At 72.5% G+C, this 57,007-nt stretch carries 50 protein-coding genes and 2 pseudogenes (1 of these 52 cut by a window edge); 33 read left to right on the top strand and 19 right to left on the bottom strand.

The window, feature by feature from the left end:
• Window positions 1-462 carry the 5' portion of an ArsR family transcriptional regulator gene (locus EF918_RS01775; protein ID WP_125639425.1) on the bottom strand. It extends 633 nt beyond the left edge of the window, so 462 of the gene's 1,095 nt are visible here — the first part of the coding sequence; the start codon lies at window positions 460-462; its stop codon lies beyond the left edge, outside the window.
• Between the two features lie 94 nt (window positions 463-556).
• Between EF918_RS01775 and EF918_RS01770 the strand changes: the two genes are divergently transcribed.
• Window positions 557-1,792: an MFS transporter gene (locus EF918_RS01770; protein WP_125639422.1), complete on the top strand. Its 1,236-nt coding sequence runs from the start codon at window positions 557-559 to the stop codon at window positions 1,790-1,792.
• A 79-nt stretch (window positions 1,793-1,871) separates the two neighbouring features.
• On the opposite strand, the gene EF918_RS01765 is transcribed toward EF918_RS01770, so the two are convergent.
• Window positions 1,872-3,101, bottom strand: coding sequence for an alkene reductase (locus EF918_RS01765; protein ID WP_125639418.1), 1,230 nt, complete (start codon window positions 3,099-3,101; stop codon window positions 1,872-1,874).
• A gap of 103 nt (window positions 3,102-3,204) precedes the next feature.
• Between EF918_RS01765 and EF918_RS01760 the strand changes: the two genes are divergently transcribed.
• Complete coding sequence (locus EF918_RS01760) at window positions 3,205-3,579, top strand: MerR family transcriptional regulator (RefSeq protein ID WP_125639415.1); 375 nt, start codon at window positions 3,205-3,207, stop codon at window positions 3,577-3,579.
• 45 nt (window positions 3,580-3,624) lie between these two features.
• On the opposite strand, the gene fusA is transcribed toward EF918_RS01760, so the two are convergent.
• The gene (gene fusA, locus EF918_RS01755) at window positions 3,625-5,787 is read right to left on the bottom strand and encodes an elongation factor G (protein ID WP_125639412.1); all 2,163 of its coding nucleotides are present in this window, start codon (window positions 5,785-5,787) and stop codon (window positions 3,625-3,627) included.
• Between the two features lie 504 nt (window positions 5,788-6,291).
• Between fusA and EF918_RS01750 the strand changes: the two genes are divergently transcribed.
• The 14 genes from EF918_RS01750 (at window position 6,292) to pgi (ending at window position 22,293) form a co-directional block, all read left to right on the top strand.
• Window positions 6,292-6,474 carry a hypothetical protein gene (locus tag EF918_RS01750; protein ID WP_125639409.1) on the top strand — a complete coding sequence of 61 codons (183 nt, stop codon included), beginning with the start codon at window positions 6,292-6,294 and terminating at the stop codon, window positions 6,472-6,474.
• A complete protein-coding gene (locus EF918_RS01745) occupies window positions 6,471-7,103 on the top strand; it encodes a hypothetical protein (RefSeq protein ID WP_185921552.1) in 633 nt (210 codons plus the stop codon). The genes EF918_RS01750 and EF918_RS01745 overlap by 4 nt, the downstream gene beginning before the upstream one ends.
• Before the next feature lie 66 nt (window positions 7,104-7,169).
• Window positions 7,170-8,030, top strand: coding sequence for a class I SAM-dependent methyltransferase (locus tag EF918_RS38940; RefSeq protein ID WP_125639406.1), 861 nt, complete (start codon window positions 7,170-7,172; stop codon window positions 8,028-8,030).
• A 165-nt stretch (window positions 8,031-8,195) separates the two neighbouring features.
• Complete coding sequence (uvrC, locus tag EF918_RS01735) at window positions 8,196-10,244, top strand: excinuclease ABC subunit UvrC (RefSeq protein WP_125639403.1); 2,049 nt, start codon at window positions 8,196-8,198, stop codon at window positions 10,242-10,244.
• On the top strand, window positions 10,241-11,212 hold the full coding sequence (gene rapZ / locus EF918_RS01730) for an RNase adapter RapZ (RefSeq protein WP_125639400.1): 972 nt from the start codon (window positions 10,241-10,243) through the stop codon (window positions 11,210-11,212). Before uvrC ends, rapZ begins: the two co-directional genes overlap by 4 nt.
• Complete coding sequence (yvcK, locus tag EF918_RS01725) at window positions 11,209-12,261, top strand: uridine diphosphate-N-acetylglucosamine-binding protein YvcK (protein ID WP_125639397.1); 1,053 nt, start codon at window positions 11,209-11,211, stop codon at window positions 12,259-12,261. Before rapZ ends, yvcK begins: the two co-directional genes overlap by 4 nt.
• On the top strand, window positions 12,252-13,241 hold the full coding sequence (gene whiA, locus EF918_RS01720; RefSeq protein ID WP_125639393.1) for a DNA-binding protein WhiA: 990 nt from the start codon (window positions 12,252-12,254) through the stop codon (window positions 13,239-13,241). Before yvcK ends, whiA begins: the two co-directional genes overlap by 10 nt.
• A 201-nt stretch (window positions 13,242-13,442) precedes the next feature.
• Complete coding sequence (locus EF918_RS01715; protein ID WP_125639390.1) at window positions 13,443-16,421, top strand: M14 family metallopeptidase; 2,979 nt, start codon at window positions 13,443-13,445, stop codon at window positions 16,419-16,421.
• A 198-nt stretch (window positions 16,422-16,619) separates the two neighbouring features.
• Window positions 16,620-17,624, top strand: coding sequence for a type I glyceraldehyde-3-phosphate dehydrogenase (gene gap / locus EF918_RS01710; RefSeq protein WP_125639387.1), 1,005 nt, complete (start codon window positions 16,620-16,622; stop codon window positions 17,622-17,624).
• Between the two features lie 126 nt (window positions 17,625-17,750).
• Window positions 17,751-18,962 (top strand): phosphoglycerate kinase, encoded by a 1,212-nt coding sequence (gene pgk, locus EF918_RS01705; protein WP_125639384.1) that lies wholly within the window; start codon window positions 17,751-17,753, stop codon window positions 18,960-18,962.
• A 6-nt stretch (window positions 18,963-18,968) separates the two neighbouring features.
• Entirely contained in the window at window positions 18,969-19,745 is a 777-nt protein-coding gene (gene tpiA, locus EF918_RS01700; protein WP_125639380.1) for a triose-phosphate isomerase, read from the top strand.
• 102 nt (window positions 19,746-19,847) lie between these two features.
• Entirely contained in the window at window positions 19,848-20,084 is a 237-nt protein-coding gene (gene secG, locus EF918_RS01695; protein WP_185921551.1) for a preprotein translocase subunit SecG, read from the top strand.
• Between the two features lie 65 nt (window positions 20,085-20,149).
• Window positions 20,150-20,485, top strand: coding sequence for an RNA polymerase-binding protein RbpA (locus EF918_RS01690; RefSeq protein ID WP_007263454.1), 336 nt, complete (start codon window positions 20,150-20,152; stop codon window positions 20,483-20,485).
• A gap of 152 nt (window positions 20,486-20,637) precedes the next feature.
• Window positions 20,638-22,293, top strand: a complete 1,656-nt coding sequence (gene pgi / locus EF918_RS01685; protein WP_125639453.1) for a glucose-6-phosphate isomerase — start codon at window positions 20,638-20,640, stop codon at window positions 22,291-22,293.
• Window positions 22,294-22,354: 61 nt separating this feature from the next.
• Here pgi and pgl read toward each other — a convergent pair whose 3' ends face one another.
• The 5 genes from pgl to tkt all read right to left on the bottom strand — a co-directional run bounded on the left by pgl (window position 22,355) and on the right by tkt (window position 29,183).
• On the bottom strand, window positions 22,355-23,137 hold the full coding sequence (pgl, locus tag EF918_RS01680; RefSeq protein WP_125639376.1) for a 6-phosphogluconolactonase: 783 nt from the start codon (window positions 23,135-23,137) through the stop codon (window positions 22,355-22,357).
• 215 nt (window positions 23,138-23,352) lie between these two features.
• Entirely contained in the window at window positions 23,353-24,408 is a 1,056-nt protein-coding gene (gene opcA, locus EF918_RS01675) for a glucose-6-phosphate dehydrogenase assembly protein OpcA (protein ID WP_125639373.1), read from the bottom strand.
• Window positions 24,405-25,934 (bottom strand): glucose-6-phosphate dehydrogenase, encoded by a 1,530-nt coding sequence (gene zwf, locus EF918_RS01670; protein WP_125639370.1) that lies wholly within the window; start codon window positions 25,932-25,934, stop codon window positions 24,405-24,407. The genes opcA and zwf overlap by 4 nt, the downstream gene beginning before the upstream one ends.
• Before the next feature lie 5 nt (window positions 25,935-25,939).
• Entirely contained in the window at window positions 25,940-27,058 is a 1,119-nt protein-coding gene (gene tal, locus EF918_RS01665; protein ID WP_125639367.1) for a transaldolase, read from the bottom strand.
• Window positions 27,059-27,095: 37 nt separating this feature from the next.
• The gene (gene tkt / locus EF918_RS01660; protein WP_125639364.1) at window positions 27,096-29,183 is read right to left on the bottom strand and encodes a transketolase; all 2,088 of its coding nucleotides are present in this window, start codon (window positions 29,181-29,183) and stop codon (window positions 27,096-27,098) included.
• Between the two features lie 292 nt (window positions 29,184-29,475).
• Here tkt and EF918_RS01655 point away from each other — a divergent pair, with 292 nt between their 5' ends.
• The 3 genes and pseudogenes from EF918_RS01655 (at window position 29,476) to EF918_RS01645 (ending at window position 32,418) form a co-directional block, all read left to right on the top strand.
• Entirely contained in the window at window positions 29,476-30,417 is a 942-nt protein-coding gene (locus EF918_RS01655; RefSeq protein WP_125639361.1) for a heme o synthase, read from the top strand.
• Window positions 30,418-30,441: 24 nt separating this feature from the next.
• A pseudogene (locus EF918_RS01650) lies at window positions 30,442-30,744 on the top strand (hypothetical protein); the annotation flags it as partial.
• Window positions 30,745-31,290: 546 nt separating this feature from the next.
• A complete protein-coding gene (locus EF918_RS01645) occupies window positions 31,291-32,418 on the top strand; it encodes an amidohydrolase family protein (RefSeq protein WP_125639358.1) in 1,128 nt (375 codons plus the stop codon).
• Between the two features lie 64 nt (window positions 32,419-32,482).
• Here the strand turns inward: EF918_RS01645 and EF918_RS01640 are convergent, their stop codons facing one another.
• From EF918_RS01640 to EF918_RS01625, 4 genes are all read right to left on the bottom strand, one after another.
• The gene (locus EF918_RS01640) at window positions 32,483-33,442 is read right to left on the bottom strand and encodes a heme A synthase (RefSeq protein WP_125639355.1); all 960 of its coding nucleotides are present in this window, start codon (window positions 33,440-33,442) and stop codon (window positions 32,483-32,485) included.
• A 33-nt stretch (window positions 33,443-33,475) separates the two neighbouring features.
• Entirely contained in the window at window positions 33,476-34,624 is a 1,149-nt protein-coding gene (locus EF918_RS38935) for a hypothetical protein (RefSeq protein WP_125639352.1), read from the bottom strand.
• A gap of 73 nt (window positions 34,625-34,697) precedes the next feature.
• Window positions 34,698-35,465, bottom strand: coding sequence for an ABC transporter permease (locus EF918_RS01630; protein ID WP_125639349.1), 768 nt, complete (start codon window positions 35,463-35,465; stop codon window positions 34,698-34,700).
• The gene (locus tag EF918_RS01625) at window positions 35,462-36,388 is read right to left on the bottom strand and encodes an ABC transporter ATP-binding protein (protein ID WP_125639346.1); all 927 of its coding nucleotides are present in this window, start codon (window positions 36,386-36,388) and stop codon (window positions 35,462-35,464) included. Before EF918_RS01625 ends, EF918_RS01630 begins: the two co-directional genes overlap by 4 nt.
• Before the next feature lie 238 nt (window positions 36,389-36,626).
• On the opposite strand from EF918_RS01625, the gene EF918_RS01620 reads away from it, so the two are divergent.
• From EF918_RS01620 to EF918_RS01575, 10 genes are all read left to right on the top strand, one after another.
• Complete coding sequence (locus EF918_RS01620; RefSeq protein WP_125639343.1) at window positions 36,627-37,388, top strand: metalloregulator ArsR/SmtB family transcription factor; 762 nt, start codon at window positions 36,627-36,629, stop codon at window positions 37,386-37,388.
• Window positions 37,385-38,800, top strand: a complete 1,416-nt coding sequence (gene sufB, locus EF918_RS01615; protein WP_125639341.1) for a Fe-S cluster assembly protein SufB — start codon at window positions 37,385-37,387, stop codon at window positions 38,798-38,800. The genes EF918_RS01620 and sufB overlap by 4 nt, the downstream gene beginning before the upstream one ends.
• Window positions 38,801-38,902: 102 nt before the next feature.
• On the top strand, window positions 38,903-40,081 hold the full coding sequence (gene sufD, locus EF918_RS01610) for a Fe-S cluster assembly protein SufD (RefSeq protein WP_125639336.1): 1,179 nt from the start codon (window positions 38,903-38,905) through the stop codon (window positions 40,079-40,081).
• The gene (locus EF918_RS01605) at window positions 40,081-40,398 is read left to right on the top strand and encodes a bifunctional 3-phenylpropionate/cinnamic acid dioxygenase ferredoxin subunit (protein WP_125639333.1); all 318 of its coding nucleotides are present in this window, start codon (window positions 40,081-40,083) and stop codon (window positions 40,396-40,398) included. The genes sufD and EF918_RS01605 overlap by 1 nt, the downstream gene beginning before the upstream one ends.
• A gap of 7 nt (window positions 40,399-40,405) precedes the next feature.
• Window positions 40,406-41,170 (top strand): Fe-S cluster assembly ATPase SufC, encoded by a 765-nt coding sequence (gene sufC, locus EF918_RS01600; protein WP_125639330.1) that lies wholly within the window; start codon window positions 40,406-40,408, stop codon window positions 41,168-41,170.
• The gene (locus EF918_RS01595) at window positions 41,167-42,423 is read left to right on the top strand and encodes a cysteine desulfurase (RefSeq protein WP_125639327.1); all 1,257 of its coding nucleotides are present in this window, start codon (window positions 41,167-41,169) and stop codon (window positions 42,421-42,423) included. The genes sufC and EF918_RS01595 overlap by 4 nt, the downstream gene beginning before the upstream one ends.
• Window positions 42,424-42,450: 27 nt before the next feature.
• The gene (gene sufU / locus EF918_RS01590) at window positions 42,451-42,912 is read left to right on the top strand and encodes a Fe-S cluster assembly sulfur transfer protein SufU (protein ID WP_125639324.1); all 462 of its coding nucleotides are present in this window, start codon (window positions 42,451-42,453) and stop codon (window positions 42,910-42,912) included.
• Window positions 42,909-43,268: a metal-sulfur cluster assembly factor gene (locus tag EF918_RS01585; protein ID WP_125639320.1), complete on the top strand. Its 360-nt coding sequence runs from the start codon at window positions 42,909-42,911 to the stop codon at window positions 43,266-43,268. Before sufU ends, EF918_RS01585 begins: the two co-directional genes overlap by 4 nt.
• A gap of 119 nt (window positions 43,269-43,387) precedes the next feature.
• On the top strand, window positions 43,388-43,714 hold the full coding sequence (locus EF918_RS01580) for a multidrug efflux SMR transporter (RefSeq protein ID WP_125639317.1): 327 nt from the start codon (window positions 43,388-43,390) through the stop codon (window positions 43,712-43,714).
• The gene (locus EF918_RS01575; protein WP_125639314.1) at window positions 43,714-44,265 is read left to right on the top strand and encodes a TetR/AcrR family transcriptional regulator; all 552 of its coding nucleotides are present in this window, start codon (window positions 43,714-43,716) and stop codon (window positions 44,263-44,265) included. Before EF918_RS01580 ends, EF918_RS01575 begins: the two co-directional genes overlap by 1 nt.
• On the opposite strand, the gene EF918_RS01570 is transcribed toward EF918_RS01575, so the two are convergent.
• On the bottom strand, window positions 44,240-45,127 hold the full coding sequence (locus EF918_RS01570; protein WP_125639311.1) for a winged helix-turn-helix transcriptional regulator: 888 nt from the start codon (window positions 45,125-45,127) through the stop codon (window positions 44,240-44,242). The two genes, EF918_RS01575 and EF918_RS01570, sit on opposite strands and share 26 nt — an antisense overlap.
• Before the next feature lie 111 nt (window positions 45,128-45,238).
• On the opposite strand from EF918_RS01570, the gene EF918_RS01565 reads away from it, so the two are divergent.
• Entirely contained in the window at window positions 45,239-46,495 is a 1,257-nt protein-coding gene (locus tag EF918_RS01565) for an MFS transporter (RefSeq protein ID WP_260609695.1), read from the top strand.
• 9 nt (window positions 46,496-46,504) lie between these two features.
• Window positions 46,505-47,485 (top strand): 2,3,4,5-tetrahydropyridine-2,6-dicarboxylate N-succinyltransferase, encoded by a 981-nt coding sequence (dapD, locus tag EF918_RS01560; RefSeq protein ID WP_125639307.1) that lies wholly within the window; start codon window positions 46,505-46,507, stop codon window positions 47,483-47,485.
• A gap of 136 nt (window positions 47,486-47,621) precedes the next feature.
• On the opposite strand, the gene EF918_RS01555 is transcribed toward dapD, so the two are convergent.
• Both EF918_RS01555 and EF918_RS01550 read right to left on the bottom strand, forming a co-directional pair.
• Window positions 47,622-47,876 (bottom strand): hypothetical protein, encoded by a 255-nt coding sequence (locus tag EF918_RS01555; RefSeq protein ID WP_125639303.1) that lies wholly within the window; start codon window positions 47,874-47,876, stop codon window positions 47,622-47,624.
• Between the two features lie 322 nt (window positions 47,877-48,198).
• Window positions 48,199-50,040, bottom strand: coding sequence for an endonuclease/exonuclease/phosphatase family protein (locus tag EF918_RS01550; protein ID WP_125639300.1), 1,842 nt, complete (start codon window positions 50,038-50,040; stop codon window positions 48,199-48,201).
• A gap of 200 nt (window positions 50,041-50,240) precedes the next feature.
• On the opposite strand from EF918_RS01550, the gene EF918_RS01545 reads away from it, so the two are divergent.
• Both EF918_RS01545 and EF918_RS01540 read left to right on the top strand, forming a co-directional pair.
• Window positions 50,241-51,785, top strand: a complete 1,545-nt coding sequence (locus tag EF918_RS01545) for a hypothetical protein (RefSeq protein ID WP_125639297.1) — start codon at window positions 50,241-50,243, stop codon at window positions 51,783-51,785.
• A 164-nt stretch (window positions 51,786-51,949) separates the two neighbouring features.
• The gene (locus EF918_RS01540; protein WP_125639294.1) at window positions 51,950-53,398 is read left to right on the top strand and encodes an alkaline phosphatase PhoX; all 1,449 of its coding nucleotides are present in this window, start codon (window positions 51,950-51,952) and stop codon (window positions 53,396-53,398) included.
• Between the two features lie 132 nt (window positions 53,399-53,530).
• Here EF918_RS01540 and EF918_RS01535 read toward each other — a convergent pair whose 3' ends face one another.
• The 4 genes and pseudogenes from EF918_RS01535 to EF918_RS01520 form a co-directional block, all read right to left on the bottom strand.
• A complete protein-coding gene (locus EF918_RS01535) occupies window positions 53,531-53,716 on the bottom strand; it encodes a hypothetical protein (RefSeq protein ID WP_125639291.1) in 186 nt (61 codons plus the stop codon).
• A 101-nt stretch (window positions 53,717-53,817) separates the two neighbouring features.
• Window positions 53,818-54,842, bottom strand: a pseudogene (locus tag EF918_RS01530) (TerD family protein).
• Window positions 54,843-54,906: 64 nt separating this feature from the next.
• Entirely contained in the window at window positions 54,907-55,134 is a 228-nt protein-coding gene (locus EF918_RS01525; protein ID WP_125639288.1) for a hypothetical protein, read from the bottom strand.
• A gap of 78 nt (window positions 55,135-55,212) precedes the next feature.
• Window positions 55,213-56,787 (bottom strand): aldehyde dehydrogenase (NADP(+)), encoded by a 1,575-nt coding sequence (locus EF918_RS01520; RefSeq protein WP_125639285.1) that lies wholly within the window; start codon window positions 56,785-56,787, stop codon window positions 55,213-55,215.
• Window positions 56,788-57,007 lie beyond the last annotated feature (220 nt).

Below are 57,007 nucleotides of genomic sequence, written 5' to 3'. Positions count from 1 at the left end.
CAGCACTGCGCAGAGGGAGTCCCTGAGCGCGGCGACGGCTCCGTCCCGGGCGCCTGCCCCGGCCCCGGCGACGACCCCGGCCGGGGCCCCGGGGTGCGCCGCCGCCCGCAAGGGCGCCGGGAGCGGGTCCGGGGCATGGGCGGCCAGCAGGTCGCGGCGGACCCGCTCGGGCGGGGTCCGGCGGACCACGTCCAGCTCGTCCTCGAACGGCGACTCGAAGGCGGTCGGCCGGGGCGTGAGGAAGTCGGGAAGGGTCAGCCGCCCGGCCACGACCGACATCAGCAGCCCGGTGTCCAGCCCCGCCTCGGCGACGCGGGCCCGTACGGTCCTGCGCCACGGCAGGTGCAGGGCGGACAGTCCCGGGTCCCGCAGCACCCGCAGGCTCAGCACGGTCTCCCCCAGGGGAGACACCGCGAACCGCGTCTGGGCGAGATCCTCGACCCCGAGCTCGAAGCTGATCATTAAGCCCTACGCTACATCCTTTGGCAGGGCCCTGGCCGTGCCGTGGACTGGGACGCATGACTCCCCGCACCTGTGCCCGGCCCCGGGCGGTGGCATGAGCCGACGGCTGGTCCTGCTCCTGGCCCTGACCTGCGGTGTCGCCGTGGGCAACCTCTACTTCCCGCAGGCCGTCGGCCCGCTGATCGCCACGGGGCTCGGCGTGTCCCCCGGCACGGCCACCCTGGTGGTGACGGCCACGCAGATCGGCTACACCGTCGGGATGGTGCTGCTGGTCCCGCTCGGCGACCGCTTCCCGCACCGCACGCTCCTGGTCGTCCTGCTCACCCTGACCGGCCTGGCCCTGCTGGGCGCCGGCTGCGCCCCGTCCCTCCCGCCGCTGGTCGCCGCGAGCGCCCTGGTCGGGCTGACCACGGTGGCCGCGCAGATCATCGGCCCGCTCGCGGCCGGCCTGGTCGCGCCCGACCGGCGCGGGGCGGTGCTCGGCACCCTGCTCAGCGGCTCCACCGGGGGCATGCTGCTGGCCCGTACGTTCAGCGGGACGCTCGGCGAACGGCTCGGCTGGCGGGCGCCCTACCTGGTCGCCGCGGTCGTCGCACTGGGGCTGGCGGCGGTGATGGCCCTCGTGGTGCCCGTCACCACCCCGTCCGCCGCCGCCGTCCGCCGCCCCTACGCCGCCTTCCTGTGCGAACCGCTGCACCTGCTGCGCGCCGAGCCCGAGCTGCGCCGCTCCTGCCTCTACCAGGCCGCCGCCTTCGGCGGGTTCTCGGCCGCCTGGACCAGCGTGGCCCTGCTGCTGACCGGGCCGCTGTACGGGCTGGGGGCCGAGGCCGTCGGGCTGCTGGCGCTGGTCGGCGCCGTCACCCTGGTCTGCACGCCCTACGCCGGCCGCCTCGTGGACCGGCACGGGCCCGACCCGGTCAACCTGGTCTCGCTGCTCGGCATCGTCGCCTCCGCCGCGGTCCTGCTGGTGGGCGCCGGGGGCGGCGTGCGGGGCCTGGCCGGACTGACCGCGGGCACGCTCCTGCTCGACGTCGCCATGCAGTGCGGCATGGTCGCCAACCTCGCCCGGGTGTACGCCCTGCGCCCGGACGCCCGCAGCCGGCTCAACACCGCGTACATGACGTGCGCCTACCTGGGCGGCACCGTCGGCTCCTGGCTGGGGGTCCGGGCCCACACCGCGTACGGCTGGCCGGCGGTCTGCGCCCTGGTCGCGCTGCTCGCCGCGGTGGCCCTGGCCCGCCACCTGCTGCCCCGGCGCCACCCGGCCGACCCGGACCGCCGGCCCCGGACGGCGGCCGCGACCGCCGACGGGCCATCCGCTGCACGCTGACCACCGGCTGCCTCGGACGGCCCGTACGACGGGCACGAAGTCGGCCCGGACGGCCGGCTCAGCAGCCAGAACCGGGCTACTACCGGGAGACCGGTCCGGCGATGGCCTCGGCCGCCCGCCGGGTCGTCGCCGAGGGGACGGCCGAGGTGACGGCCGAGGTGACCGCCGGGGCGTCGACCGGGGCAACCGCCGAGCCGTCGGCCGAAGCCTCGGCCAGCGTGGGGTAGTCGGTGTAGCCCGTCGCCCCTCCCACGTACATCGTGTACGCCTCCCGGACGGGGTTGAGCGGGGCGCCGGTGCGCAGCCGCTCGACCAGGTCGGGATTGGCGAGGAAGCCACGGCCCAGGGCGACCAGATCGGCTCCGGCGGCCAACAGCCTTTCCCCGGCAGCCAGTCCGCCGTCGGCGGGCAGCGGGGCCGGCCAGCCCAGGGCCGGGTTGGCCATCAGCGTGCCCGGCCAGTCCGCCCGGAGCCGGGCGAAGAGCGGGTCGGCGGGGTCGGCGAACTCCAGGTGCAGGTAGGCGAGTTCGGAATCGGCCAGGGCGGCGAGCAGGGCGGCGTAGAGGTGCGGGGTCTCGTCGCCCTCCTGGATGCCGTTGACGGTGTTGGCCGGGGAGATGCGCAGACCCACGCGCTCGGGACCGATCGCCTCGGCCACCGCCCGGGTGACCTCGACCGCGAAGCGGACTCGGCCGGCGACCGTCCCTCCGTAGGCGTCGGTACGACGGTTGGTGTTGGCCGCCATGAACTGGTGGAGGAGCATGCCGTTGGCCGCGTGCACCTCGACCCCGGCGAAGCCGGCCGCGACCGCGTTGCGGGCCGCCCGGGCGAAGTCGGCCACGGTGGAGCGGATGTCCTGGAGGGTCATCTCGCGGGGCACGACGGCCGGTACGCGGCCGTCGGGGGTGTGGATGGTGTCGGGCAGCGGGATCGCGGACGGCGCCACCGGGGTCAGTCCGCTGGTGCGGGGGTGGCTGACCCGGCCGCCGTGCTGGAGCTGGAGGAACATCGCACCGCCGGCCGCACGCACGGCGTCGGTGACCTGCCGCCAGCCCGCCACGTGGGCCGGGGTGTGGATCGCGGGGATGTTCGGGAAGGTCTGCCCGACCGGGTTCGGTGTCGTGCCCTCGGCGATGATGAGGCCGGCCGATGCACGCTGGACGTAGTACGTGGTCATCAGCTCCCCGGGGACGCCGTCGGCCCCGGCCCGGTTGCGGCTGAGCGGGGCCATGACCAGACGGTTGGCCAGCGGGAGCGGGCCGAGGGAGGTGGGGAGGAAGAGGCCGGGGGTCTTGGTCGTCGATGTCATGGCCGTACCGTAGGAACTGACACCGGTGTCAGGTTCAAGTCCGCGAGGCCGTCGGCCCCGGCGGGCGGTCGGTCGGACCGACCAGGACGGGGAGGATGCGGTCATGCGGATCGGGGAACTGGCCGAACGGACGGGCGTGAGCGAGCGGTCGCTGCGCTACTACGAGCAGCAGGGCCTGCTCACGGCCGAGCGCACCGCGGGCGGCCACCGCGCGTTCGGGCCGTGGGCGGTGGACCGGGTGATCCGGATCCAGGCACTGTACGCCGCCGGCCTGAACAGCGCGAAGATCGCCGAGCTGCTGCCGTGCATGCGGGACGCCGACGGTGGCCCGTCGGAACGGGCCACCGGCAAGCTCGTCGCCGAACTGCGGCACGAACGGGAACGGATCGACCGCCTGATCGCGGACCTCGTCCTGTCCCGGGAGGTCCTGGACGAGGCCATCGACATGGCGGCCCGGCCGAGGTCGGACGCGGCCTGACCGGACGCGGACCGCGAGGTCCACGCCCGGTCAGCCGGCGGCCGGTCAGCCGGACAGGACCTTGGTGGCCACCGGGGTCGGTACGGGGGCCAGGCCTGCCGGACGGGTGGTGAACGTGCCGCGGCCCTGGGTGCGGCTGCGCAGGCCGGACGCGTAGCCGAACAGCTCGGCCAGCGGGACGACCGCGGTCACCGCCGCCGTACCGGACCGGCTGGTGGAGCCGGCGACCCGGCCCCGGCGGGCGGCGAGGTCACCGAGGACCGTGCCGACCGCGTCCTCGGGGACCGTGACCACGACCTCGACCACGGGCTCCAGCAGCGCCATCGTGCTCGCCCGGAGGGCGGCCCGCAGCGCGGCCCGGCCCGCCGTGCGGAACGCCACCTCCGAGGAGTCCTTCACATGGGTGGACCCGTCGGTGAGCGTGACCCGTAGGCCCGTCACCGGGTGCCCGCCCAGCGGACCGTCGGCGAGCGCGTCCCGGCAGCCGGCCTCGACCGCGCGGACGAACTCCTGCGGGACCCGCCCGCCGACCACGGTCGACCGGAACGCGAACACACCACCGTCGCGCCCGACTTCGGCCCCGTCCCGGCCTTCGCCTTCGCCGTCCCCCCAAGGTTCGAGATCGATGACGACATGGGCGAACTGGCCCGAGCCACCGTCCTGTTTGACGTGCCGGTGGACCAGGCCCGTGACGCCGCGGACCACGGTCTCCCGGTAGGAGACCTGCGGCCGGCCCACGGTGACCTCCAGGCGGTGGTCGCGGCGGATCTTCTCCACGGCCACCTCCAGATGGAGTTCGCCCATCCCCGAGAGCACGGTCTGGCCGGTCTCGGGGTCGCTGCGCACGACGAGCGAGGGGTCCTCCTCGACCAGTCGTGCCAGGGCGGCGGCGAGCCGTCCGGTGTCGGTGCTGCGGCGTGCCTCGACCGCGACCGACACCACGGGTACGGCGGTGACGGGCGGTTCGAGGAGCAGCGGCGCCTGCGGCGCGCACAGGGTCGTCCCGGCCCGGGCCGTCTTGAGCCCGACGACGGCGACGATGTCGCCGGCGCGGGCCTGGTCCAGCTCGGTGTGCCGGTCCGCCTGGACGCGCAGGATCCGGGCGATCCGCTCGGTGCGGCCGGTGCCGACGTCGAGCACGGTGTCCCCCTTCCGCAGGGTTCCCGAGTAGAGGCGCAGGTAGGTCAGCCGTCCGGTGGCCGTTGCGGCCACCTTGAAGGCCAGGGCGGCGAGCGGCGCACCGGGATCGGCCGCACGTTCGAGCCCGTCCTCGCCCTCACCGCCGTGGCTCGTGCCCGTGCCCGTGCCCGCCGCGACGCCCCGGACGGGGGGCTTGTCGGCGGGCGAGGGCAGATACGCGAGGACGGCGTCCAGCAGCGGTTCGACCCCGCGGTTGCGGTAGGCCGAGCCGCACAGCACGACCGTGCCCGAGCCGTCGAGGGTGACCTCGCGCAGGGCGAGCGCGAGGGTCTCGTCGGTGAGGGCGCCGGCGGCGCAGAACTCCTCCAGGGCGGTCGGGTGGAGCTCGGCGGCGGTCTCCTCCAGCAGGCGCCGCCGCCGACGGGTCTCCTCGCGCAGCTCGGCGGGCACCTCGCCGGCCTCGTACGCGGTGGCGTCCGCGGGCCAGTGCAGCGCCCGCATCCGGACGAGGTCGACGACGCCCGTGAAGCCGTCCTCGACGCCGATCGGCAGCTGGGTCACCAGGGGCACGGCGCCGAGCCGGTCCCGCAGGGAGGCGACGGCGGTGTCGAGGTCGGCGCCCGCGCGGTCGAGCTTGTTGACGAACGCGATGCGCGGGACGCCGTACCTCTGCGCCTGCCGCCACACCGACTCGCTCTGCGGCTCGACCCCGGCGACGGCGTCGAACACGGCGACCGCACCGTCCAGGACGCGCAGCGACCGCTCGACCTCGTCCGCGAAGTCGACGTGCCCCGGGGTGTCGATCAGGTTGATCCGGTGGCCGTCCCAGGCACAACTGACGGCCGCCGCGAAGATGGTGATGCCACGGTCGCGCTCCTGGGCGTCGAAGTCGGTGACGGTGGTGCCCTCGTGGACCTCGCCCCGCTTGTGCACGGCGCCGGTCGCGAAGAGGATCCGCTCGGTGACGGTCGTCTTGCCGGCGTCGACGTGGGCGAGGATGCCGAGGTTACGGACGGCGGTGAGGTCGGAACGGGAGGAAGGGGCAGGGGTTCGCCGGTCGGTGCGCATGGCCCGGGCCTTTCGGTTGCTCTACGGGAAAGGGGCTGCGCGATTCCCGGACGTGGCGAGCGACGGGAGGGTTCAAGGGGCGAGGGCAGGGGCGTGGGGTCGCCGCGCCGCGCCCCTGGGGGGCGGACGGGCAGGGATCACCCAGGACCCGGGCCCGGACCCTGACCTCCTCGCAGAGGGGTCACGTCACGGGCGTACGGTGCCGGCCGCGCAGCAGGCACCGCGCGGCACGGGACACCGGGATCACGTCGTACCGGGCACGGGGAACGAGGGCGACGGTGCGCTGACGGCACATGACCTGGTCCCCTCTCCGTGTGTGACGTGACGCCACGGTGGTGGCGTGCGATGCGAGTGTAGGAAGGCGCAGACGCCACGGCACGCCATTTAACGCGGCCCTCCCCCCGCTCGCGGCCGAGCTGCCCGGCCGCATGCCGGCCCTGCGGCCCCTGCCCGTGCGGCGGCCCTGATGGCAGGGGGCGGCGATCGGGAGGAGAATGGGGGTGGGTGGGCGAACGGAGGGCCGCCATCATGCTGGGCGAGAGCAAGGCATTCAGCAGCTACTCGGTCGACAGCATCGAGCGGGCGAGGGTTTTCTCCGTGGACCGGGCCGTGGACGCGCCGGGCACGGCGATCGCCTGGTTCACGAACCCGGCCGGCCATGTGCTGTCGGTGGTGCAGCAGCGATGAGCGGCGAGCAACCGCACGGCGAACCCGCCAAGGGCCGGCTGACCGAACTGCTGGAGAATCCGGTCGTCGGCATGGCGCCGTGGATCCTCTTCTCGCTGCTCGTCGGCCCCGGCCGGTTCGAGCTGGCGGTGGGTCTGGCCCTGGCGTGCGCCGTCGTGCTGGTCGTGGCGGGCCGGGTGGTGCACCGGGGCAGCTCGTGGAAGCTGCTGGAGATCGCCGACGTGGTGTTCTTCGCGGTCCTCGCCGTGGTCGGTGCCCTGGCGAGCGCCGGTACGCTGCGCTGGCTGGAGACCTACGCCGGAGAGCTCGCCAGCATCACGCTCGCGGTGATCGCCTTCGGCTCGATCGCGATCGGGGTCCCGTTCACCCTCCAGTACGCCAAGGAACAGGTGGACCCCGTCTACTGGAACACCCCCCTCTTCCTGCGCACCAACCGGGTCATCACGGCGGTGTGGGGCCTGGCCTTCCTGGTCTCGGCCGCCGCGGGCGCCTACGGCGACCTGGTGCTGCGCGACCCGGACAACGCGTGGACCAGCTGGATCATCCCGATCCTGGCGATCGTCGCGGCCCTGAAGTTCACGGCCCGGTACCCCGAGGCGGTCAGGGAGCGCGCCCGCGCCGAGGAGTGACCTCGCGCGGCCCCGGTCGTTGGTACCGGGGAAGCGACCGGGGGCCGCCGAGATGAGCCAGCCGAGATGAGCCAGCAGACCGACACCGAAGCCCACTACCGCCGCCACGTCCTGCCGTACTACCGGGCGTTCGGCTCGCGGTTCGGCTACGCAGCCCTGCTGGGGCGGACCCGCCACTTCGGGTGGTACGAGCCGCACCACGCGCCGTGGGAGTTCGCGGCGGCCATGCGCCGCATGGAACTGGTCGCCGTGCGCAGGCTCGGCCTGGCGCCGGGGGCGTCCGTGCTCGACGCCGGCTGCGGGGTCGGGGACACGGCGCGTACGGTCGCCCGGGCGGGCCGGGCGTACGTCACCGGCATCGACGGGATCCAGCCGGACCTGGTCATTGCACGGCAGCGGTCGGCCCGGGCCGGCGGGCCGGGGGCCCGGACCCGGTTCCTGCGGGCCGACTACCACGCCCTGCCGTTCGCCGACGGCTCGTTCGACGGCGCCTACACCATGGAGTCCTTCGTCCACTCCCCCGATCCGGCGCGCGGCCTCGCCGAGTTCTTCCGTGTCCTGCGGCCGGGCGGGCGGCTGGTGATGTTCGAGTACTCCAGCACCCCGGAGGCCGAGCTGTCACCGCGCGCCCGGTCCGCCCTGCGCCGGATGTGCGCGCTGTCGGGCATGCCCGGGATGCTCGCGATGACCCACGGCGAGCTGGAACGGCTCCTGACGCGGACCGGTTTCCTGGTCGAGCCGGCCTACGACGCGACCGCGAAGGTCCTGCCCATGCTGCGGGCGTTCTGGCAGCTCGGTCTGCTGCCGTACAGCGTGGCGTGCGGCCTGGGGCGCGGGGACCGCCTGGTCAACGCGATGAGCGGGGTCGAGATGTACCGGCACCAGGAGGCCTGGCGGTACACCATCTGCGCCGCCACCCGCCCCTGACACGTGGGTCGCGCCCCGCCGGACGCCCCCGGTCACCGGGCGGACACCCCGGACCGGGGGCCCGGGGCCGGGCCCCGGTCGTGGGCCAGGGCGGGGAACGGAAAGGCCCCGCGCAGCGGTGGTGGTGGGGGTTCGGTGTCGGACCCCGCCAGTAGGGTTGGAGGCATGGCCGACCCTTCCAGCTACCGCCCCCAGCCGGGCCAGATCCCCGACTCCCCGGGGGTCTACCGGTTCCGTGACGAGCACCGCCGCGTGATCTACGTGGGGAAGGCCAAGAGCCTGCGCCAGCGCCTGGCGAACTACTTCCAGGACCTGGCCGGCCTGCACCCCCGGACCGCCACGATGGTGACCACGGCCGCCTCCGTCGAGTGGACCGTGGTCTCCACCGAGGTGGAGGCCCTCCAGCTGGAGTACTCCTGGATCAAGGAGTACGACCCCCGCTTCAACGTCAAGTACCGCGACGACAAGAGCTATCCCTCCCTCGCGGTCACGCTGAACGAGCAGTTCCCCCGCGTCCAGGTCATGCGCGGCCCCAAGAAGAAGGGCGTGCGCTACTTCGGCCCGTACGCCCACGCCTGGGCCATCCGCGAGACCGTGGACCTGATGCTGCGGGTCTTCCCCGTGCGCACCTGCTCCGCCGGGGTGTTCAAGCGCTCCGCCCAGATCGGCCGGCCCTGCCTGCTCGGCTACATCGGCAAGTGCGCGGCGCCGTGCGTGGGCCGGATCAGCCCCGAGGACCACCGCGAACTGGCCGAGGACTTCTGCGACTTCATGGCCGGCCGCACCGGCGCGTACCTCTCCCGCCTGGAGCGGCAGATGCACGAGGCGGCCGAGGAGATGGAGTACGAGCGGGCCGCCCGGCTGCGCGACGACATAGGGGCGCTGCGCCGGGCCATGGAGAAGAACGCCGTGGTGCTCGCCGACGCCACCGACGCCGACCTCATCGCCGTCGCCGAGGACGAGCTCGAAGCCGCCGTGCAGATCTTCCACGTGCGCGGCGGCCGGGTCCGCGGCCAGCGCGGCTGGGTCACCGACAAGGTCGAGGCCGTGGACACCGCGGGTCTGGTCGAGCACGCCCTGCAGCAGCTCTACGGCGAGGAGAGCGGCGAGAGCGTGCCCAAGGAGGTGCTGGTCCCGGCGCTGCCCGAGGACACCCCCGCCCTCACCGAGTGGCTGGCCGGCCGCCGCGGCTCCCAGGTGAGCCTGCGCATCCCCCAGCGCGGGGACAAGAAGGCCCTGATGGAGACCGTCCACCGCAACGCGCAGCAGTCCCTGGCCCTGCACAAGACCAAGCGCGCCAGCGACCTCACCACCCGCTCCCGCGCGCTGGAGGAGATCGCCGAGGCCCTGGAGCTGGACAGCGCGCCGCTGCGCATCGAGTGCTTCGACATCTCCCACCTCCAGGGCGACGACGTGGTCGCCTCCATGGTCGTCTTCGAGGACGGCCTGGCCCGCAAGAGCGAGTACCGGCGCTTCCAGATCAAGTCCTTCGCCGGGCAGGACGACGTACGGTCCATGCACGAGGTGGTGTCCCGGCGCTTCCGGCGCTATCTGCTGGAGAAGCAGAAGACGGGGGAGTGGATCCCCGAGGAGGGCCCGGTCGATGCCGGGGCTCCCACCCCGGCCGATGCCGGCCCGGAGTCGCTGCGCAACGACGACGGCCGGCCCCGACGCTTCGCCTACCCGCCGCAGCTCGTCGTCGTCGACGGTGGCCGGCCGCAGGTCGCCGCCGCCCGCCGGGCCCTGGACGAGCTCGGCATCGACGACGTGGCCGTGTGCGGCCTGGCCAAGCGGCTGGAGGAGGTCTGGCTGCCCGGCGAGGACGACCCCGTGGTCCTGCCCCGTACCAGCGAGGGCCTGTACCTCCTGCAGCGGGTGCGTGACGAAGCGCACAGGTTCGCCATCCAGTACCAGCGCGCCAAGCGCGGCAAGCGCCTGCGCACGGGCCCGCTGGACGACGTGCCGGGGCTGGGCGAGAGCCGCAAGCAGGCCCTCGTCAAGCACTTCGGTTCGGTGAAGAAGCTGCGGCAGGCGACAATCGACCAGATCTGCGAGGTCCCCGGCATAGGCCGCAAGACGGCCGAGGCCGTGGCGGCGGCCCTCGCCCAGGCCGCCCCCGCGGCTCCTGCGGTCAACACCGCCACAGGAGAGATCATGGAGGACGAGACCCCCGCACCCGCGGGAACGATGTCCGAACGGGGGACCGAACGATGACCGATCATGAAGCACAGCAGGCCGCGGACCGTACGGGCGCGCACGACGGAGACGGAGCACAGGTGAGTACGGGCACGACAGGGGAGCCCGGCGAGGTCGCCGAGGCCGCGATCCCCGAGCTGGTGATCATCTCCGGCATGTCCGGAGCGGGCCGCAGCACCGCGGCGAAGTGCCTGGAGGACCTCGGCTGGTTCGTCGTGGACAACCTGCCGCCGGCGCTGATCCCCACCATGGTGGAGCTCGGCGCCCGTTCCCAGGGCAACGTGGCGCGCATCGCCGTCGTGGTCGACGTCCGGGGCCGGCAGTTCTTCGACGCGCTGCGCGAGTCCCTCGCCGCCCTCGACACCCAGGGCGTCACCCGGCGCACGGTGTTCCTGGAGTCCTCCGACGAGGCCCTGGTGCGCCGCTTCGAGTCGGTCCGCCGCCCGCACCCGCTGCAGGGCGACGGCCGGATCGTCGACGGCATCGCCGCCGAGCGCGACCTGCTGCGCGAGCTGCGCGGCGACGCCGACCTGGTGATCGACACCTCCAGCCTGAACGTGCACGAGCTGCGCGCGAAGATGGACGCCCAGTTCGCCGGGGACGCCGAGCCGGAGCTGCGCGCCACCGTCATGTCCTTCGGCTACAAGTACGGCCTGCCCGTCGACGCCGACCTGGTGGTGGACTGCCGCTTCATCCCGAACCCGCACTGGGTCCCGGAGCTGCGCCCCTTCACCGGCCTGAACGAGGAGGTGTCGGGCTACGTCTTCAGCCAGCCCGGCGCCAAGGAGTTCCTGGACCGCTACACGGAGCTGCTCCAGCTCATCGCCGCCGGCTACCGCCGCGAGGGCAAGCGCTACGTGACCATCGCCGTCGGCTGCACCGGCGGCAAGCACCGCAGCGTGGCCGTGTCGGAGAAGCTCGCCGCCCGGCTCGCCTCCGAGGGAGTCGAGACCGTCGTCGTCCACCGGGACATGGGGCGCGAGTGACCGGACGGAGCCTGCGCCTGCGCCGCCTGCGCCGGCTGACCGAGGCGCGTGCCGAGGCCCTCGGCCGCACCTCCCGCCGGCGGGGCGCGCAGCCCAAGGTGGTCGCCCTGGGCGGCGGACGGGGCCTGTCGGCCTCGCTCGCCGCCCTGCGGCGCATCACCGGTGACCTGACCGCCGTGGTCACCGTGGCGGACGACGGCGGCTCCAGCGGCCGGCTGCGCGAGGAGCTCGGCGTCCTGCCGCCGGGCGACCTGCGCAAGGCGCTGGCCGCGCTGTGCGGGGACGACGACTGGGGCCAGACCTGGGCGCGGGTGATCCAGCACCGCTTCCAGTCCCAGGGCGAGATGCACGGGCACGCGGTCGGCAACCTGCTGATCGTGGCCCTGTGGGAGCAGCTCGGCGACCATGTCCAGGCCCTGGACCTGGTCGGCAAGCTGCTCGGGGCACAGGGCCGGGTGCTGCCCATGTCGGCCGTCCCGCTGGAGCTCCAGGCGCTGGTCCGGGGCCACGACCCGGCCCGGCCGCACGACGTGGACACCGTCCGCGGGCAGGCCACGGTGGCGCTGACCCCGGGCGAGGTGCAGTCGGTGCACGTCGTCCCGTCCGACCCGCCGGCGGTGCCGGAGGCGGTCGAGGCGGTCCTCGACGCCGACTGGGTGGTCCTCGGCCCGGGCTCCTGGTTCTCCTCGGTGATCCCGCACCTGCTGGTGCCGGAGCTGCTCGACGCGCTGATGGTGACGAAGGCCCGCCGGGTGCTCTCGTTGAACCTCGCGCCGCAGCCGGGTGAAACAGAGGGCTTCTCTCCGCAGCGTCATTTGGAGGTTTTGGCCCGACACGCCCCTAAACTCGCCCTGGACGTGGTGCTGGCCGACCAGGCCGCCGTACCCGACCGCGAGTCCCTCGCCGATGCCGCCAAACGGTTCGGTGCCGCGGTCGAGCTGGCGCCGGTGGCCAGGGAGGACGGTTCTCCCCAGCACGACCCGGAGCTGCTGGCCGCCGCGTACGACCGTATTTTTCGGATGCATGGAAGGATCGGCCCATGGCGATGACGCCAGCGGTGAAGGATGAGATCTCCCGGCTCCCCGTCACCCGGACCTGCTGCCGGAAGGCAGAGGTCTCGGCGATCCTCCGGTTCGCCGGCGGCCTGCACCTGGTGAGCGGGCGGATCGTCATCGAGGCGGAGCTGGACACCGGGATCGCCGCGCGCCGGCTGCGCAAGGACATCCTGGAGATCTTCGGCCATTCCTCGGACCTCGTGGTCATGGCCCCGGGCGGGCTGCGGCGCGGCAGCCGCTACGTCGTCCGGGTGGTGGCCGGCGGTGACCAGCTCGCCCGCCAGACAGGCCTGGTCGACGGCCGCGGCCGGCCCATCCGCGGCCTGCCGCCGCAGGTGGTCTCCGGGGCCACGTGCGACGCCGAGGCAGCCTGGCGCGGCGCCTTCCTGGCCCACGGTTCGCTGACCGAGCCGGGCCGGTCCTCCTCCCTGGAGGTCACCTGCCCCGGACCGGAGGCGGCCCTGGCCCTGGTGGGCGCCGCCCGCAGGCTCTCGATCGCCGCCAAGGCCCGCGAGGTGCGCGGGGTCGACCGGGTCGTCGTCCGTGACGGTGACGCGATCGGCGCCCTGCTGACGCGGCTGGGGGCCCACGAGTCGGTGCTGGCGTGGGAGGAGCGGCGGATGCGGCGCGAGGTGCGCGCCACCGCCAACCGACTGGCCAACTTCGACGACGCCAACCTGCGCCGGTCCGCCCGCGCGGCCGTGGCCGCCGGAGCCCGGGTCCAGCGCGCCCTGGAGATCCTCGGGGAGGAGGTGCCCGAGCACCTCGCCGCCGCCGGCCGGCTGCGCATGGAGCACAAGCAGGCCTCCCTGGAGGAGCTCGGCGCCCTGGCCGACCCCCCGCTGACCAAGGACGCGGTCGCCGGCCGGATCCGCCGCCTGCTGGCCATGGCCGACAAGCGGGCGCAGGACCTGGGCATCCCGGGGACGGAGTCCAACCTCACCGAGGAGATGGCGGACAACCTGGCCGGCTGACGCCCCCGGCCGGCCCCGGCCCCGGCCGCCCGCCGGGCCGCCCCGGCGGGCCGCGCCGCCGACTGCTCCGAAGGGCCCGTACGCCTCACGCGTACGGGCCCTTCGAGCGCGTGGCGCGGCACGCACCATTGACATGGGCATGTGCGGGTCGTGAGCCTGTCGTCCGACCGCTTTCGTGGCCTACGACGCCCAGGGGGGCATATGAGGCTCCGCGCGAGATCGTTCCTCGCCGCCAGCGCACTCGCATTAGGTTCGCTCGCCGCCGTACCGACCGCCCAGGCCGTCCCCGGCACCGGTCCCGCGCCGGCCGCCGACGAGGTCCGGGTCTACGACGCCGACATCACCCGGGAACAGGTCCCGCTCGTCCTCGCCGCCGGCCAGGACGCCCACGAACTCGGTGAACGCGCCCCCGACCGGGGCACCACCAAGGTCGAGCTCTTCCTCACCACCGCCCAGGCCCAGGAACTCGGCGCCAAGGGCGTCCGGCTCACCGAGCGCACCGTGCCCGAGCGGGCCGCGGCCCGCGGCCGGGCGGCCGGGGACGGGGTGTTCCGCCCGTACAGCGGCCCCGGCGGCCTGCAGGAGGAGATCCTGCGCACCGCCCAGCAGAACCCGGCCCTGACCAAGGTCGTCTCCCTCGGCAAGACCGTCCGGGGCAAGGACATCCTCGCCCTGAAGGTCACCAAGAACGCCAAGGAGATCCGCGACGGGGCCAAGCCGTCCGTGCTGTACATGTCCAACCAGCACGCCCGCGAGTGGATCACCCCGGAGATGACCCGGCGGCTGATGCACCACGTGCTCGACGGCTACGGCAAGGACCAGCGGATCACCGGCATCGTGGACTCCACCGAGCTGTGGTTCCTGCTCTCGGCCAACCCCGACGGCTACGACTACACACACGCGCCCGACGGACAGCGGCTGTGGCGCAAGAACCTGCGCGACACCGACGGGGACGGGAAGATCGCCGCAGGCGACGGTGTCGACCTCAACCGCAACTTCGCCTACAGGTGGGGCTACGACAACGAGGGTTCCTCACCGAACCCGGCGAGCGAGACCTACCGCGGCCCCGCCCCCTCCTCCGAGCCCGAGACCGTCGCCCTCGACGCCTTCGAGAAGCGCATCGGCTTCACGTACGGCATCAACTACCACTCCGCCGCCGAACTGCTGCTCTACGGCGTGGGCTGGCAGGTGGCCACCCCGACCCCGGACGACGTCCTGTACAAGGCGCTCGCCGGCACCCCGGACAACCCGGCGGTCCCCGGCTACCACCCGCAGGTCTCCTCCGAGCTGTACACCACCAACGGCGAGGCCGACGGGCAGGCCGCCAACGTCAACGGCATGATGATGTTCACGCCGGAGATGACCACGTGCCAGACCGCCTCCCGCATCGACCCGGACGACCGGTGGAAGCCCGAGGACTGCCGGTCCGGCTTCAACTTCCCCGACGACGAGAAGCTGATCCAGGGGGAGTTCGCCAAGAACGTCCCCTTCGCGCTCTCCGTCGCCGAGACCGCCGCCCACCCCGACCGGCCGTCCTCCTCGGTGGGCCTGACGGCCCCCGACTTCACCCCCGACACCTTCACCACCTCCTGGGCCGCCCGCGGCCAGGAGCAGGAGGTCTCCGTCACCGCCCGCAAGTCGCTGCGCGACAAGCGGCTCACGTACCGCGTCAACGGCGGACGCCCGCACGACGAGGACCTGCGTCCGTGGAAGGGCGGCAAGGTCTACGGCGGCAAGGACAACCTGTACTTCGACCAGTACCGGGCCGAGGTCGGCGGCGCCCGCCCCGGCGACAAGGTCGAGGTCTGGTTCACCGGCCGGGACCCGGACTCCGGCCGCCAGGTCTCCAGCGAGCACTTCACGTACACGGTGGCCGACCGGCCGCGCGCCGACGTGCTTGTGATCGCCGAGGAGGGCGCCCCGGCGCAGCACGCCCGCAGCTACGTGGACGCGCTGCGCGCCAACGGCCGGTCCGCGGCCGTCTGGGACGTCGCCACCCAGGGCGTGCCGCATCCCCTGGGCGTGCTCTCCCACTTCGGCACGGCGGTCCACTACACCGGCGCCCGGGCCCCCGGCGGGGCCACCCAGCTCGCCGTGCGCGACTTCCTCAACGAGGGCGGCAAGCTGATCGAGGCCGGCGAGCTCGCGGGCGGTGACGTCGAGATCGGCGACGCCGTGACCGACGACTTCAGCCAGTACTACCTCGGCGCCTACGCCCGGGCCGGCGCCCGCGGCGCGACCGGGTTCACCGGGGCGGGCGCCCTGGCCGGCGCGGGCGGCGCGCTCGGCGACGCGGCGGGCAACCCGCTCGACGCCGCCGGTGCCTTCACCGTCACCTCCGACAGCCTGCCGGCGGCGCAGTTCCCGCAGTTCACCAGCGCGCAGTCGGGCGGGTACGCCGGAGTCGTGAACCCGTACGCCCCCCGCACCGGCGCGTGGATGGCCGCGGCCACCCACGAGGACAACGACTACCGGCGCCTGGTCCGCACGATCGACCTCACCCGGGTCACCGCGGCCGACCGGCCGCAGCTGCGGATGGCGTTGTCCTGGAACGTGGAGAAGGACTACGACCACGTCCTGCTGGAGGCCCACGCCCCCGGCGCGGACGACTGGACCACGCTGCCCGAGCTGTCGGGACTGACCCGCACCACGGTGCCCGCGGACTGCGGTGAGGGCTTCTACGTGGGCGCCCACCCCTTCCTGAAGCACTACCTGACCCTGGCCGGCGGCAGTTGCACCGCCACCGGCACCTCCGGTGCCTGGAACGGCTTCACCGGCTCCTCCGGCGGCTGGAAGGACGTCAGCTTCGACCTGAGCGCCTACGCGGGCCGGACGGTCGAGGTCTCGCTGTCCTACGTCACCGACCCGGGCAGCGGCGGCCGGGGGGTCTTCGCGGACGACGCGCGCCTGGTCGTCGGCGGCACCGACAAGGAGAACGAGGGCTTCGAGAGCTCGCTCGGTGTCTGGACCACCCCCGGCGCTCCGGCCGGAAGTCCGGACGTCGCGGGCGACTGGTCCCGCAGCGGGGAGCTGTTCAAGTCCTTCTCCTCGGTCACTACGCGTGACACGGTGCTCCTCGGTTTCGGCCTGGAGCACCTCCAGAAGCCCGTCGATCGGGCTCTACTGATCGGTAAGGCACTCCGCTCCCTCCACCACCGCCCCTACGGCGACGGAGAGTGACGAGGGCCTAGGTCCTCGGCGGCCCGTGCCGGACCCCCGGTACGGGCCGCACCCAGGGCTTCCCCCGGTGCCCGGGGGAGTGTCCCTACGGCATCGATGTCACTCTATGCCGCGACGAGAGGTAGGGTCGTAAGCGGTCGGGGACATCCCATACAGCTCGCCGGCGGACAGGCCGGCGTACCACGAGGAGATCGGTTCGTGACGATCCGCGTAGGCATCAATGGTTTTGGCCGCATCGGGCGCAACTACTTCCGCGCCCTGCTGGAGCAGGGGGCGGACGTCGAGGTCGTCGGCGTCAACGACCTGACGGACAACGGGACCCTGGTCCACCTGCTGAAGTACGACAGCATCCTCGGCCGCCTCGACGCCGAGGTCAGCCACACCGACGACACCATCACGGTCAACGGCAAGACCTTCAAGACGATGGCCGAGCGTGACCCCGCGAACCTCCCCTGGGGCGAGCTGGGCGCCGACATCGTGATCGAGTCGACCGGCATCTTCACCAAGCGCGAGGACGCCGCCAAGCACCTCGCCGCCGGCGCGAAGAAGGTCCTCATCTCGGCCCCGGCCAAGAACGAGGACATCACCATCGTGATGGGCGTCAACCAGGACAAGTACGACGCCGCCAACCACCACGTGATCTCCAACGCCTCCTGCACCACCAACTGTGTGGCGCCGATGGCCAAGGTCCTCGACGAGAGCTTCGGCATCGTCAAGGGCATGATGACGACGGTCCACGCGTACACGAACGACCAGCGCATCCTGGACTTCCCGCACTCCGACCTGCGTCGCGCCCGCGCCGCCGCGGTCAACATCATCCCGACCTCCACCGGTGCCGCCAAGGCCACCGCGCTGGTCCTGCCGCAGCTCAAGGGCAAGCTGGACGGCATCGCCATGCGCGTCCCGGTCCCCACCGGTTCGGTCACCGACCTGGTCATCGAGCTCGACCGCGAGGTCACCAAGGACGAGATCAACGCCGCCTTCCAGAAGGCCGCCGAGGGTCAGCTCAAGGGCGTCCTGGAGTACACCGAGGACCCGATCGTCTCCTCCGACATCGTGAACTGGCCGGCCTCCTGCACCTTCGACTCCTCCCTGACCATGGTCCAGGGCAAGCAGGTCAAGGTCGTCGGCTGGTACGACAACGAGTGGGGCTACTCGAACCGCCTCGTCGACCTCACCGTCTTCGTCGGCGGCCAGCTCTGATCGTCGGAGCGGTAACCGCGATGTGAAAGCCCAGGGTCCGGGTGGCGCGACGACGCGCCGCCCGGACCCTGTAGTTTGCCTGTCGTTCTTCGCCTCTACACGGGCGTCAAAGGAGTCAGAAACACCATGAAGACGATCGACGAACTCCTCGCCGAGGGCGTCTCCGGCAAGCGGGTCTTCGTCCGCGCCGACCTCAACGTGCCGCTCGACGGCACCACCATCACGGACGACGGCCGCATCCGCGCCGTGGCGCCCACCGTCGCCGCGCTCGCCGGGGCCGGCGCCCGCGTGATCGTCGCCTCCCACCTGGGCCGCCCCAAGGGCGCCCCGGACCCGGCGTTCTCGCTGGCCCCCGCCGCCGCGCGACTGGGCGAACTGCTCGGCCAGGACGTCGCGTTCGCCACCGACACCGTCGGCGAGTCCGCCAAGGCGGCCGTCGCGGCCCTCACCGACGGCCAGGTCGCCGTCATCGAGAACCTCCGCTTCAACGCCGGCGAGACCGCGAAGGACGACGCCGAGCGCGGCGCCTTCGCCGACCAGCTCGCCGAGCTCGCCGACCTCTACGTCGGCGACGGCTTCGGTGCCGTGCACCGCAAGCACGCCTCGGTCTACGACCTGCCCTCGCGCCTGCCGCACGCGGCCGGCTACCTGATCGGCACCGAGGTCGGCGTCCTGAAGAAGCTCACCGACGAGGTCAAGCGCCCGTACGTGGTCGTCCTCGGCGGTGCCAAGGTCTCCGACAAGCTCGCCGTCATCGACGAGCTGCTCGGCAAGGCCGACCGCCTGCTGATCGGCGGCGGCATGGCCTACACCTTCCTGCACGCCAAGGGCTACGAAGTCGGCATCTCGCTGCTGCAGAGGGACCAGGTCGACACGGTCAAGGAGTACATGGCCCGCGCCGAGGCGAACGGCGTCGAGCTGGTCCTGCCGGTCGACGTCCTGGCCTCCGCGGACTTCCCCGACCTCAAGACCAAGGCCCCGGCCGACTTCATCACCGTCGACGCGGACAAGATCCCCGCCGACAAGGAGGGTCTGGACATCGGTCCGAAGACCCGTGAGCTGTACGCGTCGAAGATCGCCGACGCCGCGACCGTGTTCTGGAACGGTCCGGTGGGCGTCTTCGAGCACCCCGACTACGCCGGCGGCACCCGCGCGATCGCGCAGGCCCTCGTCGACTCCAGCGCCTTCACCGTCGTCGGCGGTGGCGACTCGGCCGCGGCCGTGCGCACGCTGGGCTTCGACGAGAACGCCTTCGGCCACATCTCGACCGGCGGTGGCGCCAGCCTCGAATACCTCGAGGGCAAGACGCTCCCCGGCCTCGCCGCACTGGAGGACTGAACCACCGTGAGCACGCGTACCCCCCTGATGGCGGGCAACTGGAAGATGAACCTCAACCACCTTGAGGCCATCGCCCACGTCCAGAAGCTCGCCTTCGCCCTCTCCGACAAGGACTACGACGCGGTCGAGGTCGCGGTGCTGCCGCCCTTCACCGACCTGCGGTCCGTCCAGACCCTCGTCGACGGCGACAAGCTGAAGATCAAGTACGGCGCCCAGGACCTCTCCGCCCACGCCTCGGGCGCCTACACCGGCGAGATCTCCGGCCCCATGCTCGCCAAGCTGAACTGCACCTACGTGGCCGTGGGCCACAGCGAGCGCCGCCAGTACCACGGCGAGAGCGACGAGCTCTGCAACGCCAAGGTCAAGGCCGCCTTCGCCCACGGCCTCACCCCGATCCTGTGCGTCGGCGAGGGCCTGGACGTCCGCAAGGCGGGCAACCAGGTCGCCCACACCCTCGCGCAGGTCGACGGCGGCCTCAAGGACGTCCCGGCCGAGCAGGCCGAGACGATCGTGATCGCCTACGAGCCCGTCTGGGCGATCGGCACCGGCGAGGTGGCCACCCCCGAGGACGCCCAGGAGGTCTGCGGGGCGATCCGCGGCCGGCTGGCCGAGCTGTACTCCCAGGACGTGGCCGACAAGGTCCGCATCCAGTACGGCGGCTCGGTGAAGGCCGGCAACATCGCCGCGATCATGGCCCAGCCCGACGTGGACGGCGCCCTGGTCGGCGGTGCCGCGCTGGACGCCGACGAGTTCGTCAAGATCGTCCGCTTCCGCGACCAGTGAGTATGCGGTAGGGCGGATCCGTCGTACCCTTGCGGGGGCCGGACCGGGCTGTACCCAGCACCCGGCCCCCGCATCACCAACCAAGATAGGTAGGGTCCAGCCGTGATCATGGGGTTCTCGATCGCCCTCATCGTCTTCAGCCTGCTGCTGATGCTGCTGGTGCTGATGCACAAGGGCAAGGGCGGCGGCCTCTCCGACATGTTCGGTGGCGGCATGCAGTCGTCCGTCGGCGGCTCCTCGGTGGCCGAGCGGAACCTCGACCGCATCACGGTCGTGGTCGGCACGCTCTGGTTCGCCTGCATCGTCGCCCTCGGCCTGCTGATGAAGTCCGGTAGCTGACCCCAACTCGGGTACAGCGCGGTACACTCGCGCTTCGCGGCACCATCACGCAGGGAGTTACGACCGTGGCAAGTGGCAACGCGATCCGTGGAAGTCGGGTCGGAGCTGGGCCGATGGGCGAGGCCGAGCGGGGCGAGTCCGCTCCGCGCCTGCGCATCTCCTTCTGGTGCTCCAACGGGCACGAGACCCAGCCGAGCTTCGCCAGTGACGCGCAGGTACCGGACACCTGGGACTGCCCCCGGTGCGGGTTCCCCGCCGGCCAGGACCGGGACAACCCCCCGGCCCCGCCGCGCACCGAGCCGTACAAGACGCACCTGGCGTACGTGCGCGAGCGGCGCACCGACGCCGACGGCGAGGCGATCCTCGCCGAGGCGCTCGCCAAGCTGCGGGGCGAGATCTAGCCGCACTTCCGCCGCACAGGACCTGGGCCCGGCCCGTGGGAGACACCTCTCCCGCGGGCCGGGCCCGTTGGTGTGCGGTGTCGGGCTCCGTATCCCTTAGGTTGGGTCATGGCGGGGCACGACAGGACGGAAGAAGTGGGTTGATGTCCGAGATGAACGCAGACGGCCGCAAGGCGAAGCTGAACCGCACCCCCGAGTGGCTGGCCCTGGGCAAGCACCGGGAGGAACTGGGGCAGACGCACCTGCGGGACCTGTTCGCGGCGGACCCGGGCCGGGGCACCGGCTACACCCTGCGGGTCGGCGACCTGCACATCGACTACTCCAAGCACCTCGTGACGGACGAGACGCTCACACTGCTGCGCGACCTCGCCGCCGCCACGGGCGTCGCGGAGCTGCGGGACGCCATGTTCCGCGGCGAGAAGATCAACGTGACCGAGGACCGGGCGGTGCTGCACACCGCGCTGCGCGCGCCCGCCGGCACGGTCGTCGAGGTGGACGGCGAGGACGTGGTCCCCGGCGTGCACGCGGTGCTCGACAAGATGGCCGGCTTCGCCGACCGGGTCCGCTCCGGCGAGTGGAAGGGCCACACCGGCCGGCGCATCCGCAACGTGGTCAACATCGGCATCGGCGGCTCCGACCTCGGACCGGCGATGGCGTACGAGGCGCTGCGCGCCTTCACTGACCGGAGCATGACCTTCCGCTTCGTCTCCAACGTGGACGGCGCCGACCTGCACGAGGCGGTCCGGGACCTGGACCCGGCCGAGACGCTGTTCATCATCGCGTCCAAGACCTTCACCACCATCGAGACCATCACCAACGCCACCTCGGCCCGCAGTTGGCTGCTCGCCGGTCTGGGCGGCGACCAGGCGGCCGTGGCCCGGCACTTCGTGGCGCTGTCCACGAACGAGGAGAAGGTCCGGGAGTTCGGCATCGACCCGGACAACATGTTCGGCTTCTGGGACTGGGTCGGCGGCCGTTACTCCTTCGACTCGGCGATCGGCCTCTCGCTGATGATCGCGATCGGCCCGGACGCCTTCCGTGAGCTGCTGGCGGGCTTCCGCACCGTCGACGAGCACTTCCGCACGGCCCCGCCGGAGCAGAACGCCCCGCTGCTGCTGGGCCTGTTGGGCATCTGGTACGGCGCCTTCTTCGACGCCCAGTCGCACGCCGTGCTGCCCTACAGCCACTACCTCTCGCGGTTCACCGCGTACCTCCAGCAGCTGGACATGGAGTCCAACGGCAAGTCCGTGGACCGGGACGGCGAACCGGTCGAGTGGCAGACCGGCCCGGTGGTCTGGGGCACGCCCGGCACCAACGGCCAGCACGCCTACTACCAGCTGATCCACCAGGGCACGAAGCTGATCCCGGCCGACTTCATCGGCTTCGCCCGCCCGGTCGGCGAGCTGTCCCCGGACCTGGCGGCCCATCACGACCTGCTGATGGCCAACTTCTTCGCCCAGACCCAGGCACTGGCCTTCGGCAAGACCCCGGACGAGGTCCGGGCCGAGGGGGTCGCGCAGGAGCTGGTCCCGCACAAGACCTTCCGGGGCAACCACCCCACGACCACGATCCTGGCCCCCGAGCTCACCCCGTCGGTGCTGGGCCAGCTCATCGCGCTGTACGAGCACAAGGTGTTCGTCCAGGGCGCGGTGTGGAACATCGACTCCTTCGACCAGTGGGGCGTCGAGCTCGGCAAGGTCCTGGCCAAGCGGGTGGAGCCGGCCCTGACCGAGGGCGCCGAGGTGCCCGGCCTGGACCCCTCGACCAAGGCGCTGGTGGCCACGTACCGCGAACTGCGGGGCCGCTGACCCGGACACGGACCGAGCCCCGCACCACGGGTGCGGGGCTCGGGGACGCGGGCGCCGGGGGCTAGGAGAGCGCGGGCGGGTACATCGCGGGGGGAAGCTTGGCCGCGGCCGTCCGGTCCAGCAGCCACAGGGTGCGGGCCCGCCCGTACGCCGCCGCGGCCGGGGCCTGCACCGAGCCCGCCCCGCCGAGGGCGATGGCGACCGCGCCGGCCTTGTCCTCACCGGCCGCCAGCAGCCACACCTCGCGGGCGGAGCGGATGGCGGGCATGGTGAGCGAGATCCGGGTGGGCGGCGGCTTGGGCGCGCCGTGCACGCCGACCACGGTCCGCTCGGTCTCCCGGGCCGCCGGGTGCTCGGGGAACAGGCTGGCCACGTGCGTGTCGGGCCCGACGCCGAGCATCAGCACGTCGAACTGCGGCACAGGGCCGTGGTCCTCCGGGGTCGCCGCCCGGGCCAGCTCGGCGGCGTAGGCCGCCGCGGCGGCGTCCACGTCGGGCCCGTACGGGCCGTCGGAGGCCGGCATGACGTGGACCCGGGCGGGGTCCAGCGGGACGGAGTCCAGCAGGGCCTCGCGGGCCTGGGTGTGGTTGCGCTCGGGATCGTCGGCCGGGACGTACCGCTCGTCGCCCCACCAGAGGTCCAGGTGCGACCAGTCGACGGCGTCCCGGGCCGGGGCCGCCGCGAGCGCGGCGAGCAGGCCGTTGCCGTTGCGGCCGCCGGTCAGGACGACCGAGGCGGTGCCGCGGGCGGACTGAGCGTCGACGATCTTCGTGATGAGACGGGCTGCGGCGGCCTGCGCCATCAGCTCCTTGTCCCGGTGGACGACGACCTGAGGTGTCGTCATGCCCATGGGTGTGCCGCCTTCGTTCGTCGTGGATGACGGGGCCCGCGCCCGGGCCCCGGTCCCTGGACGCCGGCGTGGCTGGAGGGAGGCGGCTGCGCCGCATGTGTCCAGCCCCGCCGGCGCTTGAGGCGCGGGGTCTGGGGCGGAGCCCCAGGGTCTTTTCGGCCCGCCCGGGGGTCAGGGACCGGGGGACGGGGGCGGAGCCCCCGTCCCGGTTACTTCGTGGCGGCCTTGCGGGACGCCTTCGGCTTGGCCGGGGCCGCCTCGGCCTCCGGCTCCGGCGCCGAGCCGGTCGCCGAGCCGGTCGCGGCCGGAGCCGGGGCGCCCGCCGCAGGAGCGGCTTCGGGCCCGGCCAGCCGGGTCACGCCGAACTTCAGCGCGGACTCGTACGTGTTGTCCGGGTCCAGCCGCCTCAGCTCCTCCGCCAGGAGCTCCGCGGTGTCGCGCCGCTTGAGCGCGACGGAGCGGTCCGGCTGCCCCGGCATGCACAGCGTCGCCAGCCCGCCGTCGGCCCGGTTGAGCACGATCGTGCCCTCCTTGCTCTCCAGGCGGACGGACGTCAGGCCCGGCCCCTCGGAGGCGGTCCGGCGGACGGGTACGCCGAGCCGGTCCGCCAGCCACATGGCCAGCAGTTCGCAGCTCGGGTTGTCCTCCTCGCCCTCGACCGTGGCCGAGGTGACCTTGACCGGCTGCTGGTCCAGCGCCGCCGCGAGCATGGAACGCCACGGCGTGATCCGGGTCCAGGACAGGTCCGTGTCCCCGGGCGCGTACGCCGCCGCCCGTGCGCCGAGCGCCGCGATCGGGTCCTCGGCCGCGTAGGTGTCGACGATCCGGCGCTGCCCGAGCGTGCCCAGCGGGTCGCCGGACAGGTCGGCCGGCGCGCCTTCGGGCCACCAGACCACCACGGGGGCGTCCGGCAGCAGCAGCGGCAGGACCACCGACTGGGCGTGGTCGACCAGCTCGCCGTGCAGGCGCAGGACAACCGTTTCACCGGTGCCCGCGTCCGCCCCGACGCGGATCTCCGCGTCGAGACGGGCGTCGCGCCGGCTGCGCGGCGAGCGGCTGATCCGCTTGATGACGACGACGATCCGCGAGGGGTGCTCGTGGGAGGCGTCGTAGGCCGACTTGAGCGCGTCGTACGCGTTCTCCTCGTCGGTCACGATGACCAGCGTCAGCACCATGCCGATGGCGGGTGTGCCGATGTCCCGGCGGGCCTGCACCAGCGCAGAGTTGATCTTGCTGGAGTTGGTCTCCGTGAGGTCGATCTTCATGGCCGGCGCCAGCTCCGTCCGTCTCGTGCGAGCATCTCGTCCGCCTCGACCGGCCCCCAGGTGCCCGCCGGGTACTGCGCGGGCTTGCCGTGCTTGTCCCAGTACTCCTCGATCGGGTCGAGGATGTTCCAGGACAGCTCGACCTCCTGGTGGCGCGGGAAGAGGTTCGCGTCACCGAGCAGCACGTCGAGGATGAGGCGCTCGTACGCCTCGGGGCTCGACTCCGTGAAGGACTCGCCGTAGGCGAAGTCCATCGTGACGTCGCGGACCTCCATCGAGGTGCCCGGGACCTTCGAGCCGAACCGCACCGTGACGCCCTCGTCCGGCTGGACCCGGATGACCAGGGCGTTCTCGCCCAGCTCCTCGGTCGCGCCCGACTCGAACGGCAGGTAGGGGGCCCGCTTGAAGACCACCGCGATCTCCGTCACCCGGCGGCCCAGGCGCTTGCCCGTGCGCAGGTAGAAGGGGACGCCCGCCCAGCGGCGGTTGTTGATCTCCAGGCGGATGGCCGCGTAGGTGTCGGTCTTCGACTTGGGGTCGATGCCGTCCTCTTCGAGGTAGCCGACGACCTTCTCGCCGCCCTGCCACGCGGAGGTGTACTGCGCGCGCACCGTGTGCTTGCCCAGGTCCTCCGGGATCTCCACGGCGCTGAGCACCTTCAGCTTCTCCGCCACCAGCGCCTTGGGGTGGAAGGAGCCGGGCTCCTCCATCGCGGTCAGCGCGAGCAGCTGGAGCAGGTGGTTCTGGATGACGTCACGGGCGGCGCCGATGCCGTCGTAGTACCCGGCGCGGCCGCCGATGCCGATGTCCTCGGCCATGGTGATCTGCACGTGGTCGACGTACGACCGGTTCCAGATCGGCTCGAACATCGTGTTGGCGAAGCGGAGCGCCAGGATGTTCTGGACGGTCTCCTTGCCCAGGTAGTGGTCGATCCGGAAGACCTCGTCCCGGGGGAAGACCTCGTGGACGACCTTGTTGAGCTCCTGGGCGCTCTTGAGGTCGTGGCCGAAGGGCTTCTCGATGACGGCACGCCGCCAGGAACCCTCCTTCTGCGCCAGCCCGTGGTCCTTGAGCTGTTGCACGACCTTGGGGAAGAACTTCGGCGGGACCGACAGGTAGAAGGCGAAGTTGCCGCCCGTTCCCTGCTGCTTGTCGAGCTCCTCGATCGTCGCCTTCAGCGTCTCGAACGCCGCGTCGTCGTCGAAGTCGCCCTGCACGAACCGGCAGCCCTGCACCAGCTGCTGCCAGACCTCCTCCCGGAACGGGGTGCGCGAGTGCTGTTTGACGGCCTCGTACACCTCCTGGGCGAAGTCCTCGTGCTCCCATTCACGACGGGCGAAGCCGATGAGCGAGAAGCCCGGGGGCAGCAGGCCCCGGTTCGCCAGGTCGTAGACGGCGGGCATCAGCTTCTTGCGCGACAGGTCACCCGTAACGCCGAAAATGACCAGGCCGGACGGCCCCGCGATGCGCGGGAGCCGCCGGTCCTGTGCGTCACGAAGCGGGTTGTTCGCTCCGTTTGCTGACAAAATACTCAGTCCTCCGCAGGGGCGAGGCGCGCGAGCTCCGCCTCGGTCGACTTCAGCAGGTCGTTCCAGGACGCCTCGAACTTGTCGACGCCCTCGTCTTCCAGCAGCTGAACCACATCGTCGTACGAGATGCCCAGCTTCGCGACCGCATCGAGCTCGGCGCGCGACTGCTCGTAGGTGCCCCTGACGGTGTCGCCGGCGACCTCGCCGTGGTCGGCGGTGGCCTCCAGGGTGGCCTCCGGCATGGTGTTGACCACGCCCGGGGCGACCAGGTCCACCACGTACAGGGTGTCCTTGTACGCCGGGTCCTTGACGCCGGTCGAGGCCCACAGCGGGCGCTGCTTGTTGGCGTGCGCCTTGTCCAGGGCCGCCCAGCGCTCGGAGGAGAACACGTCCTCGAAGGCCTCGTAGGCCAGGCGGGCGTTGGCGAGGGCCGCCTTGCCCTTGAGGGCCTTGGCCTCGTCGGTGCCCAGGGCGTCCAGGCGCTTGTCGATCTCGGTGTCCACGCGGGACACGAAGAACGAGGCCACCGAGTGGATCTTGGACAGGTCCAGGCCGCGCTCCTTGGCCTTCTCCAGACCGGCCAGGTAGGCGTCCATGACCTCGCGGTAGCGCTCCAGCGAGAAGATCAGCGTGACGTTGACGCTGATGCCCAGGCCGATGACCTCGGTGATCGCCGGCAGGCCGGCCTTGGTCGCCGGGATCTTGATGAGCGTGTTCGGGCGGTCCACCAGCCAGGCGAGCTGCTTGGCCTCGGCGACCGTCGCCGTGGTGTTGTGGGCCAGCCGGGGGTCGACCTCGATGGAGACCCGGCCGTCCTGGCCGTCGGTGGCGTCGAAGACCGGGCGGAGGATGTCGGCGGCGTCACGGACGTCCGCCGTCGTGATCATGCGGATGGCCTCCTCGACGGTGACCTTGCGGGCCGCCAGGTCGGCGAGCTGCGGGCCGTAGCCGTCGCCGCCGCTGATGGCCTTCTGGAAGATCGCCGGGTTGGTGGTGACACCGACCACGTGCGACTCGTCGATCAGCTCCGCCAGGTTGCCGGACGTGATGCGCTTGCGGGACAGGTCGTCCAGCCAGATCGCCACGCCTTCGTCGGAGAGGCGCTTGAGTGCGTCTGTCATGGGAATTGCATCTCCTACTGTGGTTCTCGTACCGGCGTCAGCGCGCGGCGGACTCGATCGATTCCTTGGCGGCTGCGGTGACGGCCTCGGCGGTCAGGCCGAACTCGCGGAACAGCACGTTGCCGTCGGCGGAGGCGCCGAAGTGCTCCAGCGACACGATCCGGCCCGCATCGCCCACGTAACGCTGCCAGGTCAGGCCGATGCCGGCCTCGACCGCGACTCGCGCCCGGACCGACGGGGGCAGCACGCTGTCCTTGTACTCCTGGTCCTGCTCCTCGAACCACTCCACGGACGGCATCGAGACCACCCGGGCCGGGATGCCCTCGGCCTGCAGCGCCTCGCGCGCGGCGACGGCGAGGTGGACCTCGGAGCCGGTGCCGATGAGCACGACCTGGGCGTCGCCGCCCTCGGCCTCGAAGAGCACGTAGCCGCCCTTGGCGGCGTTCTCGTTCGGGGCGTACGTGGGCACACCCTGACGGGTCAGCGCCAGACCGTGCGGGGCGCCCTTGCCGAACACCTTCGTGTGACGCTTGAGGATCTCGCGCCAGGCGATGGCGGTCTCGTTCGCGTCGGCCGGACGTACGACGTTCAGGCCCGGGATGGCGCGCAGCGAGGCGAGGTGCTCGACCGGCTGGTGCGTCGGGCCGTCCTCGCCGAGGCCGATGGAGTCGTGGGTCCACACGTACGTCACCGGCAGGTGCATCAGGGAGGACAGGCGCACGGCGTTGCGCATGTAGTCGGAGAACACCAGGAAGGTGCCGCCGTAGATCCGGGTGTGGCCGTGCAGCGCGATGCCGTTCATGGCGGCGGCCATGGCGTGCTCGCGGATGCCGAAGTGGATGGTGCGGCCGTACGGGTCGGCCTCCGGCAGCGGGTTGCCCTTCGGCAGGAACGAGGAGTTCTTGTCGATGGTGGTGTTGTTGGAGCCGGCCAGGTCGGCCGAGCCGCCCCACAGCTCCGGGATCACCGCGCCGAGCGCCTGGAGCACCTTGCCGGAGGCGGCGCGGGTGGCGACGCCCTTGCCGGGCTCGAAGACGGGGAGCTTGTCCTCCCAGCCCTCGGGCAGCTCGTTGGCCTGGATCCGGTCGAACTCGGCGGCGCGCTGCGGGTTGGCCGTGCGCCAGGCGGAGAGGTCCTTCTCCCACGCGGCGCGGGCCTCGCGGCCGCGGTCGCCCAGCTTGCGGGTGTGGCCGATGACCTCGTCGGAGACCTCGAAGGTCTGCTCCGGGTCGAAGCCCAGGACGCGCTTGGTGGCGGCCACCTCGTCGTCGCCCAGCGCCGAGCCGTGGGCGGCCTCGGTGTTCTGCGCGTGCGGGGCCGGCCAGGCGATGATCGAGCGGGCGGCGATGAAGGAGGGACGCCCGGTCTCGGCCTTGGCCGCGAGCAGGGCCTCGTACAGGGCCTTCGGGTCGAGGTCGCCGTTCTCCTGCTGCGCGACGCGCTGGACGTGCCAGCCGTACGCCTCGTAGCGCTTGAGGGTGTCCTCGGAGACGGCCGTCTCCGTGTCGCCCTCGATGGAGATGTGGTTGTCGTCCCACAGCAGCACCAGGTTGCCGAGCTTCTGGTGGCCGGCCAGGGCGGAGGCCTCGTGGGAGATGCCCTCCTGGAGGCAGCCGTCACCGGCGATGACGTAGACCATGTGGTCGAACGGGGAGGTGCCCGGGGCGGCCTCCGGGTCGAACAGGCCGCGCTCGTAGCGGGCGGCCATGGCCATGCCCACCGCATTGGCGATGCCCTGGCCGAGCGGACCGGTGGTGGTCTCGACGCCGGCCGTGTGGCCGTACTCCGGGTGGCCCGGGGTCTTCGAGCCCCAGGTGCGGAACGCCTTGAGGTCGTCCAGCTCCAAGCCGAAGCCGCCGAGGTAGAGCTGGGTGTAGAGGGTCAGGGACGAGTGCCCCGCGGAGAGCACGAAACGGTCACGGCCGACCCACTCGGGGTCGGCCGGGTCGTGGCGCATCACCTTCTGGAAGAGGGTGTAGGCGGCGGGTGCAAGGCTCATGGCCGTGCCGGGGTGTCCGTTCCCGACCTTCTGTACCGCGTCGGCGGCCAGGATGCGGGCGGTGTCCACCGCGCGCTGGTCCAGTTCGGTCCACACGAGCTCTGTGCTGGTCGGCTTGGTGCTCACCGTGGGTCAGGGCTCCTCTCCACATGCTTGTAGTCCCGGTGACGAACGGTGCACCGGCGCGATTCCGAGCCTACCCTCGCCACGGCGTGCAGCTATTCGAGTGCCTGCAGCCTGTCACCACCTTGCCACGTCGTGTTTGCCCGGTCGGGTGGTGCGCGGCACTCGGCCCAACACGAGGCGACCCCGGCGCGGGGCGACGTCAGCGCAACGTCTAGAGTGGCGTGGTACGCGCAAGTCTTTACCGGGGATTTCAGGCCGCGGGAGCTTGCTGGATTCTCTCTCAGGGGTGTGCGTGACGGCCGTCGAATCCCGTCCAGCGGGGGTGCTTGGGACCGCCCCCGGTCACCGGCCGTTCGGGGCCCGGGTCATGGCTTTCGTGGCATTGACCAAGCCGCGGATCATCGAACTTCTGCTGATCACCACAGTGCCGGTCATGTTCCTCGCGCAGCAGGGCGTGCCGTCGATGTGGCTGGTCCTGGCCACCTGCACCGGCGGGTACCTGTCCGCGGGCGGCGCCAACGCGCTGAACATGTACATCGACCGCGACATCGACGCGCTGATGGACCGCACCTCGCAGCGCCCCCTGGTGACCGGCATGGTCAGCCCGCGCGAATGCCTCGCCTTCGGCATCACCCTCGGCGTGGTCTCCACGGTCTGGTTCGGACTGCTCGTCAACTGGCTGTCCGCCGCCCTCGCCCTCGGCGCGCTCCTCTTCTACGTCGTGGTCTACACGATGCTGCTGAAGCGGCGCACCACCCAGAACATCGTCTGGGGCGGCATCGCCGGCTGCATGCCGGTCCTCATCGGCTGGTCCTCGGTCAAGAACGAGATCTCCTGGGCCGCCGTCATCCTCTTCCTCGTCATCTTCTTCTGGACGCCGCCGCACTACTGGCCGCTGTCGATGAAGGTGAAGGACGACTACGCGCGGGTCGGCGTGCCGATGCTCCCGGTGGTGGCCGGCAACAAGGCCGTCGCCCGGCAGATCGTCCTCTACAGCTGGGTCATGGTCGGCGTCTCGCTGCTGCTCCAGCCGCTCGGCTACACCGGCTGGTTCTACACCGCGGTCGCGCTGGCCTCGGGCGGCTGGTGGCTGTGGGAGGCGCACGCGCTGCAGGCGCGGGCCAAGGCCGGGGTCACGGGCGCGAAGCTCAAGGAGATGCGCCTGTTCCACTGGTCCATCACCTATGTGTCGCTGCTGTTCGTGGCCGTGGCCGTGGATCCCTTCCTCCGCTGATTACTCGCCGGTAGCATCTGCCGTATGGCAGACACCAAGCAGGAGCGCAGCGCGGCGAAGCTCGCCAAGCAGATCGGCGCCTTCTCGAAGCAGCACGGCGGCGCCGAGGGGCAGCTCGCGTACATCGGCCAGGCGGGCACCCGGATCGTGCTCGTCGGCCCGGACGGTGGCTGGGGCGACCTGGTCGCCCCCACCCACGCGGTGGCGAAGCTGGCCGCGGAGAAGGCCGGGCTGACCCTCCACGAGGAGTTCGACGGCGACTTCGCCGCCCAGGTGCGCACGGGTCCGTACGAGTGGACGCGCATGGCCGGCATCCAGCTCGGCGGCACCCCGAACCCGCGGCCGGCGGCCGCGGTGGCGGAGCCGGAGCCCGAGCCCGCGGTGGTGGCGGAGCCCGAGCCCGAGCCGGAGCCGGAGGCCGCGAAGGCCGAGGCCGCGAAGCCGGAGCCGGCCAAGGCGGAGGTCAAGGAGCCCGAGGCCGCGAAGCCTGAGGCCGTGAAGGCGGAGCCGGCCAAGGCGGAGGTCAAGGAGCCCGAGGGCGCGAAGCCTGAGGCCGCGAAGCCGGAGGCCGTGAAGGCCGAGGAGCCTGCCAAGCCCGAGGCCGCGGAGCCCGCGAAGCCCGAGCCCGCGAAGGCCGAGGTCGAGGAGCCCGCAGCCGAGAAGGCGGAGCCGGCCGGGGAGGCCGAGAAGCCCGCCGAGGCCGCGAAGCCGGCGGAGGGTGAGAAGCCTGCCGGGACGGACCAGGCCTAGTCTGCGGCGGCTCCGCAGGGTGCCCGCTCGGTCAACTGCACGAGCAACACCTGACACCCCTGTCACCCGTTAGGACGTGTGGAAGCGCGCAAGCCCGCCCCACGTCCGCAACGGGATGACCGGATGATCGAAACGCCGCCCCTGGTGGACCAGTACTGCCATGGAGTGCTCCGGACGGAGCTGGGCCTCGGCACCTTCGAGGCCCAGCTGAGCCGGTCGGGCCGGCCGCCGGCCCCCGGCACCACCTTCTTCGACACCCAGACCGGCTTCGCCGTCCGACGCTGGTGTCCGCCGCTGCTCGGCCTGGAACCGCACTGCCCGCCCGCCCGCTACCTGGCCCGGCGCCGGGAGCTGGGCGTCCTGGAGACCGGCCGCCGGCTGCTGCGCGGCTCCGGGATCGCCACCTATCTGGTGGACACCGGCCTGCCCGGGGACCTGACCGGCCCCCGCGAGCTGGCGCTGGCCGGGGACGCCGAGGCCCATGAGATCGTCCGGCTGGAGACCCTGGCCGAGCAGGTCGCCGACACCTCCGGCACCTCCGCCGCGTTCCTCGTCAACCTGGCCGAGGCCCTGCACGCCGCCGCCGGGACGGCGGTCGCCTTCAGCTGCGGTACGGGCGCCGGGCACGGCACGGCCCTCGCCTTCGCCCCCGAGCCGCCCGGCCCGGACGAGGTGCGCGCGGCGGCCGGGCGCTGGCTGGCGCGCCGGACCCGGGGCGGGTCCGTACGGGATCCGGTCCTGCTGCGGCACCTGCTGTGGAGCGCGGTGGCCTCCGGGCTGCCGCTCCAGCTGCACGCCGGGGCCGGGGATCCGCGGGAGCGCATCGACCGGACCGATCCCACGCTGCTGACCGACTTCGTGCGGGCGACCGCCGGGCTCGGCACCGACCTGGTGCTGCTGCACGGGTACCCGTACCACCGGCACGCCGCCCATCTGGCGGCGGCCTTCCCCCACGTCCACGCCGACCTCGGCCCGGCCCTCGCGCACACCGGGGCCCGGGCCGCCGAGGTGCTGGCCGAACTGCTGGAGCTCGCCCCCTTCGGCAAGCTGCTGTTCTCCAGCGGCGGCCGGAACCTGCCCGAGCTGCACGTGGTCGGGGCACGGGTGTTCCGCGAGGCGCTGGGCCGGGTGCTGGGCGGTTGGGTGGGTGACGGGGCCTGGTCCCTGCGGGACGCCCAACGGGTCGCCGCCATGGTCGCGGCGGGCAACGCCCGGCGCGTCTACCGCCTGGCCACCGCCGTCCCGGCCTGACCGGCCCGACCGTTCCGACCGGCCGGGCCCGGGGACGTACCCGCGCCGCGGACCACGTCGCGGACTACGCCGCGGACAGCGCCGGGTCGGCCTGCGCCGGGATCTCGGGCCGGTCCACCGGCCGCTCGCGCAGGCTCAGCAGCAGCCGCAGCACCGCGATCCACACCAGGCAGGAGCCGAACATGTGGGCGGCGACGAGCACCTCGGGCAGCTCGGTGAAGAACTGCACGTAGCCGATGGCACCCTGGGCGAGCAGCACGACCAGCAGGTCCCGGGCGCGGGCCCGGGTGTCGTCGGGGGCGTCCACCACCCGCAGTACGAGCCACATCGCGAGGCCGAGCGCGCACACGACCCAGGCGGCGACCGCGTGCACGTGCGCGGTGGTCTCCCAGTCGAACGGCATCCGCGGGACGTCGCTGCTGTCGCCGGCGTGCGGACCGGAGCCGGTCACCACGGTGCCCGCCGCGATCAGGACCACGCTGGCGGCGACCAGGGCCCAGGAGAGCTTGCGCACCGGCTCGGGCACCCGCCGCTTGGGGGCGCCGTCGCCCTCGCGGCTGCGCTGCCAGGTGACCGTGGTGACCGTGATGAGGGCGGTGGCCAGCAGGAAGTGCCCGGCCACGCTCCACGGGTTGAGCCCCGTACGGACCGTGATGCCGCCGAGCACCGCGTTGCCGCAGACCACCCAGAACTGCGCCCAGCCGAGCTTCGTCAGCGAGCGGCGCCACGGCTTGGCGCACCGGGCGGCCAGGATGCACCAGCCGACGGCCGCGCTGACCACATAGGTCAGCATGCGGTTGCCGAACTCGATGGCGCCGTGGATGCCCTGGGCCTGCGTGGTGACCAGGCTGTCCTCGGTGCACTTGGGCCAGGTGTCGCAGCCGAGGCCGGATCCGGTCAGCCGGACCGCACCGCCGGTGACGACGATGACGACGGTCATGACCAGGGCGGCGAGTGCGGCGCGCTGGACGGTCCGGGGTGAGGGCGTCCAGCGGGCGGCAAGGTAGGCGAAGGGGTTGAACACGCCCCTATCGTAGGTGGCGCCTTGTGCAAAGTTTCACGAGGGGGTGCTCCCCGGTGTCGGGCCCGCCGCCTCGGGGCCCACGAGCTGGCGGAACCGGGCCGCGGCCGGGTCCGCTTCCTCCTGCCACCACACGTGCAGCCGCCAAGAGCCGCCCGGGCCGGGGCAGTCGGCGGACTCCATGAAGCCGCGCAGCAGTTCGCCCCCTACGTCCGCCGCTGTCCGGTTGCGCACCTCGGCGGCGCCGTGCCAGGGGTGCGGGCGGGGCTGCCAGAGTCCGTCCGGGCCGCGGACGTCGAACCGCCAGACCGCGAGCCACGGGGTGACGTCGAGCATGGTGTCCACGTCCTCCGGGTCCAGCCGGAGCAGCGCGGCCATGTCCCCCGGGGCCACCCCCTGGATCCGGGCGGCGACCACGGCCTGGGGGAGCAGCCGTTCGGGCAGCAGGCCGCCCACCCGCAGGTTGACCAGCGACTCGAACGACAGGTAGCGCAGCCGCAGCTGGAGCTGACGGCCGAGGTGGGCGAGGGCCTCCTCGGACTCCTGCAGGACCTGCGGGTCCTCGCTGGCCTGGAGCAGCCGGCGGAAGTCGCCCTCCGCGTCCACCGCCCAGGCCGTCGCCTGCTCCGCCTGGCCCAGCTCGGCGAGCCGGTCGCCGAGGAAGACCTTGGCCTGGGCGAGGCCGCGGTGGTTGGCGGGGTCGCTCTGGTCCAGGCCCGCCCAGATCTCGACCGCGGCGCGGGTGACGTCCCGGGCCCGTTCGCCGGCGGCCCGCTCCATGGGGCCCGGGCCCTCCTGGGCGGCCGGGCCCAGCGGGTGCCGGGGCAGCCGCCGCTCGTCGCTGAGCGGCCAGGCCAGCCACACCCCCTGGTTGATCAGGCCGCGGGCGTACCAGCGGGCGTACTCGGGCCGGTGCCCGGCGGCCTGCTGGGCGTGGTGCAGGGCCTCCTCGACGGCGGACAGCGCCCCGGCCCGGTCTCCCGCGGCGAACCGCCGGGCCGCCAGGTCGCCCAGCCGCAGTCCCAGCCGCGCGGCGAAGTCCGGGTCGGTCCGGGCCGGCTCCCGCAGCGCCGCGATCAGCTCGTCGAGCAGCCGTGCCGCCTCCTCCGGCGCCACGTGCCCGGCCCCCGCGCGGATCCTCGCCCACCTCTCGTCCAGCCGTAGAACGGCCTCACGCCCCGCCATGCCGCCCCCCGGCGTCACCCTCGTGTGGTCAGGCTTCCATCCTGACGCCGAAGGCGCGGCGGGCGGAAGGGATTCACTCCCAGCGGAAGAAGCGGGCGGCGGCGCCCAGCCCGGCCACCGTCCAGCCGGCCAGCACGGCCAGGTCCCGCAGGGGCAGCGCCGCGCCGTGCTGGAGCACCTCGCGCAGGCCGTGGGACAGGGCGGAGATCGGCAGCAGCTCCAGGGCCGCGCGGACCGCGTCGGGGAACTTCTCCAGCGGCACGATCACCCCGCCGCCGACCAGCAGCAGCAGGAACACCAGGTTGGCGGCGGCCAGCGTCACCTCGGCCTTGAGGGTGCCCGCCATCAGCAGCCCGAGCCCGGAGAAGGCGGCCGTGCCCAGCAGCAGCAGCGCGGCGACCGCGAGCGGGTTCCCCTGCGGGGACCAGCCCAGCGCCAGTGCGATCACCGTGAGCAGCGCCACCTGGAGCACCTCGGTGACCAGCACCGACAGGGTCTTGGCGGTCAGCAGCGCCCGGCGCGGCAGCGGCGAGGCGCCGAGCCGCTTGAGCACGCCGTAGCGGCGGTCGAAGCCGGTGGCGATGGCCTGGCCGGTGAAGGCGGTGGACAGCACGGCCAGCGCGAGCACGCCGGGAGCCAGGAAGTCCACGGACCTGCCCGCCCCGGTGTCCACGATGTCCACCGCCGAGAAGAGCACCAGCAGCAGCGCGGGGATGATCACGGTCAGCAGCAGCTGCTCCCCGTTGCGCAGCAGCATCCGGGTCTCCAGGGCCGTCTGCGCCGCGATCATGCGGGACACCGGGGCCGCGCCCGGCCGGGGGGTGAACGTACCGGCGCTCATCCGCGCAGCTCCTTGCCCGTGAGTTCGAGGAAGACGTCCTCCAGGGTGTGCCGCTCCACCGAGAGGCTGTCCGGCAGGACGCCGTGCTGGGCGCACCAGGAGGCGACGGTGGCCAGCATCTGCGGGTCGACGTCCCCGGTGACGCGGTACGCGCCCGGGGTCAGCTCGGCGGCCTGGGTGCCGTCGGGCAGGGCCTTGAGCAGGGAGGCGAGGTCGAGGCCGGGGCGGCCGGTGAAGCGCAGGGTGTTCTCGGCGCCGCCGCGGCAGAGCTGCTCGGGGCTGCCGTGGGCGATGACCTTGCCGGCGTCCACGACGGCGACCTCGTCGGCGAGCTGCTCGGCCTCGTCCATGTGGTGCGTGGTGAGGACGACGGTGACCCCGTCGGCGCGCAGCTCCCGGACCAGCTCCCAGGTGGCGCGGCGGGCCTGCGGGTCGAGCCCGGCCGTGGGCTCGTCCAGGAAGACCAGCTCGGGGCGGCCGACCACGGCCATGGCCAGGGAGAGCCGCTGCTGCTGGCCGCCGGAGAGCCGGCGGTAGGGGGTCCGGCCGCAGCTGCCGAGGCCGAGCCGCTCCACCAGCGGGTCGACGTCGAGCGGGTCGGCGTACAGGGAGGCCATGTGGCGCAGCATCTCGACGGCGCGGGCGCCGGAGTAGACGCCGCCGGACTGGAGCATCACCCCGACGCGGGGCCGCAGGGCGGAGGCGTCGGCGACGGGGTCGAGCCCGAGGACCCGGACGGTGCCGGCGTCGGGCCGGCGGTAGCCCTCGCAGGTCTCGACCGTGGTGGTCTTGCCCGCGCCGTTGGGTCCGAGGACCGCCGTCACCGCGGACCTCGGGACGACGAGGTCCAGGCCGTCCACCGCGGTCTTGGTGCCGTAGCGCTTCACCAGTCCGCGGATCTCCACGGCGGGGTCGTTGCTCATGCGGGTGAGTCTACGGAGCCGGGGAAGGGCGCCTTCGGCCCGGGGAAGGGATCGCCCCGGGGTCCCGGCGCGATCCCGGGGCCCTCCCGGCACCGCCCCTGGCCTGGGAGGACCGCGCAGCGCCGTCCGCGTCGTGACTCTGCGTCGACAGATTAGGTAACCCTTAGTGATGGAGGACACCGTGGGTGGCGTCCGTCACGGCTTGTCGGGGCTCGGCTAATTACGCAACAATGGCGTTGTGAAAAACGGCGAACGGCTGATCGAGACCCCCCAGGGGGAACTCGCGACCGGGGAGCGGTCCACCCGCAACCGGGTCGCGCGGTCGATCCTGGACCACGGTCCGTCCACCGTCGCCGATCTCGCCAAGCGTCTCGGCCTCACCCAGGCCGCCGTCCGCCGCCACCTCGACGCGCTCGTCGCCGACGACGTGGTCGCCCCGCGTGAGCAGCGCGTGTACGGAGCGCGCACCCGGGGCCGCCCCGCCAAGGTCTTCGCGCTCACCGACTGCGGCCGCGACGCCTTCGACCAGTCCTACGACTCGCTGGCCGTGGACGCCCTGAGCTGGATCGCGCAGTCCGCCGGCGGCGGCGAGCAGGGCGAGGCCGCGGTCGCGGCGTTCGCCCGGGCCCGGCTGGCCGGTCAGGCGGAGGTCTACCGCCGGGCGGTCGACGCGGCGGGCCCTGCGGAGCGCACCGAGGCCCTGGCCAAGGCGTTGACCGCGGACGGGTACGCTGCTACGGCGAAGAGCGCTCCCGGTCCGCACAGCGGAGAACAGCTCTGCCAGCACCACTGCCCGGTCGCCCACGTCGCCGAGCAGTTCCCGCAGCTGTGCGAGGCGGAGACCGAGGTCTTCTCCCGCCTGCTGGGGACCCATGTGCAGCGTCTCGCCACGATCGCCCACGGCGACGGGGTGTGCACGACGTTCATTCCGCGAAGCGCGGGCACAGCACAGACCGACACATCAGCATCTGCAAGCACGGCCGGGAGGAACCCCGCATGACCACGGAGACTGCTCACCCTGAGCTCGAGGGTCTGGGCAAGTACGAGTACGGCTGGGCCGACTCCGACGAGGCCGGGGCCGCGGCCAAGCGAGGCTTGAACGAGGACGTCGTCCGCGACATCTCCGCCAAGAAGAACGAGCCCGAGTGGATGCTGAAGCTCCGCCTCAAGGGCCTGAAGCTCTTCGACAAGAAGCCCATGCCGACCTGGGGCTCCGACCTCTCCGGCATCGACTTCGACAACATCAAGTACTTCGTGCGTTCCACCGAGAAGCAGGCCGCTTCCTGGGAGGAACTGCCCGAGGACATCAAGAACACCTACGACAAGCTCGGCATCCCGGAGGCGGAGAAGCAGCGCCTCGTCGCCGGTGTCGCGGCCCAGTACGAGTCCGAGGTCGTCTACCACCAGATCCGCGAGGACCTGGAGGAGCAGGGCGTCATCTTCGTCGACACCGACACCGCGCTCAAGGAGCACGAGGAGCTCTTCAAGGAGTACTTCGGCACCGTCATCCCGGTCGGCGACAACAAGTTCGCCTCGCTGAACACCGCCGTGTGGTCCGGTGGCTCGTTCATCTACGTGCCGAAGGGCGTGCACGTCGAGATCCCGCTCCAGGCCTACTTCCGGATCAACACCGAGAACATGGGCCAGTTCGAGCGGACGCTGATCATCGTCGACGAGGACGCCTACGTCCACTACGTCGAGGGCTGTACCGCCCCGATCTACTCCTCGGACTCGCTGCACAGCGCCGTGGTCGAGATCATCGTGAAGAAGGGCGGCCGCTGCCGCTACACGACCATCCAGAACTGGTCGAACAACGTCTACAACCTGGTCACCAAGCGCGCCGTGGCGTACGAGGGCGCGACCATGGAGTGGATCGACGGCAACATCGGTTCCAAGGTCACCATGAAGTACCCGGCCGTCTACCTGATGGGCGAGCACGCCAAGGGCGAGACCCTGTCCATCGCCTTCGCGGGCGAGGGCCAGCACCAGGACGCCGGCTCCAAGATGGTCCACATGGCGCCGAACACCTCTTCCAACATCGTCTCCAAGTCGGTGGCGCGGGGCGGCGGCCGTACCTCCTACCGCGGCCTGGTCGAGATCGGCGAGGGTGCCCCCGGCTCGAAGAGCAACGTGCTCTGCGACGCCCTGCTCGTGGACACGATCTCCCGCTCGGACACGTACCCGTACGTGGACGTCCGCGAGGACGACGTGACCATGGGCCACGAGGCCACCGTCTCCAAGGTCTCCGACGACCAGCTCTTCTACCTGATGCAGCGCGGCATGACCGAGTTCGAGGCCATGGCCATGATCGTGCGCGGCTTCGTCGAGCCCATCGCGAAGGAGCTGCCCATGGAGTACGCGCTGGAGCTCAACCGGCTGATCGAGCTGCAGATGGAGGGCGCGGTCGGCTAGTCCCGACCCCCCCGGGGGCCGGCCGTACGGTCCGGCCCCCGCTCCCCGCAGCACGCAAGGCCCCATCGACGCACGACGCAGGAAGAGAGCAAGACGACAGCCATGGCTGAGGCTCAGAACAACCCGGTGGGATCCACCACCGCCGGATCGATCGCGGTGGCCGCCGAGTCCACCGTCGCCACCCGGATGAGCGCGCCCCCGTCCTTCGACGTGGCCGACTTCCCCGTGCCGCACGGCCGGGAGGAGGAGTGGCGCTTCACTCCCCTGGAGCGGCTGCGCGGCCTCCACGACGGCACCGCGATCGCCAACGGCACGATGAAGGCCCAGATCGACGCTCCCGAGGGCGTCACGGTCGAGACCGTCGAGCGCGGCGACGCGCGCATCGGCAAGGCCGGCACCCCGGTCGACCGGATCGCCGCCCAGGCCTTCTCGTCGTTCGCCAAGGCCACGGTCGTCACCGTGCCCAAGGAGTCGGTCCTCACCGAGCCGGTGCGCGTCTCGCTGCACGGCGAGGGCGGCACCACCTTCGGGCACACCGTCTTCGACGTGCAGGCCTTCGCCGAGGCCGTCATCGTCATCGACCACACCGGTGACGGCGTCCGCGCCGCCAACGTCGACTTCCTCGTCGGCGACGGCGCCAAGGTGACCGTCGTCTCCATCCAGGACTGGGACGACACCGCCGTCCACTGCTCCCAGCACAACGCGCTGGTCGGCCGCGACGCGAGCTTCAAGTCGGTCGTCGTCACCTTCGGCGGCGACGTCGTCCGCCTGCACCCGCGCGTACGCTACGCCGGCCCCGGCGGCGAGGCCGAGCTGCTCGGCCTGTACTTCACCGACGCCGGCCAGCACCAGGAGCACCGCCTCCTGGTCACCCACGACGCCCCGCACTGCAAGTCCAACGTGGTCTACAAGGGCGCGCTGCAGGGCGAGGCCGCGCACGCGGTGTGGATCGGTGACGTCCTCATCGAGAAGACCGCCGAGGGCACCGACACCTACGAGATGAACCGCAACCTGGTCCTCACGGACGGCGCGCGGGTCGACTCGGTGCCGAACCTGGAGATCGAGACCGGCGAGATCGTCGGCGCCGGCCACGCCTCGGCGACCGGCCGCTTCGACGACGAGCAGCTGTTCTACCTCCAGGCCCGTGGCATCCCGGCCCACGAGGCCCGCCGCCTGGTCGTGCGCGGCTTCTTCGCCGAGCTCGTCCAGCAGATCGGTGTCGCCGACATCGAGGAGCGCCTGATCTCCAAGATCGAGGCAGAGCTCGAGGCGTCCGTCTGATGACCTACGTCAAGGCCTGCACGCTGAGCGAGCTGGAGGAGAACACCCCCAAGCGGGTGGAACTCGACGGCACGCCGGTGTCCGTCGTCTCCACCGAGGGGGAGGTGTTCGCGATCCACGACATCTGCTCGCACGCGAACGTCTCGCTCTCGGAGGGCGAGGTCGAAGACTGCATGATCGAGTGCTGGCTGCACGGCTCCAGCTTCGACCTGCGCACCGGCAAGCCGTCCGGCCTCCCCGCGACGCGCCCCGTCCCCGTATACCCCGTAAAGATCGAAGGGGACGACGTGCTCGTCTCCCTCACCCAGGAGTCCTGAGGCACCCATGGCAACGCTTGAAATCAACGACCTGCGCGTTTCCGTCGAGACGGAGAACGGCTCCCGCGAGATCCTCAAGGGCGTCGACCTGACCGTCAAGCAGGGCGAGACGCACGCCATCATGGGCCCCAACGGCTCCGGCAAGTCCACCCTGGCGTACTCGCTCGCCGGTCACCCGAAGTACACCGTCACCGGTGGCACCGTGACCCTCGACGGCGAGGACGTCCTGGAGATGTCCGTCGACGAGCGCGCCCGCGCCGGTGTCTTCCTGGCCATGCAGTACCCGGTCGAGGTCCCCGGTGTCTCGGTCTCCAACTTCCTGCGGACCTCGGCCACGGCCGTCCGCGGCGAGGCCCCCAAGCTGCGCACCTGGGTGAAGGAGGTCAAGGAGGCCATGGAGCGTCTCTCCATGGACCCGGCCTTCGCCGAGCGCAACGTCAACGAGGGCTTCTCCGGCGGTGAGAAGAAGCGCCACGAGATCCTCCAGCTGGAGCTCCTCAAGCCGAAGATCGCGATCCTCGACGAGACCGACTCCGGCCTGGACGTCGACGCGCTGCGCATCGTCTCCGAGGGCGTCAACCGCGTCCGCGAGACCGGTGAGGTCGGCACCCTGCTGATCACCCACTACACGCGCATCCTGCGCTACATCAAGCCCGACTTCGTGCACGTCTTCGCGAACGGCCGCATCGCCGAGTCCGGCGGCGCCGAGCTCGCCGACCAGCTGGAGGCCGAGGGCTACGACAAGTACGTGAAGGGTGGCGCGACCGCGTGACACAGCTGCCTGGCCTCCTCGACATCGAGGCGATCCGCAAGGACTTCCCCCTGCTGGATCGTGTGGTCCACGACGGGAAGAAGATCGTCTACCTGGACAACGCCGCGACCTCGCAGAAGCCGCGCCAGGTGCTCGACGCCCTGAACGCGTACTACGAGCGGCACAACGCCAACGTCCACCGCGGCGTGCACGTGCTCGCCGAGGAGGCCACGGCACTGTACGAAGGTGCCCGCGACAAGATCGCCACCTTCATCAACGCGCCCAGCCGCGACGAGGTGATCTTCACCAAGAACGCCTCGGAGTCGCTCAACCTGGTCGCGAACATGCTCGGCTGGGCCGACGAGCCCTACCGGGTCGACCGTGAGACCGAGATCGTCATCACGGAGATGGAGCACCACTCCAACATCGTCCCGTGGCAGCTGCTCGCGCAGCGCACCGGCGCGAAGCTGAAGTGGTTCGGCCTCACCGACGACGGCCGCCTGGACCTGTCGAACATCGAAGAGGTCATCACCGAGAAGACGAAGATCGTCTCCTTCGTGCTGGTCTCCAACATCCTGGGCACCGTCAACCCGGTCGAGGCCATCGTGCGCCGCGCCCAGGAGGTCGGCGCGCTGGTCCTGATCGACGCCTCCCAGGCCGTCCCGCACATGCCGATCGACGTGCAGGAGCTCGGCGCCGACTTCGTGGCCTTCACCGGCCACAAGATGTGCGGCCCGACCGGCATCGGCGTGCTCTGGGGCCGCCAGGAGCTGCTGGAGGACCTGCCCCCGTTCCTCGGTGGCGGCGAGATGATCGAGACCGTCTCGATGCACTCCTCCACGTACGCCCCGGCGCCGCACAAGTTCGAGGCCGGTACGCCCCCGATCGCCCAGGCCGTCGGCCTCGGCGCGGCCGTGGACTATCTGACCTCGATCGGCATGGACAAGATCGCCGCGCACGAGCACGCGATCACCGAGTACGCGGTGAAGCGCCTCCAGGAGGTGCCCGACCTGCGGATCATCGGCCCCACCACGGCCGAGGACCGCGGCGCGGCGATCTCCTTCGTGCTGGGCGACATCCACCCGCACGACGTCGGCCAGGTCCTGGACGAGCAGGGCATCGCCGTCCGGGTCGGCCACCACTGCGCCCGCCCGGTCTGCCTGCGGTACGGAATTCCCGCGACCACGCGAGCGTCGTTCTATCTGTACTCCTCTCCGGCCGACGTCGACGCGCTGGTCGCCGGGCTGGAGCACGTACGGAACTTCTTCGGATAACGAGGGCGACGAGGCGACGAGGCCGCTGTGAAGCTGGATTCGATGTACCAGGAACTGATCCTGGACCACTACAAGCACCCGCACGGGCGTGGCCTGCGCGACGGCGACGCCGAGGTGCACCACGTCAACCCCACCTGTGGTGACGAGATCACGCTGCGCGTGAAGTACGACGGCGAGACGCTCATCGACGTCTCGTACGAGGGCCAGGGCTGCTCGATCAGCCAGGCCAGCGCGTCCGTGCTGAACGAGCTGCTGGTCGGCAAGGACCTGTCCGAGGCGCAGAAGATCCAGGCGACGTTCCTGGAGCTGATGCAGTCCAAGGGCAAGATCGAGCCCGACGAGGCGATGGAGGAGGTGCTGGAGGACGCGGTCGCGTTCGCCGGCGTCTCGAAGTACCCCGCCCGGGTCAAGTGCGCGCTGCTGAGCTGGATGGCGTGGAAGGACGCGACCGCCCAGGCCCTGGGCGACGCCGAGAGGAAGACGGCATGACCGAGAACGCGACGCCCGAGGCCGCACCCGAGGCGGCGTCGATCAAGCCGGCCACCGAGGAGGAGGTCCGCGAGGCCCTCTACGACGTGGTCGACCCCGAGCTGGGGATCGACGTGGTCAACCTGGGCCTGATCTACGGCATCCACATCGACGACGCCAACATCGCCACCCTCGACATGACCCTGACCTCGGCGGCCTGCCCGCTGACGGACGTCATCGAGGACCAGGCCAAGTCGGCCACCGACGGCATCGTCAACGAGCTCCGGATCAACTGGGTCTGGATGCCGCCGTGGGGCCCCGACAAGATCACCGACGACGGCCGCGAACAGCTGCGCGCCCTCGGCTTCAACGTCTGAGCCACGCCCGCCCGACCGGCTCCGCACAGGCCCGGCACCCTTGGGGTGCCGGGCCTGTGTGCGTACCCGCACGCCCGTGCTGCGTACAGGTGTACGCATCGTTGTGTACGCTCGTACGCATGCCTTGGGTTCTTCTTGCCGCCGCGATAGCCGCCGAGGTCGCCGGCACCACCGCCATGAAGTACAGCGACGGGTTCACCCGGCTGTGGCCCTCGATCGGGACCGTCGTCGGGTACGCCGTCGCCTTCACGCTGCTCGCGCAGACGCTCAAGTCGATGTCGGTCGGCACCGCCTACGCCGTCTGGTCCGGGGTCGGGACCGCCGCCATCGCCGTGATCGGGATGTGCTTCCTCGGGGAGGCCGCCACCGCCGCGCGGATCGCGGGCATCGCCCTGGTGATCGCCGGTGTGGTGGTGCTCAACATGGGCGGGGCCGGGGCCCACTGATGGCGGCGGGTGTGCGGCGGTACGACCCCGGCCGGCGGCAGCGGATCATCGACGCGGCGATCCGGGTGGTCGGGGCCAAGGGGATCGCCGGGCTGAGCCATCGCAGCGTGGCCGCGGAGGCCGACGTACCGCTCGGGTCCACCACGTACCACTTCGCGACCCTCGACGAGCTGCTCGTCGCCGCGCTGCGGCAGGCCAACGAGGGCTTCGCCGCCGAGGTGGCGGCGGGCCTCGCCGGCGTCGGGCCCGACCTCGACCTGCCGGCCGCCCTGGCCCGGCTGCTGGGCGAGCTGTTCGCCCGGGACCGTGGCCGGGCCGAGCTGGAGTACGAGCTCTACCTCGCCGCGCTGCGCCGCCCGGCGCTGCGCCCGGTCGCCGCCGAGTGGTGCGAGGCGATGGCCCGGGCGCTGGCCGATCGCACCGACCTGGTCACCGCCCGCGCGCTGGTCGCGGTGATGGACGGGATCTGCCTCCAGGTGCTGCTGACGGACGCGGCCTACGACGAGGCGTACACCCGCGAGGTCCTCACCCGGGTGCTCCGCCCCTGCTGACCACGGCCGCCAGGGCCGCCGCCACGCTCGCCTCGATGTCCTGCACCGGGTACTGCACCTCCACCACCGTGCGGTCCCGCGCCACCACCAGCGTCAGCCGCTTGAGGCGGCTGGTGCCGCCCGCGCGGAACGTCGGCAGGCGCAGGGCCGCGGTCAGGTCCAGGTCCGCGTCCGACAGGAGCGGGAAGCGGAGCTTCTCCTTCTCCGCGAAGTCCCGCTGTTCGTCGGGGCGCTGGGTGGAGACCCCGTGCACGCTCGCCCCCGCCGCCGTGAACTGCGCGAGCTGGTCGCGGTAGGTGCACGACTCGAAGGTGCAGCCGCGCGCCCCCGGGATCCCGGCCCAGCCGGGCGGATAGGCCTCGGCTCGGGCGTAGGCGCCGGGGAAGCAGTACAGCACCGTGAACGGGGTGTCGGCGACGGGGTCGCGCAGCGCTCCCGAGGCGTCGGTCAGCAGCAGTTCGGGGACCCGGGTCCCCTTCAGGGCGTGCACCCGTTCCGCCTCGCGCGAGGCGGTGTCCGTCGTGGCCGTCATCTCTCCCTCTCCCAGGATCCAGGTGTCCCCCCAGTCCTGGAGGGCCACCAGGACCGGGAGCAGCGCGCGGCCGCGCGGGGTCAGCCGGTAGGCGTGCCGCACAGGGCGGTCCTGGTACGGCTCGCGGGCCAGCACCCCCGCCTCGACCAGCAACCTCAGCCGTTCGGCCAGCACCTTCCGGGAGACGCCCAGCTCCTGCTGGAACTCCTCGAAGCGGTGCAGCCCGCGGGCGGCGTCGCGGACGATCAACAGCGTCCACCAGTCGCCGACCACGTCGAGGGCCTGGGCGATGGAGCAGTCGGCGTCGCCGAGTCGGGTGCGCTGGGCCATGGGAGTCGTCCTCACCTTCGTTGACCCGAGGCTGCCATGCTGACATAGTCAGTTCCCAAAAGGAACTGACTCGTGCGGCGGGTGCCCGCGCGGGGAACGGGGGGAGGTGCCGTGCTGCGGCAGGGCTTCAAGGGCTTCAAGGGCTTCAAGGACGTGCCCAGACCGGTGTGGCTGCTGGCCGGCGGGGTCTTCGTCAACGCCGTCGTCAGCTTCACGTTCGTCTTCGTCTTCGTGTACCTGACCGGCCCCCGGGCCCTCGGCGCCGCCGAGGCCGGCCTGATCGTCGGCATCGGCGGGGTCGGCCTGGTCGCGGGGAACTTCACCGGCGGCTGGTACGGCGACCGGTTCGGTCACCGGCGCGTCCTGCTCCTCGCCTCCGCCCTCGGCGGCGGCGTCCTCGTCCTGCTGCCGGCCCTGCCCACCGCCCTGCTGTACGCGGCCCTGCCGCTGGCCCAGTACGCCGCCGGGGTGGTCCGCGCCGCCAACTCCGCGCTGGTCGCCGTCACCGTGCCGGAGGGGGCCCGGCGCCAGGCCTTCGCGCTGGTCCGCGCCGTCTCCAACGGAGGCTTCACCGTCGGCCCGCCGCTCGGGGCCCTGGTCGCGACCGCGTTCTCGTACGACTGGCTGTTCGTGGCGGACGGCCTCGGCACCCTGTTCTTCGCCGGCTGGACCGCCCGGGTCGCCCCGGCCCGCGCCGCAGCCGCCCGTTCCGCCGCAGCCCCGGACGGGGGTCGGGGCGGCGGCGGGGTGTGGCACGCCCTGCGGGCGCGCCCCGCCGTCCTGGTGCTGCTCGGCGCGATCCTCGTCATCGACGTCGTCTACCGCCAGCACTACTCCACCTTCCCCGCCTTCCTCGCCGACCACGGCATGGACACCCGCGCCTACGGACTCCTCGTCGGTATCAACGGCGCGGTCATCCTGCTGCTGGAGATCCCCGTGGCCCTCGCCCTCCTCGGCCGCTCCCCGCTGCACCTCATCGGCACCGGCCTGGTGCTGGTCGGCGCCGGCTACGCCATGCTGCTGCTGGGGGTCGGGGTCGCCCCGACCGTCGCCATGATGGTGCTGATCTCCCTCGGCGAGATCCTCTACAAGACCACCGCCACCGCCTACGTCGCCGACGAGGCGCCCGCGGACGCGCTCGGCCGCTTCCAGAGCCTGTACGCGGGGGTCTCCGTCAGCGGCACCGTCCTGTCCGCGCCCCTGGGCGGGGCGCTGTACACCGCGGCCCCGGACCTGGTGTGGCCGCTGTGCGCGGGGCTGGGCGCGGCGGCCGGTGCGGCCGTGCTGGTCACGGGCGCCCGGGTGGTGCGGCGACCCGTGCGACCGGCACATGAGACCGGTTCGCCCGCACGGGCCGTCGCCGGTTAGCGTTCAGGCATGACTGCTACGCGTACCACCGGCGCCGTCGCCGCCGGCCTTGCCACCCTGACCCCCGACGGCACCGTGCTCGACACCTGGTTCCCGGCCCCCACGCTGGTCGAGGAGCCCGGCCCGGCCGGCACCGAGCGCCTCTCCGCCGAGCAGGCGGTGGAACTCCTGGGCGACGCCGCGGCCAAGGCGATCCGGACCGACGCGGTCCGTGGCGTCGAGGTCGTGGCCGTCCGCACCGTGATCTCCTCCCTGGAGGACAAGCCGCTGGACGCGCACGACGCGTACCTGCGCCTGCACCTGCTCAGCAGCCGCCTGGTCAAGCCGCACGGCCAGAACCTCGACGGCATCTTCGGCCTGCTGGCCAACGTCGCCTGGACCTCGCTCGGCCCGGTCGCCGTCGACCGGATCGAGGCCGTCCGGCTCGCCGCCCGCGCCGAGGGCCTGCACCTCCAGGTCACCTCGGTCGACAAGTTCCCGCGGATGACCGACTACGTCGTCCCCGTGGGCGTGCGCATCGCCGACGCCGACCGCGTCCGCCTCGGCGCGCACCTCGCCGAGGGCACCACGGTCATGCACGAGGGCTTCGTCAACTTCAACGCCGGCACCCTCGGCGTCTCCATGGTCGAGGGCCGCATCTCCGCGGGCGTCGTGATCGGCAACGGCTCCGACATCGGCGGCGGCGCCTCCACCATGGGCACCCTCTCCGGCGGCGGCAAGCAGATCATCTCGATCGGCGAGCGCTGCCTGGTCGGCGCCGAGGCCGGCGTCGGCATCGCGCTCGGCGACGAGTGCATCGTCGAGGCGGGCCTGTACGTGACCGCGGGCACCCGGGTCACCCTCCCGGACGGCCAGATCGTCAAGGCCCTGGAGCTCTCCGGCGCCGACAACATCCTCTTCCGTCGCAACTCGGTCACCGGCGCCGTCGAGGCCCGCCCGAACAACGCGGTCTGGGGCGGCCTGAACGAGATCCTGCACAGCCACAACTGACCCGGGCGGCCGCCGCGGTACGCACGACACCGCCGCCGCGGTACGCACGACACCGCCGCCGCGGTACGCACGACACCGCCACCACGGTACGCACGAAGCCCCCCTGCCCGGTCCGGGCAGGGGGGCTTCGTGCACGTCAGGTGCCCGGGAAGGAGCGCACCAGGCCGGCGAAGGCCTGTTCCTCCGCCTCCGTCAGCTCCACCGTCTCCAGCGGGTGCGTGGCCGCGGCCCGCTGGGTCGGGATCACGGTCAGACCGTCGAACGCGCCGGGCTCGGGGTGGTGGAAGCGGCTGTCCCACATCATGTGGCCGAGGCCGATCACCCAGACGAGGGCGGCGACCAGCAGGACGGCGAGGCCGATCTCCTGGGCGAGGGTGATGGAGGGGAACACGCGGTCCTCCAGGGGTAAGGGCGGCGCGAGGTCGGACGTGACGACACTCAACACCACAACCGGTCGGCTATGCGGGCAGATGTGTCGAGGATCACGCCAGGGTACAAAGGCCCCCTCCCGCACGGAAACCGTCCCGAATGCCCGCGCGTCACCCGCTCCCGTGTGCGGGCCGTGCCGGCCGTGCCGGCCGTGCGGGCCGTGCCGGCCGTGCCGGCCGTCCGGCCGTCCGGGCCGCACATGCCGAGGGCCCGGCCGTGCCCCGTCCCCGGGCGGTGCGCGGGGACGGGACGGCCGGGCCCTTCGGCCCTTCCGCTCGTGGCGACTACGGGCGGAAGCGCAGGACCTGCGGGTCGTGGTCGCTGTTCTGGTCGGCGAACTCGGCGTTGATGTGCACGCTGTCGTACGTGAACTTCTTGATCGCCGGGCTGGTCAGGATCTGGTCCAGGACCTGCGAGTTGCCCTGGAAGACGTACGAGTAGCGCTCCGACTTCGGCAGCGAGGTGATCGCCGGGAACAGCGCCCCGCCGTCGGTCAGCGCCTTGGTGGTGGCGGAGAACTCGAAGTCGTTGATGTCGCCGAGGGCGATGACGTTCGCGTTCTTGTCGGTCGCCAGGAGCTCCTTGACGAAACCATTCACCGCCTGCGCCTGGAGCAGCCGCTTGGCCTCCGAGGAGCGGGTCGGCGGCTGGTGGTGCGAGGTGATGCTCTCGTCTCCGCCCTTGGACCCGAAGTGGTTCGCGATCACGAAGACGGTCCGGCCGCGGAAGACGAACTCGCCGGCCAGCGGCTTGCGGCTGTCGGCCCAGGCCGGGTTCGCCGGGTCGATCCGGCCGGGGGAGTGGGTCAGGGCGGCCTTGCCCTGCTCCTGCGTCACACCGGTCGCGGTGGTGGAGTCGCCCGCGGCGCGGTCGGTGAAGGAGACCCGGGCCGGGTTGAACAGGAAGACCTGGCGGATGTTGCCGCCGGGCTCGCCACCGTCCTTGTTGTTGACCGGGTTGACCGAACGCCACTGGTACGCGGGGCCGCCCGCGGCCGCGATCGCGGCCGTGAACTTGGTCAGCGTCTGCTCCGCCGAGACGGTGCCGTCGTTCTTGGCGCCGTTGTCGTCCTGGATCTCCTCCAGGGCCAGGATGTCGGGAGAAGCCAGGTTCTCCACGACGGCCTTGGCGAGCGCGTCGAACTTCTCCTGCGGGTCGGTCGGGTCGAGGTTCTCGACGTTGTACGTCGCGACCGCGAGCTCGCCCTCGGCCTGCGGCTTGGTCTTCTCCCGCTCCAGGTTCTTCGACTGGACCGTGCCCAGGGTGCGGGCGACCAGGGTGTAGCCGCCGAACTGGTTGAAGTCCAGCGGGCCCTCGGTGGTGCCGGTCAGCCGGTCACCGACGTTCGCCACCGGGAACGGCTGCTGCGCGAGCGGGGCCAGCTGCTGGATCTGGAGACGACCCGTGTTCTGGGACTCGTAGGAGCCGTACAGGGTGCCGCCGCGGCGGGTGTTGTTCTCCCAGCCCTTGACCGTGACCCACAGCTCCGCGTGCGGGTCGGTGGCGCCGACGACGCGGGAGGTGCCGATCGCGACGTTCATGCCCTCCAGGGACTCGTAGAAGTCCAGGGCGTAGCGCTTGGGGTCCAGGGTCAGACCGTTGATGCTGCCGCCGGCGGCCGGGTCACCCGCGGGGGTGTACTCGGCGGGGACGGTGTACTCGTTGACCGGGACCGGCTCCGGAAGGGCGTTGCCGGAGGAGACCACCGTCACGGTGGGCTTGGAGATCTGGGTCACCGACTGGTTGCCGGAGTTCAGACCGCCCGGGACGTACTCGCCGACCAGGCCCGAGACCTTGACCGCGTCGCCCACGGCGACGGTGGGCGCGGAGCTGGTGAAGACGAACACGCCCTCGCTGGTGGCCGCGTCGTCGTCGGCGTCGGGGTCCTGGATCCAGAAGCCCTTCGAACCGTACGTACGGACACCGGTCACGATGCCCTCGACGTCCGTGACCTGCTTGCCGACCAGCGGGGAGGTGCGGGTGGTGCCCTGGATGTCGTGGATGCGTATGGAACCGGCGGCCGCGCCGGTCTCGACGGCGTCGGCGGTTCCCGCGAGCAGGCCGGTGGCCAGCGCGGTGGCGACGACGGCCGCGACGGCGGCGGAACGGGGATGCGAGGAGCGCATGTGGACGGACTCCGGTGAGTAATGAGGGTGAGGAAGTTCTACGCGCGTCAATTTCCTGGGTGACCAGCGAAGTTGTCAAGGTCTACGAGGCATACGGGAAGCATCTGTGCGATGAACCAAAGGTGCGGGTCGTCGGGGCTTGCCCGATTGCGTCTACGCTGGGGCGCGCCGTCCGCAGAAGTCGTCGAGGAGTGCACCGCATGTCCGTTCCGCCGCGTCCCACGCTGCCGCCGGTGCGGCTGCACTCCGACGCCGAACTGGCCCGCGCCGCGCTGGCCGCCCCGTTGCTCTCCCGTGCCGTACGCCTCGCCCGCTGGGCCGGGCCCGCCACCCGGGTCGGCGCGGGCGGCGAACTCGCCGAGGAGCAACTGCCCGAGGCGGCCGCGGTCCTGGGGCTGGCCGCCGACGAGGACGGCACGGCGTACGCGAGCGAGGCCTGGCGGGTGGCGGTGGACACCGGGCTGGTCGAGGTCACGGACCCGGACGGCGAGGCGAAAGCCGAAGCGGACGCGGACGCGGACCCGGAGCCGGACCCGGCTGCGGATACGGAAGCGGGGTACGGGACCGCCGCGCCCGGGGCGGACCTGGCGCTGGTGACCGGGGGCGCGCCGACGGACGTGCTCGAACTGTGGCTGACCGCCCTGGACACCGTCCTGGCCGACGCCTCCGTACCCGACCTCGACGACCTGGTCGACGCCCTGGACGCGGGCGGCGCGATCGACTTCGACCGGCTGGACTGGGACCCGCAGCACGAGGCGGACCTGCTCGACGCGGTGCTCGCCAACCTCTACCTGCTGACCGTCACCGAGGGCGGAGCCGGCGACGGCCCCGTACCGCTGCCCGTGCTGGCGGCCTCGGTGGTGGTCCCCGACGACATGGCGGAGCCCACCGACGAAGTCCTGGAGCGGGTCTCGGACGCGATGATGCGGCTGGACGACCAGTTCCGGCAGCTGGAGCCGATCGGCCTGGTGGAGTTCCGCCCGGTCGACGAGGAGCTGATGGCGGAGGCCGACGACGAGGAACTCGCGGCCGCGGCCGGGCAGGACGACGAGGACGTCTCCCGCTACGGCATGGTCCGGCTCACCCCGCTCGGCCTGTACGGGGTGCGGGCGCGGCTGTTGGAGGCCGGGGTCGAGGCACCGGCCGTCGGCGACCTCGTGGACAAGGGCGCCGACGTGCTGCTGGAGGTGGTGTCCGGCTATCCGGAGTCCGCCGCCCAGGCCGAGATCGAGGCCTGGCTCGCCCGGGCGTCGCGCGACGCGGCCGAGGGCACCGGCAGCGGGCCGGCCCCGGCCGTGGCGGAGCTGCTGGCGGCGGCCCGGGGCGCCGACCCGGGCGCTCCGCTGCGCCGGCTGCGCTGTCAGCAGGCCCTGGCCGTCGCCGGACCGGCCGCCGAACCGGTGGTCCGGGCCGTCCTGGACGACCCCGAACTGGGCGGGCTGGCCCGGGTCTGGCTGGCCGAGCAGGGCACGTCCGACGTGCCGGCGCCCAGCGGGACCATGGTGTTCTGGCTGACCGTCGACACCATCGCGGCGCAGCTCGCGGCCGACGCCGGCAGCGAGGAACTCCCCTCCCTGATGCAGGGCCTGACCGAGCACCACAGCGCGTTCTTCGACACCGTCTGGCGGGTGGACCACCCGGCCACGGCGGAGGTCCTGGAGGCCATGGGCCGGCTGCACCCGGACCGCAAGGCGGCGAAGGAGGCCCGCAAGGCCGCCTTCAAGGCCCGCTCCTACCAGGCCTGAGGGCCCGGCCGACAGGGTAGTGCGGGTTCCGGTCAGATCGTGGCCGGTTCCGCGGGGTCGAGGGGCCCGCAGGGCTTCGTGGGGAATTCAAGCGGAGTTCACATGCGGACGGGAACCTGTCCGCCGACCCTTACAGGCGCACTACTCCCCACCCTGGAGCATCGATGCCGCTCAGTCGTAGAGACTTCACCGCCCGCACCGTCGCCGCCGGCGCCGGAGTCGCGCTCACCGGAACGGTCGGGGCCCTCGCCACCGCCCCGGGCGCGCTGGCGGCGGAGGAGGGCAGCAGCACGCTGCGCGACGAGCACGGCCGGCCCTGCGAGCCCGGCTACGGCCCCCTCGTGTCCGACCCCCGGGGCATCCTCGCCCTGCCGGCCGGCTTCTCGTACCGGATCATCACGCACAGCGGCGTGACCCGCCTGGAGTCGGGTGAGTTCACCCCGTCCAACCACGACGGCACGGCCGCCTTCGCCGGCCACCGCGGGGTCACCCTCCTGGTCAACAACCACGAGCTGAAGGGCGCCCGCGCCAAGTGGCCCCACCCGGTCCCGCTCACCGAGGGCCTGGTCTACGACCCGGCCGCGGCCGGCGGCTGCACCGTCGTCGAGGTCCGCCACGGCGGCGAGGTCGCCGAATGGGTCGGCATCGCCGGTACGTCGACCAACTGCGCGGGCGGCGCCACCGCCTGGGGCACCTGGCTGACCTGCGAGGAGAACGCGGACAAGGCCGGCAAGAACGGCATGACCAAGGACCACGGCTACGTCTTCGAGGTCGACCCGCACGACCGCCGCGCCAACCTCGACCCCCGCCCGGTCAAGGCCTTCGGCCGCTACGAGCACGAGGCCGTCGTCATCGACCCGCACTCGGGCCAGGCGTACCTGACCGAGGACGCCTCGAACCCCAACGGCCTGCTGTACCGCTGGACCCCGCCCAAGGGCTTCAGGCACGGCCGCGGCAAGCTGCGTACGCTGGCCGACGACGCCGGTGTGCTCCAGGCGGCCCGGTGCTTCGACAGCGCGGGCCGGTTCGTGGACGACCTCTCCCGCGCCACGAAGATCGGCACGGTCTACGGGGTCGACTGGGTCGACGTGCCCGACCGGGACGCGAGGACGGTGGCCACCCGCCAGCAGTTCACCGAGGGCCAGGTCACCCGCGGGCGCAAGCTGGAGGGCATGTGGTGGGCGGACGGCGGCGCGTACGTCGTCTCCTCCTACGCCCGTGCGGAGAGCCCCGGCACCCCGCACGACGGTGCCGTGTGGTTCTACGACGCCAAGCGCCGCACGCTGCGCCTGACCGTGCTCTTCGGGGTCAACGCCGAGCCGGGCAAGGACGGCGCCTACGACGGCCCGGACAACATCACCGTGTCCCCGTACGGCGGCCTGGTCATCGCCGAGGACGGCCAGGGCGTCCAGCACCTGCTGGGTGCCACCGAGTCCGGCCGCACCTACCCGCTGGCGCGCAACGAGCTCAACATCGGTACGGCGGAGGAGCCGGAGTACGCGGAGTTCACCGGCGTCTGCTTCTCGCCCGACGGGCGCACGCTGTTCGCCAACATCCAGGAGCCGGGCATCATGCTGGCCGTCACCGGCCCCTGGCGGCGTACGCGCGGCTAGGCGTCCGTACGTCCGCCGGCCGGGCGCGGCGTACGCGTCGCCCGGGCCCGGGAAGCCGTCAGCCCGGCCGAGCAGGAGGCTCGGCCGGGCTGCGGTCGGTCCGGCGCCGGTGGTCCGGCGCTGACGGTCCGTTCAGCGGCGGGCGGCGGCGGTGCCGATCTCTTCGCGGGTCGCCGCTGCCCACTCGCCGAGCAGGAACTCGTACGCGGCGGAGGGCCACTCGTCGTCGACGCGGGTCTCGACGAGGTGCCGTATCGCCTCGTTCGCCTCTTCGGCGGACGGGCGGGCGGGACCCGCGGGCGGAAGCGTCTTGTACATGGGTACAAGGCTACGGGTGACCACGGACAGCCTCCTTCGCATTGCGGGGTGTCATCGATCACCCGGGCCGGTCCGGCGGGGCCCGGCGGCCCGCCGACCTGCTAAAGCGCCTCGGAACCGGGCTTGACCATGCCCCGCACTGTGCGGGACTTCACAAACTCTCCCAGGGCCGTCATCTCCCACTCGCCGGAGAACTGACGGATCAGCTTCGCCATCATCACGCCCGTCTGCGGCTCGGCGCCCGTGAGGTCGAAGCGGACCAGCTCCTCGTCGGTGGCGGCGTCGAGCAGGCGGCAGTAGGCCTTGGCGACCTCGGTGAACTTCTGGCCGGAGAAGGAGTTGACCGTGAAGACCAGGGCGGTGACCTCGGCGGGCAGCCGGCCGAGGTCCACGACGATGACCTCGTCGTCCCCCGCGCCCTCACCGGTGAGGTTGTCGCCCGAGTGCTTGACGGCCCCCCCCGAGGATGGACAGCCGGCCGAAGTAGCAGCTGTCGATGTGGTTGCGCTGGGGGCCGTACGCGATCACGGACGCGTCGAGGTCGATGTCGGCGCCGCGGAACGCGGGCTCCCAGCCGAGGCCCATCTTGACCTGGGAGAGCAGCGGCCGGGACCGGGGGAGCGGCGGGCGGTTCCTCCTCCACCGTGACCCCGAAGTCGGTGGCGATGCCCGCGAGCCCGTTGGCGTACCCCTGGCCCACGGCACGGACCTTCCACACGCCGCCGCGCAGGTAGATCTCGACCACCACGAGCGCCGTCTCGGTGCCCAGCTGCGGCGGGGTGAAGGTGGCGATCGGCGCGCCGCCGTCGGCCGCGCGCACGGTGGCGGTGGGCTCGATGCCCTGGAAGGTCTGGCCGGCGGCGTCGGGGCTGGCGGTGACCACGATCCGTTCGATCCCGGGCGGTACGGCGGCGGTGTCCACGGTGATCGAGTCGGGCGCCGCACCGCCGCCCGACCGGTAGCTGACACCGGGGCCGGACGGCTGGTTGTAGAAGATGAAGTCGGCGTCCGAGCGCACCTTGCCGTTGGCCGCGAGCAGCAGCCCCGACACGTCCAGGCGTACCGGGGCGGCCACCTCCACCGTCACGCGGACGGTGTCGAGCGGCAGGTTCGAACCAGGGGTCATAGCGGTCATGCCCCGAGAACGACCGGGGCCGCGCCGCCGTTCCCCCCGGCGCGGTGTCACCCGTTCAGCGGCGGCCGGAGTTGCGCGGATGGGAGCGGGCGAGGCGTTCGTTGCCGAACTTGTACGCGCCCGTCCAGCGCGCCATGACCAGTTGCGGGTCCCCGGAGCCCACCTCCGCCAGGAACTTCTCGGCCCGGCCGCCGCGCAGCGTGCCGGCGGCCCGGCCGCGGTGGGTGATGACCACGGTGCCGTCGGCGTGCTGGTCGTACGTGAATCCCTGAGGTCTCGGCATGGGCCGCAGCCTGCCCCGCGGGGCGCGGGGCGGGCAACGCATTTACCGCTGCTGCGCCGGAGGGTCCGGTGACCCGGCTTACCGCTGCTGCGCCGGAGGTCCGGTGACCCGGCGCGGCAGGCCCAGCGGGTTCGCCTCGCGCAGCTCGGGCGGGAGGAGCGGGTCCGGCACCGACTGGTAGGCCACCGGGCGCAGCCACCGTTCGATCGCCGTACCGCCGACGGAGGTGGAGTGCGAGGTGGCGGCGGGGTAGGGGCCGCCGTGGTGCTGGGCCGGGGCGACCGCGACGCCGGTGGGCCAGCCGTCGACCACGACCCGTCCGGCCAGTTCCGTGACCCGGCCGACGAGTGCGGCGGCGGGGCCCGGGGCCCCGGCGGCCTCGGCGGCGGACAACTGGAGGGTGGCGGTCAGGTTTCCCGCCAGCCGGGCCAGCACGGCGCCGGCCTCGTCCGGGTCGGCGTAGCGGGCGACGACCGTCACCGGGCCGAAGCATTCCTCCAGCAGCGGCGCGTAGCGGCCGTCCGGGTCGTGGGCGAGGGCGCGCGCGGGCACGGTCAGGAAGCCCGCGCCGACGGTGTGTCCGTCGGCCTGCCCGTCGGCCTGGGCGTCGCCCGTCCCGGGGCCCGGCGCGACGGGGGCCTCGACGCCGGGCAGGGCCGCGCGCTCCTGGACCCCGGCGAGGAAGTTCTCCCGCATCCGGTGGTCGAGCAGCACCCCGGGGGCGGTCGCGGCGAGGGCCTTGGCCAGTGCCCCGGCCAGCCGGTCGCCGTCGGTGCCCTCGGGGACCAGCACCAGGCCGGGCTTGACGCAGAACTGGCCCACGCCGAGCGTGACCGAGCCGGCCAGCCCGGTGCCGATCTCCTCGGCACGCTCGGCGGCGGCGTCCGGGGTGACCACGACCGGGTTGAGGGAGCCGAGCTCACCGTGGAACGGGATCGGCACGGGCCGCGCGGCGGCGGCGTCGAACAGGGCCCGGCCGCCACGGATCGACCCCGTGAACCCGGCCGCGGCCACCAGCGGGTGGCGGATCAGCTCCAGGCCCGCGTCGAAGCCGTGGACGACCGTGACCACGTCGGCGGGCAGCCCGGTCCGTTCGGCGGCCCGGCGCAGCAGCGCGGCGCACCGCTCGGACGTGGCCGGGTGGTCGGGATGGGCCTTGACCACGACCGGGCAGCCGGCGGCCAGGGCGCTGGCGGTGTCGCCGCCGGGGACGGAGAAGGCCAGCGGGAAGTTGGAGGCGGCGTAGACGGCGACCACGCCCAGCGGCACCTTGTAGCGGCGCAGGTCGGGGCGCGGCGGGGCGAGGGCGGGATCGGCGTGGTCGATGCGGATGTCGAGGTAGCCGCCGTCCTCGACGGCGTCGGCGAAGGCGCGCAGCTGGTAGGTGGTGCGGGCGAGTTCGCCGGTGAGCCGGACGGGGCCGAGCGCCGTCTCGGCGTCGGCGGCCTCGACCACGTCCGCGCCGGCCTCGTCGAGCAGGTCGGCGGCGGCCCGCAGGAAGGCGACGCGCGCGGTGCGGTCGGCGAGCGCGGCCCGGGCGGCGTGCGCGGCGGTGACGGCCCGGTCCACATCGGCGGGTGTGGCCTCGACCGCAACCTGTCCGCGCTGCTTCCCGGTGCGGGGGTCCACACTCCAGACTGGGGTCGCTGTCATGGCCCGCTGCCTCCTGGATCGTTCAGTATTCTGAACGGCGTTCCGGTGGGTGAATGATCACTTCTGCTGCGGACTCTATTTCCGCACCCATCGCGTGACAAGGGGCGACCGGCCAGAGGGGAAGCAGGCGATGACGGCAGTGGGGACGACGGGCACGGCGGACACGACGGCGGGGACGGGTACGACGGCGGGGGCGGCGGCTGCGCAGGCGGCCGCCGAC

Source organism: Streptomyces sp. WAC06614 (assembly GCF_003949795.1).
Classification (GTDB): domain Bacteria; phylum Actinomycetota; class Actinomycetes; order Streptomycetales; family Streptomycetaceae; genus Streptomyces.
Note: the sequence above shows the minus strand (reverse complement) of the source record. Positions and strands in the feature narration are given on the sequence as shown.

Coding starts and splice junctions, on each gene's coding strand:
- whiA (WP_125639393.1), top strand. CDS start 12,252: ATGGCGATGACGCCAGCGGTGAAGGATGAGATCTCCCGGCTCCCCGTC.
- EF918_RS01540 (WP_125639294.1), top strand. CDS start 51,950: ATGCCGCTCAGTCGTAGAGACTTCACCGCCCGCACCGTCGCCGCCGGC.
- EF918_RS01605 (WP_125639333.1), top strand. CDS start 40,081: ATGACCTACGTCAAGGCCTGCACGCTGAGCGAGCTGGAGGAGAACACC.
- EF918_RS01585 (WP_125639320.1), top strand. CDS start 42,909: ATGACCGAGAACGCGACGCCCGAGGCCGCACCCGAGGCGGCGTCGATC.
- tal (WP_125639367.1), bottom strand. CDS start 27,058: ATGACAGACGCACTCAAGCGCCTCTCCGACGAAGGCGTGGCGATCTGG.
- EF918_RS01645 (WP_125639358.1), top strand. CDS start 31,291: ATGATCGAAACGCCGCCCCTGGTGGACCAGTACTGCCATGGAGTGCTC.
- EF918_RS01550 (WP_125639300.1), bottom strand. CDS start 50,040: ATGCGCTCCTCGCATCCCCGTTCCGCCGCCGTCGCGGCCGTCGTCGCC.
- EF918_RS01625 (WP_125639346.1), bottom strand. CDS start 36,388: ATGAGCAACGACCCCGCCGTGGAGATCCGCGGACTGGTGAAGCGCTAC.
- EF918_RS01715 (WP_125639390.1), top strand. CDS start 13,443: ATGAGGCTCCGCGCGAGATCGTTCCTCGCCGCCAGCGCACTCGCATTA.
- pgi (WP_125639453.1), top strand. CDS start 20,638: ATGAACGCAGACGGCCGCAAGGCGAAGCTGAACCGCACCCCCGAGTGG.
- sufD (WP_125639336.1), top strand. CDS start 38,903: ATGGCTGAGGCTCAGAACAACCCGGTGGGATCCACCACCGCCGGATCG.
- EF918_RS01570 (WP_125639311.1), bottom strand. CDS start 45,127: ATGGCCCAGCGCACCCGACTCGGCGACGCCGACTGCTCCATCGCCCAG.
- dapD (WP_125639307.1), top strand. CDS start 46,505: ATGACTGCTACGCGTACCACCGGCGCCGTCGCCGCCGGCCTTGCCACC.
- EF918_RS01520 (WP_125639285.1), bottom strand. CDS start 56,787: ATGACAGCGACCCCAGTCTGGAGTGTGGACCCCCGCACCGGGAAGCAG.
- EF918_RS01545 (WP_125639297.1), top strand. CDS start 50,241: ATGTCCGTTCCGCCGCGTCCCACGCTGCCGCCGGTGCGGCTGCACTCC.
- sufC (WP_125639330.1), top strand. CDS start 40,406: ATGGCAACGCTTGAAATCAACGACCTGCGCGTTTCCGTCGAGACGGAG.
- EF918_RS01580 (WP_125639317.1), top strand. CDS start 43,388: ATGCCTTGGGTTCTTCTTGCCGCCGCGATAGCCGCCGAGGTCGCCGGC.
- EF918_RS38935 (WP_125639352.1), bottom strand. CDS start 34,624: ATGGCGGGGCGTGAGGCCGTTCTACGGCTGGACGAGAGGTGGGCGAGG.
- pgk (WP_125639384.1), top strand. CDS start 17,751: ATGAAGACGATCGACGAACTCCTCGCCGAGGGCGTCTCCGGCAAGCGG.
- uvrC (WP_125639403.1), top strand. CDS start 8,196: ATGGCCGACCCTTCCAGCTACCGCCCCCAGCCGGGCCAGATCCCCGAC.
- fusA (WP_125639412.1), bottom strand. CDS start 5,787: ATGCGCACCGACCGGCGAACCCCTGCCCCTTCCTCCCGTTCCGACCTC.
- rapZ (WP_125639400.1), top strand. CDS start 10,241: ATGACCGATCATGAAGCACAGCAGGCCGCGGACCGTACGGGCGCGCAC.
- EF918_RS38940 (WP_125639406.1), top strand. CDS start 7,170: ATGAGCCAGCAGACCGACACCGAAGCCCACTACCGCCGCCACGTCCTG.
- EF918_RS01745 (WP_185921552.1), top strand. CDS start 6,471: ATGAGCGGCGAGCAACCGCACGGCGAACCCGCCAAGGGCCGGCTGACC.
- opcA (WP_125639373.1), bottom strand. CDS start 24,408: ATGAAGATCGACCTCACGGAGACCAACTCCAGCAAGATCAACTCTGCG.
- EF918_RS01760 (WP_125639415.1), top strand. CDS start 3,205: ATGCGGATCGGGGAACTGGCCGAACGGACGGGCGTGAGCGAGCGGTCG.
- pgl (WP_125639376.1), bottom strand. CDS start 23,137: ATGACGACACCTCAGGTCGTCGTCCACCGGGACAAGGAGCTGATGGCG.
- EF918_RS01630 (WP_125639349.1), bottom strand. CDS start 35,465: ATGAGCGCCGGTACGTTCACCCCCCGGCCGGGCGCGGCCCCGGTGTCC.
- EF918_RS01575 (WP_125639314.1), top strand. CDS start 43,714: ATGGCGGCGGGTGTGCGGCGGTACGACCCCGGCCGGCGGCAGCGGATC.
- EF918_RS01770 (WP_125639422.1), top strand. CDS start 557: ATGAGCCGACGGCTGGTCCTGCTCCTGGCCCTGACCTGCGGTGTCGCC.
- EF918_RS01765 (WP_125639418.1), bottom strand. CDS start 3,101: ATGACATCGACGACCAAGACCCCCGGCCTCTTCCTCCCCACCTCCCTC.
- EF918_RS01525 (WP_125639288.1), bottom strand. CDS start 55,134: ATGCCGAGACCTCAGGGATTCACGTACGACCAGCACGCCGACGGCACC.
- sufB (WP_125639341.1), top strand. CDS start 37,385: ATGACCACGGAGACTGCTCACCCTGAGCTCGAGGGTCTGGGCAAGTAC.
- EF918_RS01535 (WP_125639291.1), bottom strand. CDS start 53,716: ATGTACAAGACGCTTCCGCCCGCGGGTCCCGCCCGCCCGTCCGCCGAA.